This is a genomic window from Roseobacter sp. N2S (assembly GCF_031454055.1).
Taxonomy (GTDB): domain Bacteria; phylum Pseudomonadota; class Alphaproteobacteria; order Rhodobacterales; family Rhodobacteraceae; genus Amylibacter.
On sequence record NZ_JAVDQB010000001.1, the window covers coordinates 1079167 to 1136837 of the forward strand.

Here is a 57671-nt window from a genome sequence, read left to right on the forward strand (position 1 = left end):
TGACGCGGCCAGAATCGTCGCGCAGCAGTTGGCGCACGGCGGCGCGGGTCCAGATTGGCACGTCTTTTTCCGCGCAGGATTTGGCCAGTCGGGCCGCCAGCGCATTGCCGTTCATCAATCGCATGGGACGGCCATGAAACGCCATATCACGCAGGAATTTCAGGAACAGTTTGGCCACATAAAACGCCGAAATCGGAGAGCGGGTGACGTTGAAAAAGTGCAACAACTCTTTGCCGGTGCCGATCATCATGCCCAGAAAGGTGATTTCAGACAGGGGCGGGCGCAGGCGTTTGATGTCTTTGCCCAATTCGCGCCCGTCAAAGGGGCGCGCGACAATCGAGCGCCCGCCGTCGATTCCGCCAGGTGCATCAGGGTGATAATCGGCGAATGTGGGGCCAAGGTCGAATTGCAGGTGGGTGTTGTTTTCAAAGAAATCCACAGCCTTTGGGCCAGCTTCCAGAAAGGCCGCAACACGGGCAGAATCAAAATGCTCGCCGGTTTCGTGTTTCATATAAGTCGTCGCCATTTCGACGCTGTCTTTAACGCCGGCCCGTTTTGCAGGTGCATTATTGGGAATCCACATCCAGCCGCCAGAACGGGCGGTTGTGCCGCCAAAGACCGGCTCTTTTTCCACAACCAGTGTCTTCAAACCGCGATGTGCCGCTGACACAGCCGAAGCCAATCCGCCCGCGCCAGAGCCGACAACCAGCACGTCACAGGTGTATTTTTCGTAAGTCATATTTTCAAAACTCCAGGAATTAGGCTGTCAGATAGCCGCCATCAACGGGCAGTAGGGCACCGGTGATGTAGCTGGCGGCCGCAGAGGCCAAAAAGACGGTGGGACCGGCCAGTTCGTCCGGTTCACCCACGCGGCCCATGGGGGTATGGGCCATAAATCGGGCAATGGCGTCGGGGTTGTCGCGGGTGACTTCGGACATCGGGGTGGCGATGACACCGGGCAGCAGCGCGTTGACCCGCACGCCTTTGGGGGCCAGTTCGTGGGACAGGGCTTTGGTATATTGTGCAACCGCGCCTTTACTGGCGGCATATGCGGTCATGGCAGAGGCCGCTTGCAGCGACATGATAGAGCCAAGGTTGATCACACTGCCGCGGGTTTCACAGAGCTGGTCCACAAATGCCCGCACCATATGACGCATACCGTTCACGTTCACTGCGAATGTGGCGTCCCAGTCTGCATCATAGGTGTCTGCGTCCAGCGGGCTGCGGCGGATGATACCTGCGTTGTTTACCAATATGGAAACCGCGCCCCAGTCCTTCGCTATCTTTGATGCAAAGGCTTTTGCCCCGTCAGGATCGGTCACATCCAGCTGTGCTGACATGGCTTTGCCACCTTCGGCGTTGATCGCAGCAGCCTGCTGCGCGGCTGTGTCCCCGTTTAAATCGCAAAGCGCCACATGTGCGCCTGCTTGTGCCAGCCCGCGTGCAATCGCGGCACCGTTTCCTTGGCCTGCTCCGGTCACCACCGCGATGCGGCCTGATAAGTCGAACATATTTGCCTCCCAGTTATTTGTGTATTGCAAATTAGTTATCTTATAGCTAATAATTTACGAGTCGCCAAGAGCATTTGAGACGCAATTCTGTGATGGTATTGTGGTTCAAGGGTGGGATAGACCGTTCTGGCGCATCATACATCGGCCTTTGGGCCATTTAACTGGGAGGACCATTATGAAGAATTTACTAGCGGTTACGGCTATTGGTGCAGCGGCTATCGCAGGCTCGGCGCAGGCGGAAAGCTTTGATCTACAAAGCGTATTTGGCTTGAACGTGCCCTCTATCGGCCCAAGCCCTGTGCATTGGGCGGAAAAGGTCAAACTGATGACCGGCGGCGAAGTGGACATTAAGGTCCATGGCTCAGGCGATTTCGTTCCTCCGTTCGAAGTCTTTGGCGCAGTCAGCACCGGTGCCTTGCCGATGGGCTTTGACTGGATCGGATATTGGGCGGGTAAAATCCCTGTTGCGAACCTTGTCGGTTCCATGCCCTTTGGTCCCAGTCCCGAAATTGCACTGGGCTGGATGTTTGAAGGTGGCGGTCTGGAAATTATCCAGAAAGCCTATGATCCCCATAACGTGAAAATCGTACCCTGCCACTTGGTGGTTCCCGAAGCAGGCGGTTGGTACAACAAAGAGATCAACACGGTTGCGGATTTTCAGGGCCTGAACGTGCGGATTGCGGGTCTGGGCGGCAAGGCTCTGGCCAAACTTGGCGCGAACACGCAGTTGGTTCCTGCGGGCGAAATTTATGTTTCTTTGGAAACCGGACGTATTGATGCGGCTGAATTTTCCGCACCGCAACTGGATGTGGGCTTTGGTTTTCAGGATGTGGTAAAGAACTACTACTTCCCGGGCTGGCATCAGCCATCCAGCTGGGATTCGATCATTGTGAACATGGATGTGTGGAACGGTCTGTCCGATTCAACGCAAGCGATTATGATCGAGGCGTGTAAAGCCAACATCACCGACAACCTTGCCGATCAGATCAATTCCCAAGAGGCCGCGATCCAAAAGATCGAAGCTGCTGGCGTCACAGTAAAACGTTTCCCTGATGAGGTTCTGGTTGCTTTGCGGGATGCCTCAAACGAGGTGATGTCCGAAGAAGCCCAGAACGATCCGATCTTTAAAGAAGCTTACGAGTCGCTGACGGCATACATCAACAGCGTTGGCCGGTGGAGTTCTCTGCAAGCACTGCCCGCGCGCTGAACTTTTTAATCTGACGTGTGAAAGCTGCCCTTTTCTGGGCAGCTTTTTGTACCTAAAGCGGGTGGTGAAAAGGGGGATGAAATGCGTAGATTTCTGACTGGGGTGATCTGGTTATGTGCGGCACCGGGTCGGTTTGTCGGCTGGCTGGTTCTGGCGATTATCCTGATGGTTTGTCTGGCGGTTGCCGCCGCGCAGCTTGGCATAAACAACTACGGAAAATGGGATGCGAACCTGTTTCTGCTGGGGCGCGGCATCAGTGTGAACACGTTGTTGGACCTGCAATGGTGGTGTTTTGCACTGGTTGTTTTATTCGGCGGGGCTGTGGCCTTTCGCGAAGACAAACATGTTTCGGTCGATTTCCTTTCGTCAAATTTTTCACCGCGCGTGCAGTTGATCCTGCAAACCATCGGCGATCTGGTTCTGCTTGTGCCGTTTTGCGCGATCATCATCTGGTACGGCAGTAAATTTGCCCTAACCGCCTGGACCTCGGGCGAGGGGTCCAGCTATGGCGGCTTGTCCAATATCTGGGTGATCAAATCTTTTGTGCCCATCGGGTTTGCCCTGTTGGGGCTGGCAGGGCTGGCACGGGCAGGGCAGTCAATTCACACCCTGATATTCGGCGCACAAACCAAGGACACCCCTCATGAGTGATGTATATTTCTGGCCAATCGCCATGCTGCTGGGCCTGATTGCAGGGATTTTCGCAGGCTATCCAGTGGCTTTTGTGCTGGCGGGCGTGGGTATCATCTTTGCCTTTGTGGCTGGCGTGCCTGTGCTGTTTCTATCCATCGGCGTGCAGCGGATATTCTCGGGGGTTTTGACCAACTGGCTGCTGATCGCGATTCCCTTGTTTGTCTTTATGGGGCTTATGCTGGAACGATCCGGCATCGCTGAACGGTTGTTACGCTCGCTTGCTTCGCTGTTTCGTACCATCCCGGGGGGCTATGCCTTTGCGGTGGCGCTGATCGGGGTGATCATGGCGGCGTCGACGGGGATCATCGGGGCCTCTGTTGTGTTGATGGGGATGATGGCGCTGCCTGTGATGCGGGACAACGGCTATGATCCGCGGATTTCCAGCGGGTTGATCGCGGCCTCTGGCACTTTGGGAATTCTGATCCCGCCAAGCGTTATGCTGATCATTCTGGGTGACCAGCTGAGCATTTCTGTCGGGGCTTTGTTCATGGGAGCGATGATGCCGGGGCTGCTGCTGGCCTCGCTTTATGTGGCGTATCTTCTGTTTATCGTCTGGCGCTCGCCTGAACGGATGCCTGCGGCGAAATCTGTACCAGCGATGCCCTTGAAGGAGGCGGCAATGTCATTGGCGATGGATCTGTTGCTGCCCATCGTGCTGATCCTGTCGGTTCTGGGGACCATTGTGGCTGGTATCGCGACGCCCACGGAATCTGCGGCAATCGGCGCGGCGGGGGCCATGTTGTTGGCGCTGTTTTCCAGAAAGCTGAACATAAGCGTTCTGGGGCAGGCCCTGCGCGACACGACCAGCACCACAGCGATGATTGTGTTTGTGATGATCGGCGCGACAATTTTTAGCCTGATCTTTCGTAAACTGGGCGGGGATGCCATGATCATCGACCTGTTCAAACTGGAAGATCACAGCCCCTATGTTGTGCTGCTGATCGTCATGGCCTTTGTTTTTGTACTGGGGTTCTTTCTGGAATGGGTGGAAATCACGTTGGTTGTGGTGCCTTTGATTGCCCCAGTCATCGCGGGTTTGGATTTTGGTCTGACCAAAGACGAAACCCTGATTTGGTTTGCAGTGGCACTGGCCGTTAACTTGCAAACCTCCTTCCTGACACCGCCCTTTGGCTATGCGCTGTTCTACCTGCGCGGGATTGCACCGGATTTGCCGATCACCACCATTTACCGTGGTGTGATTCCTTTTGTCTTGCTGCAACTGACAGGCTTGGCCCTGATCCTTATCTTTCCGGCTATTTCCTTGTGGCTGCCGGAATATCTGGGCCGTTAACCCAATAAATCCTGCCTGAAAGCTGGGTTGGAAACGCGCGAAATCCTTGTTTCGCCATTTACCTGCCGCCCCTTGTTCAGTCAAAGAGGCGGCAGGAATTTTAAATTTTTTCCGATTTTAAAACAATAGATTAACTCAAGAAGTCGATCACTTTTTAGGGATGTCATAATCAATTACCCGATTGCGATAGACAAGTTTCCTGAATTTTGCTTCTATCCGCGCGGATGGAGAAATCCTGCTGCTGGTCCCCATATTGGACGGCAGAAAGTTTTTTGTAAAATAGGGAGGTCTACAATGGATCGTCGTTCGTTTATTTCAAAAGCCGGTGTGCTTGGCGTTGGGGCTGCGGCCACGACACTGGCTGCACCTGCAGTGTCTCAGGGCAACCTTACGTGGCGCATGGTTACCACTTGGCCAAAGAATTTCCCCGGTCTGGGTGTGGGCGCACAACGTCTGGCCGACCGGATTACAGCCGCATCTGGCGGCCGTCTGACGATCAAAGTTTACTCTGCTGGCGAATTGGTTCCCCCGTTGCAAAGCCTTGACGCTGTCATCGACGGCGCGGCTGAAATGAGCCACGGTGCTGCCTATTACTGGCAGAATAAATCGCCAGCTTTGTCGTTCTTCACGGGTGTGCCTTACGGCATGACCTCGCGCGAATTGACAGCTTGGGTGCGCTACATGGGCGGTCAGGAAATCTGGGACGAAATCTATGACCAATTCGGCGTTCAGGGCTTTTTGTCCGGCGACACTGGCACGCAAGCTGGTGGCTGGTTCAAAAACGAACTGACGGGTGTTGATTCCGTAAACGGTCTGCGGTTCCGCACACCGGGTCTGGGCGGCCGTGTTTGGGAAAAACTTGGCGCAACTGTCACCAACATGGCAGCTGGCGAGATTTTCCAGGCGCTGCAATCAGGTACATTGGATGCGGCTGAATTTGTTGGCCCTTACAACGATCTGGCGCTTGGCTTCTATCAGGTTGCCAAAAACTACTACTTCCCGTCCTTCGTTGAGCCAGGTCTGGCCACTGAACTGGTTGTGGACAAGAAGAAATACCAAGCCCTGCCCGAAGACCTGCAAGCCATCGTGCGCGATGTGTGTCAGGCTGAATACGATCAGGTTGCGTCCGACTTCTATGCCAACGACCCGCGCGCGCTTCAAACGCTGGTCAACGATCACGGTGTAAACGTGCGTCAGTTCCCCGAAGAGATCCTGAAAGCCGGTGCTGAAGCTGCGAAGGAAATCATGACAGGTCTGCGTGAATCCGATGATCCGCTGGTGAAAAAGACGGCTGAAAGCTTTATCGAATCGCTGAACATTGTGCGGACACGGTCCAAAACAACAGACGGCGCATTTGTGAACGCCCGCGAAGCCTATTTCCAGATTTAAGGATAGGGGCGGTTTGGTGTATAAATTTGCGCCAAGTTCCGTGCCCTGCCACTAAAATAGACACCTGCCAGTGCAAACTGGCGGGTGTTTTTTGTAAAACCGACCATAACCCATGTCAGGTCAGGCGTTTTTGACTTGGATGATCCAACGCCGAGGGGTAAATCGGCGCCAGTGCTGTCTCCTTCCCTGTAGGCAACAGCATAGGCCGTGTAAGCACCGGACCACCCGTTGGTTTTGCGCTGCACGGCGTTCGGGATACCAAATTACAGGGTAGCATCACACCGCGTCCCATTGGAAAACGGCGCGCAAAAGAGGGGGAGTAGACATGCAGGCCATCGCGTTTTGCGCCAGAGTCATTTGCTCTATCAATTACTGGTTGGGGAAATCCTTTTCCTGGCTGTCCTTAGGCATCGTCGCCGTGTGTTTCACCGTTGTGGTGCAGCGGTATGTTTTCGCAGTCAGCTATGTCTGGATGCAGGATCTTTACATCTGGTTAAACGGCGCAATGTTTACTGGCGTAGCGGGGTTTGCCCTGATGCGTGATGATCACGTTCGGGTGGATATTTTCTATCGCCCTGCCAGCATCAAACGCAAAGCGGCGATTGATCTGATCGGAGTGGTTCTGTTCCTGCTGCCCTTTAGCTGGGTGGTTTACACCTATTCCATGCCCTTTGTGCAACGCTCTTGGGGCTATTATGAATCCTCGGCCAATGTGGGCGGGATGCCCGGGTTGTTTATTCTAAAGACTTTTATCATCGGGTTTGCCGCCCTTCTGGCCCTGCAAGGGTTGGCGATGGCGATCCGGTCGGTGCTGGTTCTGGGTGGTCGCCCTGATCTTGTTCCGGCGCGGATTCAATACCCAGTACCCGAAATGACAGACGCGCAAAGAGAAATCTAATGGACCCAGTATTTATCGGTGAGCTCCTCTCGGGGCTAATGTTCTTTGGGATTATCGGGTTTCTTTTGCTTGGTTTTCCGGTGGCCTTCACACTGGCAGGGGTGTCTTTGCTGTTTGGTCTGGCGGGGATGATGTTCGGGGTGTTTGATCCCAGCAATTTCGGGTCGTTGCCCAACCGCTATATCGGGTTCATGACCAACGAGGTGTTGGTGGCGGTGCCGCTGTTCATCTTTATGGGGGTGATGCTGGAACGATCCAACATCGCAGAGCAATTGTTGCTGACCATGGGCAAGCTGTTTGGCAGCATGCGCGGCGGTTTGGGCTTTTCGGTGGTCATCGTGGGCGCGATGCTTGCGGCATCCACAGGGGTTGTGGGGGCCACGGTTGTGACCATGGGGCTGATTTCCCTGCCTGCCATGTTACGCGCTGGGTATGACCCGAAACTGGCTACGGGTGTTATCTGTGCCAGTGGTACATTGGGGCAGATCATTCCACCTTCTACCGTGTTGATTTTCATGGGTGATATGCTGTCTGGCATCAACAGTCAGGTGCAAATGGCCAAAGGCAATTTTGCGCCTGTGCCTGTGTCTGTGGGTGATCTGTTTGCGGGTGCTTTGCTGCCGGGTTTGTTGCTGGTTGGTCTGTATCTGGGCTTTGTCGCCTTTAAGGCGATCACCGATCCCCAATCCTGCCCGGCCATGCCTGTGCCCGCCGAAGAAAAGAGCGGCCTGATGCGCGAAGTGTTTGTCGCCCTTGTTCCGCCCTTTATCCTGATCCTTGCCGTGCTTGGCTCTATCCTTGGCGGTATCGCCACCCCGACCGAGGCGGCCTCTGTGGGCGCTGTGGGGGCCATGGTGCTGGCGGCATTGCGCTGGCGTCTGTCTTTTGCGGTTCTGCGCGACACAGTGGTGTCAGCGGCGACAATCACCAGTATGGTGTTTGTGATCCTGATGGGGGCTTCGGTGTTTTCCGTGGTGTTCCGCCTGATGGGGGGGGACAATCTGGTGCATGAGTTCCTGTCGAACCTGCCCGGTGGTACCTTGATGGCTGTGGCCGTGGTGATGGCGATCATGTTTGTGCTTGGCTTCATTCTGGATACGTTTGAAATCATCTTCATCGTGATCCCGATCACAGCCCCGATCCTGCTGGCACTGGACGTTGATCCGGTCTGGCTGGGCGTTCTGGTAGGTGTGAACCTGCAAACATCCTTCCTAACACCGCCCTTCGGCTTTGCGCTGTTTTACCTGCGCGGTGTGGCGCCGGCTAATCTGCCCACTTCGGCGATTTACAAAGGCATCCTGCCGTTTGTGCTGCTGCAAATCATCGCCATAGCCTGCCTGTTCCTGTTCCCGGGGATCGTCACATGGCTGCCAAGGCTGATCGCGGGCTAGGAAGCCTCGACACCCCCCTTGAAACCGGTCCCAAAGGCCGCCTGTCCCCCCTACAGGCGGTCTTTGGCTTGTAGGGGGGGCAGTTCCATTGATTTTTTTTGAGGAAATAGTGGGATACTCCCTGGGGGGGGTGAACGGCCTATTGCTGACATTTGTGTCTAACGGCAACTCTCAGCCCAAAGTTACATGCTGGTTTCCAAATAGCTGGTTAGAGATTAACTTAGTTTCAAACATGTTCTATGTATTCTCAAGTAACCAACACTCTGATCAAATAGGGATTACAAAATGCCCACATTGAACGTCACGCTTGTAATTTTGGCCCGATAAAGGAAAACAAAATAGGTGACATTTTCAACCAAATTCCTGTGGGTCTTAGGACTATTCGTAACTCTACTGCTAGGCTTTGTGTGGTTAGCCTTTACCTTTTCAGGCTCATCAGTCAGTTCAACAACCTATATTTATGCAAGCGAAACGATTTCAGCAGAAGAATTAGAGAAAAAGAAGAATGCCCATAGTTCGAGATTTACTAAGTTTTGTAAGGATACTATTACACCATCAGATTGCAAATTTTGGGACATTGTATCAATTTCAATGCGGGAAGGTGGGATGCGCTTTACAATAAGATCTCAACCCAGATTCAGTGTTTTTGGTGGGTATAGCTTGGCGAATAAACATGTCGCGGCAGAAGAAGCAGTTTTTTCCGTCTTAAATGGAAATATTAAGTCTGTACGTCGCAGACTTCTTTGGCTCCAATAGCGAAAGCTAAATTTTTGCCAATAATCTTGAATCGAATTATTTTTTGAACACATTTGTTTGAATTTTTGAAGTTAGTACAAAGCAGGTTACAGGAATGGCAGATTTTGTCTGCATAGCGAACCTTGGCGCAGATTGCAGCCTAGGTCTCCAATCCGCCCAACACGTCGGATTGTCATGTCCGCTTTGGGCCGTTCGCTCAGACTTTGCAAAGTCCCCTTCCTGCGCATTGCTGGCCTTCGAACAGGATGCGGCGAAAACCCGCAATCCGCCCTAATTTTTTCAGCATCACAGCCGTTAAAGCTTTTTTCAGAAATATTTGGTGTAATTCGTGCTTAGAAAATTAAATGCGGGGTGGCTTAGGAAAGGGGCGTATTGCCAAGTCGGAGCTTTGAGCGCCTTCCCTGTGGTGGCGTTGGTGGAAATGAACAACACTGTCCCAAAACGAAACATGGGCTACAGTTTTCACTGTAACCCATTGTTTTCTTAACTTACGATTTGGAGCGGGCGAAGAGATTCGAACTCTCGACCCTAACCTTGGCAAGGTTATGCTCTACCCCTGAGCTACGCCCGCTTCCTTATCGTGTGGCAGCGTATAGCGAGAAAGGCGAACATAGGGCAAGGGGAAAATGAAAGAAAAATAGAAAAAAATCGTATTGGGCCAATTGCCTAGTCTGGCAGGGTTTCAGGGCTGGTCGACTGGATGGTTGTTGCAAGGTCAAAGTCTTCGGAATGCACGATAATTCCGTCTTCGGTCAGCAGGATGATCCCATAGGCTGCGGGTTCCGGGGTGCCAAGTGTCATGTCGGTTGATCCAATGGCCAGTGGCATCTGGTGGCAGGTACTTTTCAGCATGGAAAAGCCGAATCCGTCCCAGTGACCCGAAATTGTACGGTGCACATGGCCACAGACCAGATGGATCGGAACGCCCGAGGCTTTTAACACCGCGTGCATGCGTGCGTCGTCGCGCATGCGGATTTGGTCCATACCGGTGAAGCCGATGCGAAACGGCGGATGGTGGGAAAACAACAGCACCCGCTGGCTGGCCTGCTTGGCTTCTGACAGCTGTTCCGTCAGCCAGTCAAAGCGGGCGTCACAATAAGCGCCAAAGTGGGCGTAGGACACCGCAGGCGGCCCGAAAAGCGTGTCGAGCGTCAACACGCGGGTATCCCCATAGCTGTGGCTGGTTTGCAAAAAGCCAGCCCCGTCTGTTACAACATGGGGCAGGGTGGCGATCAGCGTGTCGCGGTTGTCGTGATTGCCTGCCATCAAGGTGATAGGAATATCCACGCCGCGAATACTGTGGGCAAAACGGCTATATTCTTCGGCGGTTCCCGAATTGGCCAGATCGCCCATCAGGACAATGCGTTCTGCGTCGGGGTGGTGGGTGATGCCATGATCCAGCGCACGGCGGAATTTTTCAAACGGATCAAGTCCGATAATCTTCTGGCCTTCGGGTGTCATGTGAATGTCAGTGAAGGCCAGAAGTTTTTGCATAGGGTCAGGTCTCGAATTCAATCAACAGGTCTTTGGCGTCAACCTGTGATCCGGCTGGCGCATGAATGGCTTTGACGATGCCATCGATCTCGGCGTGGATGCCGGTTTCCATTTTCATCGCTTCAATGGTTAACAACATATCGCCGGATTTCACGGCCTGTCCAGCACCCACCACAACGGATGAAATGACCCCCGGCATCGGTGCCCCGATCTGGGCGGGGTTGCCCGCCTCGGCTTTGGCACGGCGCGCTGTGGTTGCGGCTGCCTTGCGGTTGGTGACGCGCACGGTGCGGGGCTGGCCGTTCAATTCAAAGAACACCCGCGCTTCGCCGCCTTCATCGGTTTCACCAATGGCTTGCAGGCGGATTTCCAGCGTCTTGCCGGGGTCGATTTCCGCGCTGATCTGTTCGCCCGGTTCCATCCCATAGAAAAACGTGCGGGTGGGCAGGCTGCGCACAGGGCCGTAGATCCGATGACGCCCCATATAATCGAGGAACACTTTGGGGTACATCAGATAGCCGTTCAGATCCTCACCATCCACATCAAACCCTTCCAGCTCGGCGCTGAGTTCAGCGCGGGTCTGGTCCAGATCAACGGGTTGCATATGGGCCCCTGGGCGGGTGGTGGCAGGCGTGTCCCCTTTCAGAATTTTCGACTGGATCGCCGCAGGGAACCCACCCGGAGGCTGGCCCAGATTTCCGCGCATCATGTCGATCACGCTGTCAGGGAAGGCCACGTCGGTTTTGGGGCTTTCCACTTGGGCGCGGGTCAGGTTCTGGCTGACCATCATCAAAGCCATGTCCCCCACCACTTTGGATGACGGCGTGACCTTGACGATATCGCCAAACATCTGGTTCACATCCGCATAGGTTTGCGCCACTTCATGCCAGCGGTCCTCTAGCCCCAAAGAGCGCGCCTGTGCTTTCAGGTTGGTGAACTGACCGCCCGGCATTTCGTGCAAATAGACCTCGGATGCAGGGGAGGGCAGGCCGCTTTCAAAGGCGGCATATTGGGCGCGCACGCCTTCCCAATAATCGCTGATCTCGCGCACGGCTTTGATGTCCAGACCTGTGTCGCGGTCGGTGTGGCGCAGGGCCTCGACCACGGACCCAAGGCAGGGCTGCGATGTGCCGCCTGAAAACGCATCCATTGCCACATCAACGGCGTCTACGCCCGCTTCTGCGGCGGCCAGAACGGTCGCGCCTGCGATGCCTGATGTGTCATGAGTGTGGAAATGGATTGGCAGGCCAACTTCTTCTTTCAGGGCTTTGACCAGCACGCGGGCCGCGGCGGGTTTCAACAGGCCCGCCATATCTTTCAGGCCGATCAGATGGGCACCGGCCTCTTTCAGCTGTTTCCCCATGTTTGTGTAGTAATTCAGGTCATACTTGGCCCGATCTGGGTCCAGAATATCGCCTGTGTAACAGATTGTACCTTCGCAAATCTTGCCACTTTCCACCACAGCATCCATGGCCACGCGCATGTTTTCCACCCAGTTCAGGCTGTCAAACACGCGGAACACATCCACGCCGGTTTCAGCCGCTTGGCGCACAAATTCCTGCACAACATTGTCGGGATAGTTTGTGTACCCAACGCCGTTGCTGGCGCGCAGCAGCATCTGGGTCATCAGGTTGGGCATCTTGGCCCGCAAATCCCGCAACCGCTGCCACGGACATTCCTGCAAGAACCGGTAGGCCACATCAAAGGTCGCCCCGCCCCAACATTCCACCGAAAACAGTTGCGGCAGGTTGTGGGCATAGGCATCCGCCACATTGATCATATCGTGTGACCGCATCCGCGTGGCCAGCAAAGACTGATGCCCGTCGCGCATGGTGGTATCGGTCAGCAGCAGTTGCTTCTGCGCGGCCATCCAGTCCACCACAGCCTGCGCGCCTTTGTCTTCCAGCAAATTACGCGTGCCATAGGCCGGTTTTTCGCTGCGTTTTGCGGGGGATTTGGGGGCTTTTACAGTGGCGGCTGGCTTGGGGCGGCCCTCTACGTCAGGGTGCCCGTTGACCGTAATGTCCGCCACATAGGTCAGGATTTTGGTCGCCCGATCCCGACGCTTTTTGAACCGGAACAGTTCAGGCGTGGAGTCGATGAATTTAGTGGTATAGCTGTTGTCCAAGAAGGTCGGATGTTTCAGCAGGTTTTCTACAAAGGCGATATTGGTCGACACACCGCGAATACGGAATTCCCGCAAGGCGCGGTCCATACGGGCGATTGCCTCGGTTGGGGTAGGGGCCCATGCGGTGACTTTTTCCAGCAGGGAATCGTAATAGCGGGTGATGACCGCACCAGAATAGGCCGTCCCCCCGTCAAGCCGAATCCCCATGCCAGTGGCCCCGCGATAGGCGGTGATACGGCCATAATCGGGGATAAAGTTGTTTTGTGGATCTTCGGTTGTGACGCGGCACTGAATGGCGTGACCGCGCAGCAGGATGTCTTCTTGGCGGGCAACGCCTGTCGCCTCGGCCAGCTTTGCGCCTTCGGCAATCTTGATCTGGGAGCGCACGATATCAATGCCGGTGACTTCCTCGGTGACGGTGTGTTCCACCTGAACGCGGGGGTTTACCTCGATAAAGAAAAACTCCTGCGTGTCCATATCCATCAGGAATTCAACGGTCCCGGCACATTCATAGCCCACATGGGCGCAGATTTTGCGGCCCAAAGCGCATAGGCGTTCGCGTTGTTCTTGTGTCAGATAGGGGGCAGGGGCCCGTTCCACCACTTTCTGGTTGCGCCGCTGAACCGAGCAGTCCCGCTCCCACAGGTGGTAAATTTCGCCGTGTTGGTCGCCAAGGATTTGCACTTCGACGTGGCGGGCGCGTTGAACCAGCCGTTCCAGATAACCCTCCCCATTGCCAAAGGCCGCTTCGGCTTCTCGGCGGCCTTCCAGAACTTTTTCCTCCAGTTCATCGGGGGACATGATCGGGCGCATCCCCCGACCGCCCCCGCCCCAGGATGCCTTTAGCATGAAAGGATAGCCGACCTTTGCGGCCATGCGGTGCACTTCGTCCATATCGTCGGGCAGCACGTCCGTGGCGGGAACCACTGGCACGCCCGCCTCAATTGCGACGCGGCGGGCGGATGCTTTATCCCCCAACTGGCGCATGGTCTTGGCTTTGGGGCCGATGAAAGTGATACCCGCTTGGGTGCAGGCATCGACGAAATCAGGGTTCTCTGACAGCAATCCATAGCCCGGATGGATCGCATCCGCGCCGCACATTTTTGCCACGCGAATAATATCTTCGATCGACAGATAAGCGGCCACAGGCCCCAGCCCTTCGCCGATCTTATAGGCTTCATCCGCCTTAAAGCGGTGCAGGCCCAGTTTGTCTTCCTCCGCATAGACGGCAACCGTTCGCTTTCCCATTTCATTGGCAGCCCGCATAATACGGATGGCGATCTCACCACGGTTTGCAATCAGGATTTTAGAGAAATTTTTCATCTGGGCACGGTCCTTTGGATTTTGCCTTGTCACGCTAAACGTTACGTAACAAATGGGTACAATGGAAAATGCTGCAGTGCAACAAACGTGAACGCTTTAACGATAACCAAGATTTATCGCAGTGTTAAATGGCTGGTGTAAAAGGTGGGAACATTTTGTGAACATGCACTTTATCTTAAGGTCCGTACAGGCTAGGATTGCACGATGAGCAGTTGGGAAGAATCAGACGCTTTTGAAGCGGCCGTTAATGCGCCTTTGTCGCAGCGTGCTATGGGCGCGCGTCTTGCGCCCTATTTGGATGGGCTGAATCCGGCGCAGCGCGATGCTGTGGAAACGCTGGATGGTCCGGTTCTGATGCTTGCGGGGGCTGGTACCGGCAAAACCAAGGCGCTGACCGCGCGGATTGCCTATCTGATGCACACACGCCGTGCGCAACCCAATGAAATTCTGGCGGTCACTTTCACCAACAAGGCCGCGCGTGAAATGAAGAATCGCGTTGGCGGTCTGCTGGGCGAAATGGTCGAAGGCATGCCCTGGCTGGGAACATTCCACAGCCTGTGTGTGAAATTGCTGCGCCGCCATGCAGAGCTGGTGGGCTATTCGCAGGGTGGTGGCATCGGGCGCGATGACGTGATTGACGACGGCAGTTCCCCCAATTGGGTACATCTGAAGTCGAATTTCACCATTCTGGATACGGACGATCAGATTCGCCTGCTCAAACAATTGATTCAGGCCGAAGGAATCGACGACAAACGCTGGCCCGCGCGTATGCTGGCGGGGTTGATTGACGGCTGGAAAAACCGCGCATTGACCCCTGATAAAGTGCCCGCTGCGGAAGCCAGCGCCTTTAACAACAAAGGAACGGATCTGTACGAGGCCTATCAAAAGCGCCTTGTGACCCTGAACGCCTGTGATTTTGGCGATCTGCTGCTGCATGTTGTGGCGATCTTTCAGAAATACCCAGAGGTGTTGAAAAAATACCAGAAATGGTTCCGCTACATTCTTGTGGACGAATACCAAGATACCAACGTGGCCCAGTATTTGTGGCTGCGTTTGTTGGCGGCAGAACATAAGAATATTTGCTGCGTGGGCGATGATGACCAGTCGATCTATGGTTGGCGCGGGGCAGAGGTTGGCAACATTCTGCGCTTTGAAAAGGACTTTCCGGGCGCAAAAACTGTACGTTTGGAACAAAATTACCGGTCCACCCCGCATATTCTGGGCGCTGCGTCCGGCGTGATTGCGGGCAATGAAAAGCGGTTGGGCAAAACCCTGTGGACTGAACGCCCCGAAGGTGAAAAGGTCCGTCTGATCGGCCACTGGGACGGTGAAGAAGAAGCTCGCTGGATTGGTGAAGAAGTTGAGAATTTCCAGCGCGGCACCCGTGGCCATGACCCGATCAGCCCCGAAAGCATGGCGATTTTGGTGCGGGCCTCGCACCAGATGCGCGCCTTTGAAGACCGTTTCCTGACCATCGGCATGCCTTACCGCGTGATCGGTGGCCCACGTTTTTACGAACGGATGGAAATCCGCGATGCCATGGCCTATTTCCGCGTCGCGGTCAGCCCCGACGATGCGTTGGCCTTTGAACGGATCATCAACACGCCCAAACGGGGAATCGGTGATAAAGCCCAGCAAACCATTCAGTTGGCAGCCCGTGAAAACGGCGTCAGCCTATTAGAAGGCGCGCGGATTGTGGTGGCCGAGGGGGGCTTGTCTGCCAAGGCCCGCAATGCATTGAAAGAGCTGGTGATGGGCTTTGATCGCTGGTCCGCGATGATACAGGCCGACACGGTCAGCCACATCGAAATTGCGCAGCAAATGCTCGACGAATCTGGGTATACGGATCACTGGCGCAATGACAAAACCCCCGAGGCTCCGGGGCGGTTGGAGAACCTCAAAGAGTTGGTCAAAGCGCTGGAAGAGTTTGAAAACCTTCAGGGTTTTCTGGAACATGTCAGCCTGATCATGGAGAACGAGCAAGAGGATGATGTTGAAAAAATCAGCATCATGACCCTGCACGCGGCCAAAGGGCTGGAATTTCCAGTGGTGTTTCTGCCGGGCTGGGAGGATGGATTGTTCCCCTCGCAGCGTTCGATGGATGAAACGGGGATGAAGGGCGTCGAGGAGGAGCGCAGGTTGGCCTATGTGGGCATCACACGGGCAGAAGTGTTCTGCACCATCAGCTTTGCTGCGAACCGACGGGTGTTTGGCCAGTGGCAATCGTCCTTGCCGAGTCGTTTCATTGATGAATTGCCTGAAGAACATGTGGATGTGCTAACTCCGCCAGGCCTTTATGGCGGCGGTTTCGGGGCTGCGGCCAGCAGCCAAACCTTTGAGGACGTGTCCAAAGGGTCGGATCTGATGGAAAAGGCGGGGCGTGCAGATGCCTATAATTCCCCTGGCTGGAAACGAATGCAGGCCCGTTCCGCGCAGCGCGGCACAGGGCAACCGCGTAAACCCGCCAATCTGGTGATCGACAGTAAGGCCGTATCGGTTCACGGGCTTGGCGATCGGGTGTTCCATCAAAAATTCGGCTACGGCGCCGTGACCGCGATTGAAGGCGACAAGCTAGAGGTTGCTTTTGAAAAGGCGGGCGTCAAAAAGGTTGTCGCTAGCTATGTTAGCACCCCGGATGATGTGCCGTTCTAGGCGGCTTTCCCCTGAAACATCCGCAAATGCAGCGGGATAGACGGCATGAACAGCAAAAGATACCCAAGCGTCAAATAGGCGTAAATCATCGCGGGAATCCATAAAACAGCGAACAACAGCCCGATTCCGCCTGCAATTCGAATGCAAAGCCCGCGATCATACCAACGGCGCAGGGTCAGATACAGCAGCTTGCCGCCATCCAGCGGCTGCACAGGGATCATATTCAGGCAGAACAGGAAAAAATTGATGTCTGCGAACCAGTAGAAATAGTCGCCAACCGTGATCCAGCCCAGATTATCGGCATAAGGCACCGCAAGACTGGATAGCGCCCATAGCCCAAGATTGACCAGTGGTCCCATGATCACGACGAATTCTTCGTCGCTCCGTGACAGAACTTTGGTGCCTTCGCAAAAACCGCCGCCGCCATAGATCACCACCCGTTTGACCGCGTGTCCCTGTATGATGGTCCCCCAAGCATGACCCATTTCATGCAGGAAAATCGCCAGCAGAATCAGCGCGAAAAAGATCAGATTGTCGATCAGATCGGCGCCCGTGGTGAAGGGAAACAGAAAGATAAATGCCAAAAACAGGATGGATGCGCCAATTTCGACGGGGACTCCAAAGGGGCCACGAAACTGGAAAATCGGGGTATCTGATGAAAACACGGGGCAAACCTGTCTTTAAGTGACTGTTGTGCCTCTGCTTTAAGCGCAAATTTAAAGCGCAGCTAGGGCAGGATTCGGGAAACTGTCAGCTGTGATGAATGCGTCGCAGGGATTAGATACAGAAATGGCGCTGCGGGGAGGACGCAGCGCCATTTTCATTACTCTGGCAAGACAGCCCGTTTCAGGGCCGATGCCAGAGGCGGTGTCGAAGTCTATCAGAGGCCGTAAACAGCGTGACGGGCTACCGATTTAATTTCGGAGCGAGAGATGCCCAAGTCGTCCAGCTCGCGCAGGGACAGCGAAGACAGTTGTGAAACAGTTGTGCGGTACTGGCGCATTTGAACAGCAGAGCGGAATGCTTCGGCAAAAGAGGCGCGCAGGTTAGCAAAGAGGGAATCACGTGTGTTAGTATTCGTAGAGATCGAAGCCATTGGAAGATCCTTTCCGGCAAAGTGTATATTTCGTTTCATGTTCTTGAGCGGAACCTAAGCATTTAAAGGCTTGGGAGAAGGCCGCTTTTGGTCAAATCCGATATGCGTTGGACGCATGGATCGCCCGGAATAAAAAAACGGCGGTGCGAGGGAGGGCGCACCGCCGTTATTCTTCGGATCACCCCAACAGGGAGGAAAAAGGCAACCCGTTAATTCAGCCAAAAAAGGCTGACGGCCGGGTAGACTTTGTTTAACGGCCCACTTGCGTGGATTGGGAGGAACTGCACGTTAACACTGTCTACCGAAGCGTTGAGGCTTATCTAGGGAAGCAAGTGGGTTTGGAAAAGGTCTGTTTAATCAACCCCGCTATGCAGTTCCCGCATGGCTGGTCGTTCGGGTGAAACCGCGGGGTTATAACAGCTGGCTTTTCAGATAGGCTTTGGCCGCATCACTGTCGGGGGCCGCGAAAAAGCTGGCGGTTTGGGAATGTTCCAACAACTGGCCTTTGGAAAAGAAAAGAACCTGCGAGGCGATGCGGCGGGTTTGCACAAGGTCGTGGTTCGACATCAAAATGGGTGTGGTTTGCGCCGCGTGAAGGATCATCACCTCCATCGCTTGACTGGCGGCGGGATCAAGCCCTGCGAATGGCTCGTCCAACAGCAGGGCCTTGGGTTGTGTGACTAGGGCACGGGCAAAGCTCATGCGGCGCAATTCTCCACCAGACAATGTGGCCGCAGGGGTATTGGCGCGATCGCCTAAACGGGCAAGCGACAATGCACTGGCCACCGTGTCACGCCGAAGCCCCCGCGCCATGCCGCGCGATTGCAGGGCAAAGTCGATATTGGCGGCAACGGTCCTGCGCAACACAACAGGGGTTTGCAACATAAATCCACGGCTGTCACGGGTCGCCCGCGCTGGCTGACCGTCCCAGCAGACACTGCCGGTTTGGGGGGAAAGGATGCCGTGGCACAGGGCCAGAAAAAGCGACTTCCCCGCGCCATTTGGCCCTAGAACCGCCGTGATCCCCGAAATCTGATGGGCCAGAGACAGCGGCCCCAGCCGGTTCTTCCCCTCAAACGACAGGGTGGCGGTCTTTAGCTGCAAGCTGATCATGACCGCACCGACTGGTATTTCTCACCGGTGCGGGCGACAGCATGGGTTAAAAAATTGATGCCAAAAGCAATTGAAATCAGCACCAGCCCCAAAGCCAGCGCCAGCGTCAGGTTCCCTTTTGATGTTTCCAGCGCAATGGTCGTGGTCATCACGCGGGTCAACCCGTTGATATTGCCCCCCACGATGATCACGGCCCCGACCTCGGCCAAGGCGCGACCAAACCCTGCCAGAACCGCGACGGAGACAGCGAAGCGGGCGTCCCAGATGATCGTGCGCACTTGCAACTGACGTGGAGTGTCGAGCGCATTAAACAGGCTGCCATATTCTCGGTAGAGCGGATGAACGGCTTGGTGGGTCAAAGACAGGACAATCGGAAAGATCAGAATAGTCTGGGCAATGATCATCGCCGTGGGGGTGAACAACAACCCCAGTGGCCCCAGCGGGCCGGATCGCGACAACAGCAAATAGACCGCCAGCCCAACCACCACAGGGGGCAGGGCCATAAAGGCTGTGCCAATCACTAAAACCAGCCTCCGCCCGGGAAATCGCAGTATTGCCAGGGCCGCGCCAGCTGGGATCGCCAAAGCCGCGGCCAACGCCGTTGCGCACAGGCTGACGCGCAGCGACAGGCCGATGATCGAGAAAAGATCCCCGTCCCCTGACAGAATCAAAGCGATGGCTGTTGTCAGAATTTCCATGAAGTTTCGAACACCGCTTTTGCGGGATGCCCCTTGCCCTTTTGCGCATGATGGACAAGTTAAGGTCGAACAGCGCCCAAGCGCAACCGCAGATCAGAGGAAATGGTAAGATGGCAGTGACGCAAGCAGAAATTCTAGACGCCCTGAAAGTCCTGAAATTGCAGGACGGTCGGGATGTGGTCAGCGCCGATTATGTGCGCGCCTTGATGATTGAGGGAACAACCGTGCGGTTTGTGCTGGAAGTGCCACCGGAACTGGGCGCTTCAATGGAGCCTGTGCGTCAGGCCGCTGAAAAAATCGTGGCGGGACTGGACGGCGTGGATAAAGCCTCGGTTTTGTTGACCGCCCATGGTCCCGCACAGGCCAAAGAGCCGCCCCAGCTGAAAATCGGAGGCCACCCCAAGCCAAGCGCCGATCAAGCGCCTGTGGCAGGCGTGGACCGCATTCTTGCTATTGCGTCGGGGAAAGGCGGGGTTGGAAAATCCACTGTGGCCAGCAATCTGGCCGTGGCACTGGCGCGGCAGGGGCGACGTGTGGGGCTGCTGGACGCGGATATCTACGGACCATCGCAGCCACGGATGATGGGGGTGAACAAACGGCCCAGCTCTCCGGACGGGAAAACCATCATCCCACTAAAGAATCACGGTGTTACGATCATGTCGATTGGCCTGATGCTAGAGGAAGATCAGGCTGTGGTCTGGCGTGGTCCCATGCTGATGGGCGCTTTGCAACAGATGCTGGGGCAGGTGGAATGGGGGGAATTGGACGTGCTGATCGTCGATCTGCCACCCGGCACCGGGGATGTGCAGCTGACACTGGCCCAAAAAGCCAAAGTGACGGGCGCGATTGTCGTTTCGACCCCGCAGGATGTGGCGTTACTGGATGCGCGCAAAGCGTTGAACATGTTTGAAAAAACCAAAACCCCTGTGTTGGGGATGATTGAAAACATGTCCACCTACATCTGCCCCAATTGCGGCCATGAAGCCCATTTGTTCGGACACGGCGGCGCTGCTGCCGAGGCAGAGCGTCTGGGATTGCCCTTCTTGGGGGAAATCCCGCTGGATATTGATATTCGTATGGCAGGGGATGGTGGCACACCAATCGCCGCCACCGACAGCCCATTGGCCGAAGCCTACGGAAAAATCGCTGCGCGTCTGGTGGCCGGGGGCATGGCCTGAGAATCGGTGCAGGGCTTGGTTATGGATATTTGAAAACAAAAGAGGCGCTTAACCCTTTTTTCACCCAAATAGGGAATTATGGCAGTGCGGTACAGGCTGGGAAGCCGATGACCGTAAACAAAAAGGCGCTTCGACCCTACTCAGGTCGGGGCGTTTTTTATCATTTTTGTTTTGAAAATATCCATTTAGCGAGCACAAGTGGCTGTGCAGTGCGTAAATGGATGGGAATGACGTAAAAACCGTTGGATCGTGCGGTGTTGTTGCATCTGAATGGGTTGACAGCCCCTATGGGTGGTGTAGAAGGCCAATTCGAGATTTCGCAGTTCTGTCTGCCGAGGAGATATCAGATGGCTAAGCCAACCACGATTAAAATCCGCCTGAATTCTACGGCGGACACAGGTCACTTCTATGTGACAAAGAAAAATTCGCGCACAATGACGGAAAAAATGGTCGTTAAAAAATACGATCCCGTTATTCGGAAGCACGTTGAATACAAAGAAGGCAAAATCAAGTAATTGATTGCCCCTTCTTCTACGAAAAAGCCGCGACATGTTCGCGGCTTTTCTCGTTTTTATGGCTGTTTGACTGGATCGTGCAGGTCGGTTCTTTGGGCGTGAAACGAAAATAGGAGCAACTCCGGGAGAGTCGCTCCTATTCTCGAAAAGGTATAGGTACTCAAATACAACGACACCGCGTCGTTAACTAAGGGTAACCTACAACTTGTTAAGTTTCCCGTGAATAGTTCGTCAAAAAAACGGAATTTTGAAACGGATTTGTGAAGAATCCTGTGTTTTCAATGCAAAAGGGCCCGCAGATGCGAGCCCTCTATGTGTATGCTATGCAGTCGCGCCTTGTGACGGGTGCGATGCTGACAGGGGAATTAGGCCCGTTCAGTGTATTCCATGGTTTCGGTGTTGACGATAATTGCCTCGTCCTGACCCACAAACGGGGGCACCATAACGCGCACGCCATTGTCCAGAACCGCAGGCTTAAAGCTGTTGGCAGCCGTTTGGCCTTTCACTGCGGGTTCGGTTTCTACGACCGTGCAGGTGACTTTCTGGGGCAGGGATGCGGAAATGGCCTCGGACTCGTAATATTCGATCTGGATCGTCATGCCGTCCTGAAGGAAGGGGCGACGGTCGCCAAGGATATCGGCTGGCAGTTCGATTTGCTCATAGGTTTCCATGTCCATGAAGACCAACATTCCATCGGTTTCATACAGAAATTGCTGGTCTTTTTGATCCAGCCGGACCTTTTCAACTTTGTCTGCCGAGCGGAACCGTTCGTTCAGCTTGGAGCCATTGCGCAGGTTCTTCATTTCCACCTGTGCGAAGGCACCGCCTTTGCCTGGTTTGACGTGATCAACCTTGACCGCAATCCACAATCCAGCGTTGTGTTCCAGGATGTTTCCCGGTCTGATCTCGTTGCCATTGATTTTTGGCATAAAATGTACCCTTTTGCGCGGTTGATTTTTGAACAACCTAGCCTATATACAGTGACAATGCGCAATTCAACCCGCAGTGCGTTGTGACCATTGCGATCCAAGGTATGTTCCTGCTGCATGGCTCTCTTGCGTTTGAGGGCCTATCGAATCGTCACAAAAACGCCATATTGCGAAGACTGCCGAGAAAAATAAAAAAGTAAAGAGGACGTGATGTTCGATTACGTTGATGAGACTGCTATCAACAACGACCAAGGAAAACGCTCGCAAAAGCTGTTTGCCGCTGTCGTTCTAGCCGCGCTGGATGATGCCATTGCGGATGATAAGAAATATGGAAACGGTGTGGATTCCATTGCACGCTGGGCACGTTCCCGCGATGGGCGCGAAGTGCTGATGTGTGCAGGGATCGAACCTACAGAACGTTGTGTCAAAGGCATGATGGAATTTGTAGGCCGTGGTGTGCGCACCTCGGTCGCGCTAAGCCGTGAAGAAAGCGAACGTCAGCAAGCTGCGAAAGCTGCCTAAGCTGACCTGACGTAAGCTTTTGAAAGATTTAAGAAACGCCCTGTTCTGCACGGGGCGTTTTTTTACGTCCAGAGGTTTGGTTAATCGAGCTTGATCCGGTTTGGGACGGGGTTTTCTGGGCTAGGGCAGGTTGGGATATTTGAACCAAAAAGAGTGCGCTGTCTGTCTTATCGTTTGCGGCGGCGCACGATAGGGATGCGTGACAGCGAATTCGGCGTGGCGGTTGCAGGATGCGGAGGGTGACCATCTGTGGCCTTCCAGAAAGCTGGCCCGCCTTTGGATAGCCAATAGGGGAGTGTGGCGAGAATACCGGTGGCGAAGCCCCCTACATGTGCCCAATATGCAACGCCTCCTTCCGAAGTGGGATTAGAGAAGCCGCCGAACAGTTGCATAGCCAGCCAGACGCCCAAGACAATCCATGCACGTAGTGCAAAGGTTTTAAAGAAAACGATGAAAATGATGATGATATCTACCCTAGCGCGAGGGTAGAGCAGCAAGTATCCGCCCAGCACGCCTGCGATTGCGCCGGATGCGCCGACCACGGGAACGGGAGAATACGGGTTGGCGACAACCTGAAGGATATCAGCAGCCACTCCGCACAGCAGGTAGAACCCCAGAAAAGGGAGGTGACCGAAGGCGTCTTCCATGTTGTCGCCAAAGATCCATAAAAACAGCATATTACCTGCCAGGTGCATCCAGCCCCCGTGCAGAAACATAGAGGTCAGCAGGCTGTGCAGGTCGGTACCAGCACTGATGTTGCGCGGGATTGTGGCCCAATCAGACCAGACGGCGGCAAGGGCGTAGTCGTTGCCGCTGTTGGCTGGGTAATAGGATAGAAAGATCAGGATATTCGCTACAAGCAGCACCCATGTGACATATGGCGTGCGGTGTGACGGGTTATGGTCGCGAATAGGGAACATCGTATTATCCGTTGGCGGCGATATAAGCGCCGATTGCAGCGGCGGCGATCAGGCCTAGGGTGACGGCAATGGCGATCTTTACCTTTGAATAGGGGCGTTCACCGCGCACAGTGCCTGTCTGTCCGTTTACAACAAAGCGATAGGTCGCGCCGCGGTATTTATAGGCGGCCATCCAGATCGGCAGCAGAACGTGTTTGAAGGTCACGTCTTTGACGTCTGTATCAATGCCGTCTACCCGCTGTTTATCGCCGCCGATGTCAAATTTTACATCTCGCAGAATCATCCGGTCCATATAGCTGCGGGCCTCGGTATAGCCGTCTTCTAAAGGGACAGTGTAGCCCTCCGCGCGGAACCCCGCGAGAAATTGCGGGTCGTAGGGTTCAAGGGCGGAAAGATCCCACGGGGCCAGTGCATCGGTATAGGATTTTGGCAGAGAGGTTGAGCCGAGCACCAGAACATCGTCAAAGAACCGCGCCACGCGGCCCCGTGCAGGGCTCCAGCGGGTCTTCTGGACTTGCCGGTTTTCGGTGACCATCTTGCCGTTGCGTTCCACGCGCACCTGTTGGGTGACGTAGTAAATATCGCCCCGTGCGCCGCTGTAGCTGGATTTTGTGTCAGCGTCATAGGTCCAGTAGGGAATGTAAATGCCCTGCATGGCGCGGCCTTTTCGGGCGTAATCTTGCAGCCCGTTCGGGGCGAACCAAAGGGAGCCCAGCCAATTGGTCATCTGTTTGCGGGCGTCTGGTTCGGACAGGGCAAAAGGGACCAGGGCACGGGGTTTGATCTGGCGTTCTGCGCCTGTGTCTGTGACCACAGGGGTTGCGCAAAACGGGCATTCAGCGGCGTGGGTTTTGCTGTCAAATTCCACATGCGCACCACAGCTTTCGCAAGTGATTGTGCGGATTTCTGTGGTATCGGCTTTGGGTAGTTCCGCACGCAGGGCTTGGCGAAAGTCCAGTTCCTGTATGGCTGCGGCTTTGTTTGTTGGGGAAATCGATTCCGTCGCGCCGCAGTGATCACAGATCATCTGATCGGTGCCGGGGGCAAACCGCATGTCAGACCCGCAGGTGGCGCAGGGGAAACGGTGTTCTTTTGGGGCAGGATCCATAAAGCCTCAGAGCCAGCGGTGAAAGGTTTTGGGCACCATGATACGCAGGGCGTTGTCGTGCAAGCGAAAGTGACGCCAGATGTGGAAACCCGCATGCAGCGCGACAATGGCGGCCAGAATATAGAATTGGATGATGTGGAACGTGCCGACAAAAGCGTTGGCTTGGCGCAATCCCAGCGGTGGGGCGATTGGCAGGAAGCCACCTGCTTTGAGTAAAACGCTGGAGGTTAACCCCAGTAAAAAACCAGTGAAAGCAACGGTAAACAGGCCCCAGATGATGACTTTATGCATGATCTGATGGGTACGTTTCGCCCAAAGCGGCAGTTTGGGGCCAGGGCGGCTGGCCAGACCGCGCCGCATCAGGTCTGCGGTCCAGAACAGGGAGATCGACACAAAGACCACCGCCAGATTGGAGTGGATCAGAAAGGCCCAGCGGCCGATGGGCACCACGTCTTTGGGCTGAACCAGAACAAACCAGATCAGCAGCGGCAGCATGGTCCAATGCAGCCATTTCAGGGTGGTGCGGCGCTGGGGCAGCGCTGCAAATATACGGGCTTTAATGCCGTCTGAGGATGCCGTTCGGGGCACAGGATCAATCGACGGGGGGCGGTGGCGGGGGCATTACGGTGAACAATTGTGCCAGTTCAATCACCTCGGCGGCGCGTTTCCAGCCGTCTTGGCCTGCGGTCCAGACATGGGTTTCACGACTGAGCGTGCCATCTGCGGCCATGCGGCCAAGGCTGGCGCGGGAAAACGGCCCGCTGGTTTGCCCGTTTGTGGCGGTGTGCCAGACTTTTTCAACGGGCGGCGGCGGTGGTGCTACGGGTGCGGCTTGTGGCGCGGGGCGCGCACCCCAAGGGCCGCTGTTGGCCTGTTGTTGCGCCAACTGCTGCGCCATGCTCATCCCCATGCCAGCGCCCAAACCCGCAGCCATAGACCCGCCCGCGGCAGAGTTCGGGTTGCTCATAGCTTCAGCGGCTGAATATTTCATGAACTGGTCCAGATCACCCGCTAGCCCCATAGAGGTCCGTTTGTCCAGTGCCTCTTCTACTTTTGGCGGCAAAGAGATGTTTTCGATGTAAAGGCTGGGCAAATCCAGACCGTATTCCGCCAAGGCAGGGGCGATTTTGCTGGCCAGAAGTTTGCCCAGATCAAGGGTGTTCGCCGCCATATCCAGCACAGGAATGCCCGATCCCGCGATGGCCGCAGAAAACTGTGACGTGATGATGTTGCGGATTTGAAAGCTGATTTCATCCATGGTGAATTCGCCGTCTGTGCCGACAATTTCAGACATGAATTTAGCCGGATCCGCCACTTTGATTTCATAGGTGCCATAGGCGCGGATGCGCACAGGGCCGAATTCGGGATCGCGGCAGATAATCGGGTTTTTGGTGCCCCATTTCAGATCGGTAAACCGCGTGGTGTTGACGTAGTAGATTTCAGATTTGAACGGACTTTCAAAGCCATGATCCCAATATTGCAGGGTGGTCATGATCGGCATGTTGTTGGTTTCCAACATATAAAGCCCGGGCTGGAACACATCTGCCAACTGCCCTTCATGCACCATCACGGCCGCCTGACCTTCGCGCACGGTCAGTTTCGCGCCGTATTTGATTTCATGGCCTTCCCGCTCAAAGCGCCAGACCATTGTGTCACGGGTGTCGTCGGTCCAATGGATGACGTCGATAAATTCGCCCGTCAGAAAGTCTAAAATACCCATGGGTTCATCTCCTGTTAGATATGGCTTTGTTTCAGCGCGTCTTCGGCTACGGAATGTAGCAAGGGGCGGGCCCGTTCAGGGGTCATGCCTACGCGCAGACGCGGATCATATAGCATTTTAAGTAGAATTTCGTCGTGGCGTGTCAGTAGCGCAAATTCTTCGTCGTCGTTGAAAATAGACGGGCGGACAGTCGGGTCGTCATTGGCAAGCCCCAAGGCTTGGGTCATTTCTTCCTCGATACAGGATCGGCGCATGACGTCGCTGTGTTCGCCTTTGACCAGAATAACCGCGCCGGAATAATCGGTTGGATTGTCTGCATTTGACAGCGCGTAAGCCACACAAAAGATATTGCGCGGACTGGTTTCGATTTCCCGCACGATAGATGGCAGCAATTGGGGCACATTGGCCGCCAGCAACCCCGGATCAATCTTTTGTTCGTCTCGGTTCAGGAACAGCATGACAAAATTGGCGTTTTTGATTGACGTCAGGCGGATGTTCAGCCCCGTCAGCCCCGCCAGGCGGTTGGCAAAAGCGCTGACAAACTTACGGTCCTTGACCCGTTGGTCGGGCGTGACCGAGGCCCCGAAATACAACCCCACCCGCACAGGTTTTTGCCAGCGCCGCAGATAAGATGCGGTCTGCTCCTCGACGAAAACGCCTTCTTGATTGGTGTATTCATCGTAAAGCGCGACTTTTTCAAAGTTCCGCACCAAAGTATCGGTGTTGAACGGCGCATCGGGCGGATTGAAATCCTGCCGCAACTTGCCCTGCGCCAGCAAACGGGTCTGAACCGATGCATAATAAGCCGCGATGCGGGTGCTTTCCTCAGAGACTTTGGGCTTGGAGGGCGCAGGTTTGGCAACGGGCGCAGGGGCGACAACGGGCGTGGGTGGCACCGCTTCGCAGCCTGCCCCGAACAGGGCGACCAGCACTAGAATATGCGAAAGTTTCATTTGCTGTTCGGTTCGCCGTTCGTGCCTAAGCGCCTGTACTCGTTCCAATATTGTCGCCGGTTCCGGTGGATTTGGCCTTAGCGGCAGAGAGGGTTTTCTTCAATTCCCCTTCCATATTGATCAGCTCTTTTTCCGCCTCGGCCCGTTTGGCCTTGCCCTCATCCGCAATGGACAGACTTTCTTCGATCGTGTCGATCAGATACTGATTGGCCTTCTTGATGCTTTCGATATCAAACACGCCCCGCTCCATCTGTTTACGCACTTCGCGGTTGGCTTGTTGCAAGTTGGCGGCATTGCTTTCCAGCAGTTCGTTGGTCAGATCATTGGCCTGACGCACCACTTCAGCGGCTTCGCGTGAGCGGTGAATGGTTACAGCCTGCGCCAATTGAGTTTCCCACAATGGCACCGTGTTCACCAGCGTCGAGTTGATCTTTGTCACCAGCGATTTGTCGTTTTCCTGCACCAACCGGATGGATGGCAAGGACTGCATGGTCACCTGACGGGTCAGTTTCAGGTCATGCACGCGGCGTTCCAGATCGTCCCGCGCTGAGCGTAGATCCCGCAACTCCTGTGCGCGCAAGACACCCTTATCTTGCGGCGCTTTTTCGACCTCTTTTTCCTTAGCTGGAATGATCTTGCCATCCAGTTCTTTCAGCTTTTCCTCACCCGCAGCGATGTAGAGCGCCAGTTCGTCGTAGAAGGCCAGCGTTTTGCCATAAAGCTTGTCCAGCGATTTGATGTCTTTCAGCAAAACATGTTCATGTTCCAGCAATTCATCCGTGATCTTGTCGATCTGGCCCTGAACGTCTTCGTATTTGGCCATGAATTTCGCCACAGGGGCAGCGCGGCCCAGAATTTTCTCCCACCAGGATAGTTTGCGGTTGGGGTTCAGTTCATCAATGGAAAAACCACGGATTGACGTAACCATATTGCGCAGGGATTCCCCTGCAGGGCCAACGTCCTTGTTGCGCACACCAGACAGCATTTCCTGACTGATTTCCTGCAATTCCGCTTGGGCTTTGGACCCGAATTCAATGATCGACTGGGTATTGTCCATGTTGATTTCATCCATCCGCGATTTGATGGATTTCTGTAGGTCGGGGGCCAGGTCGGACACCACGATCAGATCGTTGCTGGGTTCGGGCAGAACCACGGCATTGATCTCTTCCACGGCTTTCAGCGAGCCTTCGGCTTTATCGCGGATGTTGGACATTGGGGATCTCCTGTTAACTGGCCTTCAGGCCTTCTTGTTTCAGTCGGTCGCGCAAAACCTCGATTTCCACATCAAGGTCCGTGCGGTTATCCAACATCATCGTTTCACGTTGGGTATTAAAGCTGGCTTCCAGATCGGTAAGCAAGGATTCGTATTTCGCCTTGGCTGCGGCATCCTGTGTTTTGGTGTTTAATTCAGCAAACTTGATGGTAGCATCCCGCGCACCGCGCAGATAAACGCCAAGAAATTTACGCGCACCAGACAGATCGCGGGGGTCGTCTTCGACAGTGCGGAACATGTCGCGCACGGCGGCTGCCAGTGTTTCGACCCGCTGTTCAATCCGCCGATCCCCGATCCCGCGGGATGCTGCCAAGGTTTCGGCCAGCAGGGCTTCGGCCTTGTCCACTACTTTGGCAACCCGCTCTGTTTCAAAGTCGGACATGCCCTCCATGCCCTTTTTGCGCAGGGGATCAATACCAAAGCTGAACAAATGGGCGGCACTGGCAATCACACCGTAGACCAGCGCGGCAGGCAGGCTGGCCTTCATGCCGAAAGCTGCGGCAACGCAGACCCCGATCCCCGTCAAGGCGGTGGCGAAAATCTTGCGCGGAATCACAGGCGGGCGGGCGATCTTGCGACTGTTATAGGCATCCTCGGCCTGCAAACCGTCGCGCAACAGCCAAGCGGCTAGCAATAGGATCACCAAGGCGCCGAATTCCGCTACCATGCCCGTCGCGTTTTGCGCCCGCATCTCTCCGATGCCGGAAAACAACAGGGGTAGGGGCAGCAAAAACAGCAGTTTGGTACGGATGTCGGATTTGTGAACCTTACGGCCGCGAAATTTGTTAACGGGTTTCAGCGCAGGCGTATCCTCGCGCCCCGTTTGCGGGCCTGTGGGGCTATGCGCGCCACCGAATTTCTGCGCCATCAGGACAGGCTTCCGAAACTGCCAAGGGAGACAGTCAAAATAGTCGCGCAGAGCACGATATAAGATAGCCACTGCAAAGTTGGCGCAGACATAGTTCCCCCGTGGCGACGGCGTTAATCCCGTTCCCTAACAATATGGGGGCAATATATGGGGGAGGGCGCTTGGTTACTAGGCTTTTGGCGGGTATTTTCTGGGAATATCCCTGAAAACCCCGCCGCTCTCGGCAAAAATTCGCCTTAGATTTTAGCCATATGCGCGTATCTACGCCAAGGTTGACCCGTTTTAGGTGCTGGCAAGGTCCGGGCGTTAATGGCTGTTTTTCCCGCGTTCTGCTGCCAGTTTGCGCTGGTATCCAGTTTGCACGATTTCAACGATAACCAGTACCACAACTGAAAAGTAGAAGGTGGTTTTGGACATTGGCAACAATTCATAGCCAAACACCCTGATTTGCAGATCATCGTTGTGCATGGCGTGGGCGGCAGCGGGGCCAGCCTCTCCCAGCAGAACGACGCCAACAATCAGCAGAATAAACAAGCCAAGCACTTCGTACATGCGGTTCTTTTGCAAAAACGTGGTCACACCATCGGCCAGCAACAGCATGGCAAGACCAGACGCAAGGATCGCAATGGCCAGAACGGGGAAGACATCGGTGATCGCGAGGGCGGAAAGAATGGAATCAAAGCTGAAAATCAGGTTCATCATCACGATCAGCAAAACCACCTGACGAGCGGACTTTGATGATTTTTTACCCCCCGCATGACCCAGTTCATGAATCGTCAGCATATGGGTGATCTCTTTAAAGGCGGTGTACATGATGAAGATACCGCCAATCACAAACACCATGGTAGAGAAGTTAACGCCGCCGGTCAAAACACCGGGGATGTTAAAGATGTAAAACGGGTCTTTCAGGGCGTCAATCAGCCGGATCATGGTAAACAGCAGCACAATCCGCAGCCCCACCGCGATGATAATGCCCCAGAAGCGCACGGATTTCTGATACTCTTTCGGGGCGCGTTGGCTTTCGATCGAAATATACAGAAGATTGTCAAACCCAAGCACGGCCTGAAGGAAAATCAATACGCCCAGATTGGCGAAGTTCTCAAAAGTTAGCAGTTCAGCCATCGCGTGATGTCCTCGAAAATGATGTAAATTCCGTTGTATTTAACGCATCCAACGGGGCAAGAGCAAGCGATCGCAAAACAATCTGGACCGGCGGAATCAGGGTGAATCCGCCGACCTGCTGTTTTCGCACTCTGACGCTGCACTCTGCAACTTTAGCGAAAGCTGCGTGGATAACCCGTTAAAATCGTGAAATCTTTTCCATTTTGTAGGAATCGCCGCTTCCGTTAAACTAAGTGACGTCGCGTCATGGGTGCAGCGCGTCTGGGCCGAAAATCAGGCGCAGACGCGTCCACGCAGGGCGAAACGGAAAAGCCGCAGCAAAATGGTGTGGCTGAATACGAAGGGAATACGACGATGGCCAAAGGTATGGTCAAGTGGTTCAACGCTGACAAGGGCTATGGATTTATCGAGCCTCAAGGCGGCGGTCAGGACATTTTTGTGCATATTTCGCAAGTTCAGGCGTCTGGTTTGCAAACTCTGGAAAACAACCAGCCTGTTGAATTTGAAATGGTGGATGGGGTTGATGGCCGTCAAATGGCCGGAAACATCTCGCTCAGCGAATAGCCGCAAAGACTTGCGCATGAAGAAGTCGCACATGCCTGCATGTGAACAGATGGACTCGCGCAAAATACATCAATCCCCCAAAGCAGCAGGGCAGCCCCACAGCTTCTTTAGAGCCTAAATACCTACTGCACTTCACATGCCGAAAAGTTAACGTTTGGGCTTGCGCGGCGGTTGTGCACGCCGCGATTTCACATCGCGCGACACGCGGCGAGTGTCTTTCTTTTTGGCGTGTGCCGGTGGTGCCTCCAGCCCCAGTTGATCGCGCAGCACCTTTGGTTTGATCTCTTCCACTTCGCCAGATTTCAGCAGTTTCAACTGAAACGGGCCATAAGAAGTGCGGATAAGACGGTTCACGGTCAGGCCAACCATTTCAACAGCGCGCCGAATCTCGCGGTTTTTACCTTCGCGCAGACTGATGGTCAGCCAGGCATTCGCGCCCTGTTGTTTGTCGATGCTGATTTCCATCGGCTGAAACCGCTCGCCATCCACCGTGACGCCTTTGCGCAGCGGTTCGATGGTGGATTCAGTGGGGGAGCCTTTGACCCGAACACGGTATTTACGCACCCATCCGGTGGAAGGCAGTTCCAATTTGCGTTTGATCTCGCCGTCATTGGTCAGCAACAGCAGACCCTCAGAGTTCAAATCCAGCCGACCCACAGACAAAACACGGGGCAGGGACTCTGGCAGGGCGTCAAACACGGTCTGGCGGCCCTTTTCATCCCGTTCTGATGTCACAAGTCCGGGGGGTTTATTATACAGCCACAACCGGGCAGGTTGTTTTTCCGCCACCGGATTGCCGTCAACGGTAATCACATCTTTTTCGGTCACTTTGATTGCGGGGGTGGTCAAAAGTTGGCCATTCAGGTTGATGCGGCCTGCTTCGATCATACGTTCGATCTCACGACGCGAGGCAACGCCCGCGCGGGACAGGAATTTGGCGATACGCTCGCCTTCGGCTGTGATGTCATTGCTCATGGCCCCGCTATAGGGGGGATTGCTGTGGTTGTCCAAGGGAACTGCGCGGGCTATGGCTGGGGAATGGAATTTACTTCTTATATGGATGCCGCATTGGACGCAGCACGGGCCGCTGGTGATCGGGGCGAGGTGCCTGTGGGTGCTGTGGTTGTCATGGCTGGTTCGGTTCTGGCCACAGCAGGCAATCGCACGCGGGAATTAAACGACCCAACCGCCCATGCGGAAATCCTGGCCATTCGCGCCGCCTGTGCGTTGAAAGGGGTGGAACGTTTGGTCGGCGCAGACTTGTATGTAACGCTGGAACCCTGTCCCATGTGTGCGGCGGCCATATCCAACGCACGGATTGCGCGGTTGTATTACGGCGCGGGCGATCCGAAATCAGGCGGTGTGGCACAGGGGCCACGGGTGTTTGACCATCCCCAGTGCCATCACGCGCCCGAAGTCTATGACGGGATCGGTGAGGATGCTGCGGCTGCGTTGTTGCGGGATTTTTTTGCGGCGCGGCGGGTGTAGGGGGCCGGAGAAATGGGGCGCTGCCCCAAACCCCGGGATATTTTCAGAAAGAAGAAGCCGGAATCTGTGGAGGACAGATTGACGGGTTGTCTTGGCTGTTGTGCAGGGATAAAGGTTCGCCCTGAAATATCTGTGACAAAGAGAGTGGATTACCCCATGTCCATTGACAAAGACACTGCCCGCAAAGTGGCACATCTGGCCCGTATCGAAGTGGCCGAAGACCAGCTCGACGCGCTGGCTGGCGAATTAAACGGCATCCTCGGCTTTATGGAGCAATTGAACGAAGTAGATGTCGAAGGCGTTGAGCCGATGACATCTGTTACACCGATGAAGTTGAAACGGCGGGTTGATGCAGTCACGGACGGGGATCAGCAAGCGAAAATTCTGGCCAATGCGCCAGATGCCCGCGAAGGTTTTTTCGCAGTGCCTAAGGTTGTGGAGTAAGACATGAGCGGATTAAACAGCCTGACCATTGCAGACGCACGCGACAAGCTGCGCAGCAAAGAAATTTCAGCGGTTGAACTGACTGAGGCCTGTAATACGGCTGTGGCAGGATCAGATGCGCTGAACGCCTATTCGGTAAAGACACCGGAATTGGCGTTGGATCAAGCCAAGGCAGCCGATGCGCGTTTGGCCACTGGGGATGCGCCGGATCTGTGCGGGATTCCTTTGGGGATCAAAGACCTGTTTTGCACCAAAGGGGTGGCCAGTCAGGCGGCGTCGAATATTCTTGAAGGTTTTAAGCCAGAATATGAAAGCACTGTGACCACAAAATTGTGGGGCGCGGGGGCGGTGATGCTGGGCAAGTTGAACATGGATGAATTCGCCATGGGCTCGTCCAATGAAACCAGCGCGTATGGCGCGGCGATCAATCCTTGGCGGCGGCAGGGGTCTGATGTTGCGTTGACGCCGGGTGGGTCATCCGGTGGGTCTGCTGCGGCGGTTTCTGGCGATTTGTGTCTGGCTGCGACCGGCACGGACACGGGCGGGTCAATCCGCCAGCCAGCGGCCTTTACCGGCATTGTCGGGGTTAAGCCGACCTACGGGCGTGTGTCGCGTTGGGGCATTATTGCTTTTGCGTCATCTTTGGATCAGGCGGGGCCGATGACCAAAACCGTACGTGACAGCGCGATTTTCCTGAATGCAATTGCGGGGCATGATGCCAAAGACAGCACCAGCGCAGATTTTGCGGTACCCGATTTTGAGGCAGCCCTGACGGGCGACATTCGTGGTAAAAAGATCGGTATCCCGAAAGAATACCGTCTGGACGGCATGCCTGCTGAAATCGAAAAGCTGTGGGATGATGGCGCGGCCATGTTGCGGGATGCGGGGGCTGAAATTGTTGATGTGTCTTTGCCGCACACCAAATACGCGCTGCCGGCCTATTATGTTCTGGCCCCTGCCGAGGCCTCGTCCAATCTGGCGCGTTATGATGGTGTACGCTACGGCCACCGCGCCAAACTGCAAAAAGGTGAAGGCATTCACGAGATGTACGCCCGCACCCGCGCCGAAGGTTTTGGCAAAGAGGTACAGCGCCGCATTATGATCGGGGCTTATGTGTTGTCGGCGGGGTTTTACGATGCCTATTACCGTCGCGCCCAGCGGGTGCGCACGCTGATCAAGAAAGACTTTGAAGACGTTTACGCCAGTGGTGTTGATGCGATCCTGACCCCGGCCACGCCGTCTGCGGCCTTTGGGCTTGGGGAAATGGCAGATGCAGATCCGGTGAAAATGTACCTGAATGATGTGTTTACCGTGACCGTGAACCTTGCCGGATTGCCGGGGGTCTCGGTTCCGACAGGGCTTGATTCACAAGGTCTGCCGCTGGGGCTGCAATTGATTGGCAAGCCTTGGGAAGAAGCCGACATGCTGAACACCGCTTATGCATTGGAACAAGCCGCCGGGTTTGTTTCCAAGGCTGATAAATGGTGGTAAGTTTACAAAGTTCAAAGCAAGGAAAGTAAGATGCGCGGGTTATTGGCAACAGTTTTGGTGGCTGGGTTTCTGGCGGGATGTACGACAGAAGTCCCCAATGATCAGGACCAGTATTTCGACAATATCACGCCCGATCCGGCGGCCTTGCAGATAGAGCGGCAACGTTTGTCCGATGCTGAAGTCGGGGGTGATACGGTGCAATTGCCTGCGGATGCCAGTGGCAATCCGCAACCTTTGCCCGTTGTTGGCACTGAAAATGCAGCGATCTCCAATACGCAGGACTTTGCTGCGGTGAAGGAACAGGAAACCATCGCCTCGGATGCGGCTAAATTGGCCGCCCTGCGTCAAAGCTATCAGATCATTGAACCCGAGCCGTTGCCCCAGCGCAAAGATGACACCAATTTGCCAGCCTATGCCCTGTCACAAAAGCAGGCCATTGGCACAAAAACCTACAGCCGCTCTAACAGCAGCCAGTCAGGATGCGGGCGTTACCGCAATGACCCCGATGGCGCACAGCGCGCGTTCCTAGAAGCAGGTGGCCCTCAAAAGGACCGTCGCAATCTGGACAGTGATGGTGACGGATTCGCCTGTAGCTGGAACCCCAACACCTATCGCAGCTTGCTGCAAAACTAGCGTTGGCTGAGGTGCAGGCCTCTGTAAATTGCGGCCCGCGGCGTCACGGGCTGACCCCTGATATGGTGGTTCTGCATTACACGGGAATGGAAACAGCGCAGGCGGCAATCGAACGTCTGTGTGATCCATCGGCCGAAGTTTCTGCCCATTATGTGATTGATGAAACGGGCCGTGTGACCCAGTTGGTCGACGAAGCGGATCGCGCGTGGCATGCGGGCGCTGGGCAGTGGGGCTGGGTTGAGGATGTGAATTCCCATTCCATCGGGTTTGAGCTGGCCAATCGCGGGCCAGAGTCCCAAACACCACAGTTTCCAGCCGCCCAGATAGCAGCGTTAAAACAGGTTCTAGGTGATGTATTACAGCGCCACAGGATTCCACCGGAACGGGTGATCGGCCATTCTGATCTGGCGCCCGGGCGCAAAATCGACCCCGGCCCTTATTTCAACTGGCAGGATCTGGCACAAAGTGGTCTGTCCATCTGGGCCGACCCTGCCCAATGCGCCGCAGACTGGACGGTTTTCCGCGCGGCGGCGTTTTATTTCGGTTACCGCGCCAAAGATGACAGCGCAGAAAGCTGGCAAATCATACTGGACGCCTTTCGCCTGCGGTTCCGCCCCTTTGTCACGGGGCCACTGGATGCACTTGATGTGGGACTAATGGTGGGATTGGCCCAAGATTGGCCCTGTCAGGCCGTTGACCTTGGGCACTATGGGGCGCTAGAGAAAGACTTCGCGGATGGCTGGACGGCTGCACGTAAGTGAGGAAAGTCCGGACTCCAAAAAGCAACGGCGGCGGGTAACGCCCGCCCGGGGTAACCCGAGGGAAAGCGCCACAGAAAACAGACTTCCTGCGCTTGCGCAGGTAAAGGTGAAACGGTGGGGTAAGAGCCCACCGCGGTGGTGGTAACATCACTGGCATGGCAAGCCCCGCTGGGAGCAAAACCAAATAGGGATCGCGTGGATGGCAACATCCGGGGCTGCTTTTGCCCCAGCAGGTCCGGGTTGGTTGCAAGAGCCTGTTGGCAACAGCAGGCCCAGATGAATGGTCGTCTAAGGGGGCAACCCCGGGACAAAATCCGGCTTACAGGCCATCCGCGAAAATATTCCCCGTCTGGTTCGGTTGCACCGGTTGCAGTGTGTTGGGCGCAGGCCTAGGCTGACCCCGTTCAAAGCAACCGATTTTACAGGGTGTTATCCATGGGTTCAGCGGTGTTTCTGCGTAGAGTGGTATTTGTGTTTTGCGCGGTGTTTTGCGTGATGCTATTTGCCCCCATTGCCTTTGCCCAAGCAGTTGATCCGGCCACAAAATCCCTGCTGGCGGAATTTGACATCACCGTAACAGGCGGTGCGGCGGCGGGCTATGTGCCCGATGCCACCTGCGCCATGTGCCATTCTGACAAAGCCGAAAGTTTCAAGAAGGTGGGCATGGGGAAAAGCTTTCACAAGCCCAGCCGCGCGACGGTAATCGAGGATTTTACCAACAATCACTACTATCACGCCCCGTCCGACCGTCATTACGAAATGGAATTGCGCGGCGATGACTATTGGTTCACCCGCTATCAGATCGCGGCGGACGGGGTGCAGATTAATCGCTTTGAACAAAAGGTGGATTGGGTGCTGGGGTCTGGCCATCACTCGCGGGTGTATCTGTATCGTACAAATGACGGGATGCTGTATCAATTGCCGCTGGCGTGGTACACGCAAGACAGCAAATGGGCGATGGCGCCGGGGTTTGAGTTTTTTGATCAAACGGGTGTTCTGCGCGAAGTCAAGCGGCGCTGTATGGCCTGTCACAACGCCTTTCCCGATGTGCCCGCTGGTAGCGATGACGAAGGCCAGCCGGATACGTTTCCTGTTGATCTACCCCAAGGGATTGGCTGTCAGCGGTGCCACGGCCCCGGAGCAAATCACGTGGCCAAAGCTATTTCGGGCGAGGCAGAGTTGGATGAAATCCACGCTGCTATTGTTCAGCCTGCAAAACTGCCCCGCGAACAACTTTACAGCATTTGCTATGGTTGCCACATGCAGCCGAGCGTTGCGATTCCGTCGCCCTTGCGCATGGGGCGCGGTATTTATTCCTTTCGACCTGGTGAGTTGATTTCCGACTACAAAGTCTTTCTGGATATCGAGGATACAACCCGCGCCACGCAGGACCGTTTTGACATCAACCACCACCCCTATCGGTTGGAGCAAAGCGAATGTTTCATCCAAAGTGAGGGCGCGCTTGGCTGTTTGAACTGTCACGACCCCCACGTGAAATTACCTGTGGAACAACGGGCTGAACATTACCGCAATGCTTGCCTGTCCTGCCATGAAACCACCGCGACGGGATTGCCTGTGTTGCGTGCAGCGGATCGCCAGCATCCCGCTTTGGGCGAAAATCCCGATTGCACCAGTTGCCACATGCCCGAGCGCCGAACCCAAGATGTGATCGAAGTGACCATGACCGATCACCGCATTCAGATGCCTCAAACCCAAGGTGACCCGACCGCGCGGATTGCTAAGGAACCCGCCGTTGTCGGGGGGGTGTCGATCTTTGACAAAACCCTGAACCTGTCTCCGTCCGATGCGCTGATCTACAAGACCATGGGAATTCTGGATTACACAGGGGGCGGTGATGCCGGTGCCTCGGATGCATTGCGCCGCACATTGAACAGGCAAGCCGTGCCGCAGGCGACCCCATGGGCGAAACTGTCCAAAAGCCTGCTGCAGCGCAATATGCCTGCGCAGTCCCTTAAGGCAGCAGAACAGGCCCTGCGCTACAGTCCCAACCATCCCGATGTGCGCGGGTTGATGGGGGCGGCCCAAATAAAGTTGGGCAATATCGACGCTGCAAAAACCCTGTTTCAAGAGGTGGCTGACGGGGGGCAGGGGCAAGCGGATAAACGGTACAATCTGGCGCTGATCCTTGCCTACCTAAAGGATTATGACGGGGCTTTGGCGCAGGCGCAGCAAGCGCTGGAAGAACGGCACACGCTTTGGCCTGCGTGGCGGTTGGTTGGGGATTTGCAAAAAGAAAAAGGCGCGCTGGATCTGTCGGCGCAGGCTTATCAACAGGCGCTGGCGATCGAACCCCGCGCCCCGCAGCTGCGTGAAAAGCTGGCAGAGGTTTTACAGGCGCTTGGGCGCGAGGTTGAGGCCAAACGCTACCTTCCCTAACCGAAAATACCCCGCCCAGAGTCCAGAGCGTGACATGGAAGCCCCGCTTTTGGGCTGAAATGGTCTTTATGGTACTTTATGGGACGCAGCAGGCTTCTCGCAATATATAGAGGGGCATATTCCAGATTCGGACCAAGAATCGCATTTCCGAATCGAAAAAAATTCAAAATTTTGCTATGTTCCCAGTATGTTCCAAAGTGGACTGTGGTGTCATGGGATCATATGGGAAAATTTTGGAACTTTTTTAGCATACTACATATAGTGGTAAAATTTCCGTGACTTACTACTACGGCTAAAATTTCAATCAATTTTGTCGATAATGGGGCGGTTTAGACGTACCTCCCTTAGTGCTGACCAGATTTTCCCATAAAAAAGGCTTGGTTTCCATAAATTCCCATGCAATACCTGTTTGCAAGATGACGTTGGGAACAAAAAGGGGCACCAAGACCCCGTAAAGCCAAATCAGGTTTCATACAGGCGCCCAGCTACATCGAATATGAGATCCGACGTGGAATGCGAGCAGACACCCCCCAAAGGTGGCACCACAGTCGGGCGGCCCATAATCGGGACGAGGGCGGCGGATCAAGCAGTGGCAGCAGCTTGGTTCGCCGTTACCATTTTTAAGCCCCGAAAATAATGGGGCGACGAACAAAAGGAGCGCCCTTCGTGGCACGACGGTTCAGAGGCGAGAGTGTCCATAAAGTGGACGCCAAGGGCAGGGTGTCTATCCCTGCGGCCTTTCGACGTGTTCTGGAGGAAGGCGATCCGGAATGGACCGACGGTCTGAACCCAAATCTGGTACTGGTATACGGCGGCAAGGCCCGCGACTTCATCGAGGGCTATACAATGACCTCGATGGAAGAAGTGGACGACAAGATCGCCGCTTTGCCACGCGGGTCCAAAAACCGCCGTGCGCTGGAACATATGTTTTCCGGTCAATCCGTACAGTTAAGCGTGGATGAAACGGGCCGTCTGGTGCTGTCCCCTAAACTGCGTGAAAAGATCGGCATCAAAAACGAAGCCACCTTTGTGGCAACAGGCGACACCTTTCAAATCTGGGAGCCGAGCGCCTATGACGCCCACGCCGCATCACTTGAAGACTGGATGGATGACGAGGACGAAGATTTCGATCCATTGATTCTGTTGGATACGGCAGCGGCAGCGGCAGAAGGGTAATCGCGGACATGGAACAGGTTGAACCGACTGCTTCCCCGCATATTCCCGTATTGTTGGCCCCTATTTTATCAGCGGTCGCACCAATGCAGGGGCGTTGGGTGGATGGCACCTTTGGCGCTGGCGGCTATACACGCGCTTTTCTGGACGCAGGCGCTGACACTGTTTTCGCCATTGATCGCGATCCCGAGGTTTTCGTGCGCGCCGCAGATTGGGCTGGCACCTACGGGGATCGCCTGCAGCTGATTGAAGGCACCTTTGGCAATATGGAAGCGCTGCTTCCCGGTCCTGTGGATGGTGTTGTGCTGGATATTGGCGTGTCTTCCATGCAGATTGATCAGGCTGAACGGGGCTTTTCCTTTCAAAAAGACGGCCCCCTTGATATGCGCATGAGCCAGTCCGGGCAAACCGCAGCAGATGTGGTGAACACCGCATCCGAAGCAGAACTGGCTGATATTTTCTTTCAATACGGCGAAGAGCGCGCCTCGCGCCGGATTGCAACGGCTGTGGTGGCCGCACGCAAACAAGCGCCGATCCTAACCACTGCGCGACTGGTTGAAGTCATCGAATCCACTATGCCCAAGGGTAAGCCCGGCATGGCCCATCCCGCCACGCGCACCTTTCAGGCGCTGCGCATTGCGGTGAACGACGAATTGGGCCAGCTGGTGCGCGGGCTTTACGCCGCTGAATCGGTTCTGGCGGCGGGCGGCGTTCTGGCCGTTGTAACCTTTCATTCGCTCGAAGATCGCATCGTAAAACGGTTTTTGGCAGCCCGCGCGGGCATGACACCCAAGGGCAACCGCTGGGCCCCCGAAGAAAACCGCATTGAGCCGCAGTTTGAATTGCTGGGGCGCAAGGCCATCACCGCTGACAAAGACGAATTGGCCGTTAACCCCCGATCCCGATCCGCAAAACTACGTCTTGCACGGCGCACAGACGCCCCTGTGGGCGACGTGGATTTTGCGGGATTGGGCCTGCCAAGACTAAGCCTGAAGAGTGTAAGTCAATGAAAACATTTCTTTATATGATCTGTTGTGGCGTGGTGATCAGCGTGGCCTATTGGGCCTATAAGGAAAATTACCGAACGCAGGCCAGTCTGCGCCGCGTTGCCGAGCTTCAACAGCAAATCGCCCATGAACGGGAAACGATTTCGGTTTTGAACGCAGAATGGGCCTATTTGAACCGCCCCAACCGACTGCGTGATTTGGTGGATTTGAATTTTGGTGAATTGGGCCTGGTGCCCCTGTTGCCCGAACATTTTGCAGAAGTCGAATTGGTGGCCTATCCGCAGGTGGAAATTGACGTCAATGAATTGGTCAATCCGGTTTCCACCAGCAGCGCGCCCACCGCAGGACCGGATAAGGAATTCCCGTAATGAGAACGCCGCTACGCCCGCTAGCCCGTGTCCTTGATGCCCGCGAAAGGGGCGAAAACCCCGATCTGATCGAGGCCGAAGAACGCGCTATTCGCAATGTAAAAACCCAGATGAAAATGCGCCGTCGGGCGGAAAGTCGTTTGTTGGTGCTGGGTGTGTTCTTTTTTGCGGCGTTTTTGACGGTTGGCACGCGGATGGCCAGCCTGTCTGCCTCTGAACCGACGGAACCCGTTTCAACGGCATCCATCCCGCAAATCGCCAATCAACGGGCCGACATTGTGGATCGTAACGGCGAGGTTCTGGCCACAAATCTGGCCACCACAGCGCTTTATGCCCAGCCGCCTTTGATGGTTGATCCCCAAACTGCCGCCGCAGGTTTGGTGAAAATTTTTCCCGATCTTGATCTGAAACGCCTGACCGAGGATTTTTCCGGTAAGCGCAAGTTCTTGTGGATCAAAAAGAAAATCAGCCCCGAACAGCAACAGCAAGTGCATGATCTGGGCGAGCCGGGTCTGTTGTTTGGCCCACGGGAAATGCGCCTCTACCCCAATGGCCGTCTGGCCGCCCATATCTTGGGGGGGGCCAGCTTTGGCAAAGAGGGCGTGAACGCTGCCGAAGTGATCGGCGTTGCAGGTGTGGAGCGGTATTTCGACGAGACCCTGCGCGATCCGGCCCGCGAAGGTGCTCCGCTGGCATTGTCGATCGACCTGACCGCCCAATCTGCCATGCGGCAGGTTCTGTCTGGCGGCATGAAACTGATGCACGCCAAAGGCGCTGCCGCGATCCTGATGGATATTCACACCGGTGAAATTCTGTCCATGGCCTCATTACCTGATTTTGACCCTAACGACCGCCCGCGGGTTTTGACCAAAGGCGATCAGTCCGACAGCCCGCTGTTTAACCGTGCCAGTCAGGGCGTGTACGAATTGGGCTCGACCTTCAAGATTTTTGCCGCAGGGCTAAGCCTCGAAAAAGGGCAGGTGAACGAAGACACCATGATCGACACCCGTGGCCCGCTGCGCTGGGGTAAATTCAAAATCCGCGATTTCCATGATTACGGCAAGGAATTGTCGGTCACGGATATTATCGTCCAATCTTCAAATATCGGCTCGGCCCGTTTGGCTATGGCCACAGGTACAAAGGCACAGCAGGAATTGCTTGGGAAGCTGGGCTTCCTTGACGTGGTTCCGGTGGAACTGCCCGAAACCCGCAGTGTGCATCCGTTGTTGCCGCCAAATTGGTCGGAACTGTCCACAATGACAATTTCTTATGGCCACGGCATTGCCGCAACGCCGCTGCATCTGGCGGCAGCTTATGCGGCGGTGGGCAATGGCGGGTTTAAGGTAAAGCCGACCCTGCTGCGCCAAGAAACCATCCCCCCCCAACGCGAACAGGTTCTGTCTCGCGATACCTCCACCAAATTGGTCAAGATGCTGCGCGCTGTGGTCACTCGGGGCACCGCCAGCTTTGGCGAGGTGAAAGGCTATGAGGTTGCAGGCAAGACCGGCAGTGCTGATAAGCCAAAACCGGGTGGCGGGTATTACGACAAAAAGGTGATCGCGACTTTTGCCAGTATTTTCCCAGCCAGTGATCCAAAATATGTGCTGATCGTGACGCTGGATGAACCTTCTATCAAAGCCCACGGCGAAATGCGCCGCACCGCTGGCTGGACTGCCGTACCTGTTGCGGCTGAACTGGTCGCACGTTTGATGCCGATCCTAGGATTGCGGCCCAATGTTGCGTCTGCTGGAAATGTTCAATACATGGCGTCTGGAAACTGATCACGGGTAAGGAGTGCTGTCATGACCGCTAGAACCCTGCAATCGCTGGGGCTGACAGCCACACACGGCCCGCAGACAGATATTGAAATCAACGGTATTTGTGTGGACAGCCGCGCCTGTAAGGCGGGTGATCTGTTCGCGGCGATGCCGGGATCGCTGGTTCACGGCGGCACTTTTATCCAATACGCCCTGCGCATGGGGGCCAGTGCGATCCTGACCGATGCCGAAGGCCACGGCATTGCCCTGAATGATGTGGGTGATATTCCCGTTCCTGTGATTGTGAACGATGACCCCCGCCGCGCCTTGGCCATGGCTGCTGCGCGGTTTTACGGGGCGCAACCTGCCACGATGGTGGCAGTGACGGGGACGAACGGCAAAACTTCCGTCGCAAATTTCACCCGCCAGATTTGGGAGCTACTGGGTTATGACGCGGTGAACTTTGGCACCACTGGGGTAGAGGGCGCCTATTCCGCCCCGATGAGCCATACCACACCTGAACCTGTCACCCTGCATAAGCTGCTGAAAACGCTCGAATCCGAGGGCATCACCCACGCCGCAATGGAAGCGTCGAGCCACGGTTTGGATCAACGCCGCTTAGATGGTGTCTGGCTGACCGCGGCGGCCTATACGAATTTCACCCAAGACCACCTTGATTATCACGATACGTTCGAAGCGTATTTTAACGCCAAAGCGGGCCTGTTTTCACGGGTTCTTCCGCCCGAAGGCTCTGCCGTGATCAACATCGACGATGCCAAAGGCGCGGAACTGGTGAAAATTGCCACCGCGCGGGGGCAGGACGTTGTGACCATCGGCACGGGCAAGGGTGATCTGCAAATCCTGTCAGGGCGGTTCGACGCAACAGGCCAGGAAGTGCGGTTTTCGTGGCGCGGCGAAGTCCACGCCGCGCGGCTTAATCTGATCGGCGGATTTCAGGCGCAAAACGTGCTGACCGCCGCCGCCCTGACCATCGCCTGTGGCGCACAAAGCGGCGATGTGTTCCGCTGTCTGCCTGAATTACAAACGGTTCCGGGGCGGATGCAACTGGCGGCAACCCGCGCTAATGGGGCGTCGGTTTTTGTGGACTTCGCCCATACACCTGATGCGTTGAAAACTGCGCTGCGGGCCTTGCGCCCCCATGTTCTGGGCCGTTTGATCGTGGTGTTCGGGGCAGGTGGCGATCGTGACACCACCAAGCGCCCTTTGATGGGTATTGCTGCGCGGGACAATGCGGATGTGGTTTTTGTGACAGACGACAACCCCCGCAGCGAAGACCCTGCCGCGATCCGCCGCATGGTTCTGACTGACTGCCCCGAAGCCACCGAAGTGGGCGACCGCGCCTATGCGATTCTGGCTGGTGTGGATGCATTGCAACCGGGCGATGCGCTGCTGATCGCAGGCAAAGGGCATGAAAAGGGCCAGATCGTCGGCGATGATGTTTTGCCCTTTGATGACGTGGAACAGGCGAGCGTTGCAGTACACGCGCTTGACGGGTTGGGCGCATGAGCGTGCTTTGGACAAGCGCCGCCGCCGCAGCCGCCACAGGTGGACAGAACAGTTGCGACTGGGTGGCCAGTGGCGTGTCCATCGACACCCGCGAATTGCGTGCAGGCGATTTGTTTGTCGCGCTGAAAGATATACGCGACGGCCATGATTTTGTGGCGCAAGCCTTGGCATCAGGGGCGGCAGCAGCGCTTGTCACCCATCGCCCCGAAGGCGTTGCCGCAGATGCGCCGCTGTTGATTGTACCCGATGTTCTGGCGGCACTTGAAGCTTTGGGGCAGGCGGCACGGGCGCGGACACAGGCCAAAGTGATCGGGATTACAGGCTCTGTCGGGAAAACCGGCACCAAAGAAATGTTGCGCACCGCCCTTGCGGGGCAGGGTGCAGTTCATGCGGCGGTGCGCAGTTTTAACAACCACTGGGGCGTACCCCTGACACTGGCACGGATGCCGCAAGACACGGATTTTGCGGTGATCGAAATCGGCATGAACCATCCGGGTGAAATCGGCCCCCTATCGCAAATGGCCCGTCTGGATGTGGCGGTCATCACCACAGTTGCAGCCGTCCATATGGCCGCTTTTGACGATGTGGACCAAATCGCCAAAGCAAAAGCCGAGATTTTTGAAGGGCTTGGCCCGAAGGGTGTTGCGGTACTGAATGCGGATATTCCAACCCTGCCGTTGCTAAGGCGCGCGCGCAAAGAGGGGCGGACCCTTCTATTTGGGCGCGCAGAACAGGCCGATATACAACTGGTTGCCTCTCGTACCGCCACCACTGTCACCACTGTTGAGGCCCGTCTGAACGGGCAAGACATTCTGTTCAAACTGGGCGCAGCGGGCGACCATCTGGCGATGAATGCGCTGGCGGTTCTAGGCGCAGTGCAAGCGGTTGGCGCCGATGTCGCGCAAGCCATGCTGGCATTGGCCAGTTGGCATGCACCCAGCGGACGGGGGCAACGCTTTGAAGTGGTTCTTGGCGAAACCGGTGAGGTGATCGAGCTGATCGACGAGAGTTATAACGCCAATCCCACGTCGATGGCCGCAGCCCTTGCTGTTCTGGCCGCCGCTGAACCTGTAGACACAATCGGGCGGGTATCCCAAGGGCGGCGGGTGGCGTTTCTGGGCGATATGTTAGAGCTTGGCCCACAAGAATTAGCGCTGCACGCAGACCTTTCTGAACTGCCCTGTGTGGCGGATATCGACCTGATCCACACCAGTGGCCCGTTGATGGCCGCCCTTCACGCAGCCCTGCCGGACCGTAAGCGGGGGCAGCATTTTGACGATGCGCAAGCTATGGCCGCGCGGGTAAATAGGCTGCTGGATTCAGGGGACGTTGCTATGGTAAAGGGCTCGCTAGGGTCTAAAGTCGGGCAGGTTGTCACAGCGATCAAATCACTGGGCCAAACAACAGAAAAATAGAGGCGGTAGCGTTTAATGTTGTATTTTCTAAGCCAGTACAGTGATGGTGGCGACTTTTTTAACCTGTTCCGGTACATAACGTTCCGCGCAGGTTGCGCGTTCTTCACCGCGCTGATTCTGAGCTTTATGTTTGGCCAGCCGCTGATCAACTATCTGAAATTACGTCAGAAAAAGGGCCAGCCGATCCGTTCGGACGGCCCTGAAAGCCATATTCTGGAAAAAGCTGGTACGCCGACCATGGGCGGCGTGCTGATCCTTGGCACAATGACGCTAAGCACGCTGCTTTGGGCGCGCTCTGACAACGGCTATGTCTGGGCGGTTCTGCTGGTGACCATCGGCTTTGCGTTGATCGGGTTTATGGATGACTATCTGAAGGTCACCAAACAGACGGTTGCCGGATTTTCCAGCAAAGCCCGGCTTGCGCTAGGGTTCGCAATTGCCCTGATCGCTGCGGTTTATGTTGTAACCCTGCACCCAGAACCGCTGTCGCGCCAGATTGCGGTTCCTGTTCTGAAGGATGCGCTGATCAATGCGGGGCTGTTCTATTTTCCATTCGCCATGATCACCATCGTCGGCGCGGCCAATGCGGTGAACCTGACAGACGGGCTGGATGGGCTGGCAATTATGCCAGTGATGATTTGCGCCGCCACTTTGGGCATCATTGCCTATGTGGTCGGACGTACGGATTTTACTGAATATCTGGACGTGCATTATGTGCCGGGCACGGGTGAGTTGTTGGTGTTTACATCGGCTTTGATTGGCGGCGGCTTGGGGTTCTTGTGGTACAATGCCCCCCCTGCGGCGGTGTTCATGGGGGACACGGGGTCGCTGGCACTGGGCGGCGCACTGGGCGCCATCGCGGTGGCGATCAAACATGAAATCGTCATGGGGATTGTTGGCGGTCTGTTTGTGGTCGAGGCACTGTCGGTAATCATTCAGGTGCTTTACTTTAAGAAAACCGGCAAGCGGGTGTTTTTGATGGCGCCGATCCATCACCATTTTGAAAAACGGGGCTGGGCCGAGCCGCAGATTGTGATCCGGTTCTGGATTATTTCGTTGATTCTGGCGCTGATCGGGCTGGCGACGCTGAAGATCCGATAGGATCAGTGGGTCCGATACGATTGTAACGGGGGCTTTGCGCCCCCGTACCCCCGCAGGATATTTTGAAAACAAAAAGGCCGAGGCCTTTTGGGCAAGCTGAGAAAGACTGTGTGATGATTCCTGTTCGTGGATATGAAGGCCATTCGGTGGGTGTTCTGGGGTTGGGTCGATCGGGCTTGGCAACCGCGCGTGCGCTGGTGGCAGGCGGGGCCATGCCTGTGTGTTGGGACGATAATGAGGCCACACAAGAGCGGGCGCGGGCAGAGGGCTTTTTGGTTGCGGATCTGACGAAAGATCGCAATTGGGACGGGATCGGCTGTCTTGTGACCTCGCCCGGAATTCCGCATCTTTACCCCGCCCCCCACCCGGTGATTTTGAAAGCTTGGGAAATGGGCGCGGTGGTGGACAATGATGTGGGCTTGTTTTTCCGCAGCTATGGCACGCCCGAATGGGATGAGTTTGAGATTTTACCCCGTGTGATCTGTGTAACGGGATCAAACGGGAAATCCACTACAACGGCGTTGATCCAGCATATTCTGGAACAATCCGGACGGAATGTTCAGATGGGCGGCAATATCGGGCGGGGGGTTCTGGATTTGGAACCTGCCTCGGACGGGCAGATCACGGTGTTGGAATTGTCTAGTTATCAGACGGAATTAGCGCGATCTTTGGCGCCAGATATCGCAATTTTCATGAATCTCAGCCCCGATCATTTGGACCGTCACGGCGGAATAGGCGGGTATTTCGCTGCTAAATCGCGGTTGTTCTCCGCAGGTGGGCCAGATCGCTCGATTATCGGTGTGGATGAGGTTGAGGGCCAGTATCTGGCAGCGCAACTGCGCGAAGCGCAAGGCACAGGGGAGCCTGTCATTCGCATTTCCACCGAGCGGAAGTTGCAAGGCGATGATTGGTCGGTCTTTGCGCGCAAGGGTTTCTTGGCGGAATGGCGCAAAGGGCGGCAGGTGGCTTCGATTGATCTGCGCGCGATCAGGGGATTGCCCGGCGCCCATAACCATCAGAATGCCTGTGCGGCTTATGCGGCCTGTCGATCCATCGGGTTGGCGCCAAAGTTGGTTGAAACCCACCTTGGAACCTATCCCGGCCTGCCGCATCGCTGTCAGATTATTGCTGAAAAGCATGGGGTTTTATTTGTGAATGACAGCAAAGCCACCAATGCAGATGCTGCGGAAAAGGCTTTGCTGGCGTTCAAGAATATCCGCTGGATTGCGGGGGGGCAGCCCAAAGAGGGCGGGATTAGCGCGCTGGAGCCATTGTTTGACAGGGTGCGGAAAACCTATCTGATAGGTGAAGCGGCGGAACATTTTGCGGCGCAATTGGACGGGCAAGACTATGAGGTTTGCGGGACAATGGAGCAGGCCGTGGATCGGGCGGTAGCGGATTCAGAGGCGGGGGATGTTGTGTTATTGGCACCTGCTTGTGCCAGTTTTGACCAATATGCCAGCTTTGAAGCCCGCGGAAACGCCTTTGTCGCGGCGGTCGAGGCGTTGGATTAAGGCCCACGCAGACTGCGCAGGCCTTACCTTTATTATTCAGCAGCCTTTTTCGGCGCAGCTTTCTTGGCTGCCGGCTTTTTGGCAGGCGCCTTTTTAGCTGCGGCTTTCTTCGGTGCTGCCTTCTTTGCGGCAGGTTTCTTGGCTGCGGCTTTCTTTTTTGGCGCAGCTTTCTTTTTGCCTGAAGTGGCGGCTTTTGCATCCACCAAGGCAACGGCCTCTTCCAGCGTGATCTTCGTCGGTTCCAGCTCTTTGGGCAGGGTCGCGTTGATCTTTTCCCACTTCACATAGGGGCCATACCGCCCGTCCATGACGTTGATCGCGCCGCCTTCTGTTGGATGCTCGCCCAGTTCCTTGAGCGGTTCAGCCGCCGCGCCGCGTCCGCCTTTGGCAGCCTTTTCTGCAATCAATTCAACGGCCCGGTTCATGCCGATGGTAAACACCTCGGTCGGGTCTTTCATGTTGGCATAGATTTTGCGCGCAGTTTTTTTGCCTTCTTCAAGCGGCATTTGCCACATGACATAGGGACCAAACCGCCCGATGGCCGCCGTGATGTCGCCACCATCTGGATGGGTGCCGACAAGACGGGGCAGGGACAGCAAATCAAGCGCCAGTTTCAGATCCACACTGCTTAGGTCAGTGCCTTTCGGGATCGACGCACGGGGCGGTTTCGGCTCTTCTTCGGTGGTGTCGCGCCGTTGCACGTATGGGCCGAACCGGCCGGAGCGCAGGGTGATCGGGTCGCCGTTGTCATCCATACCCAGAACTTTGCCATCGGGTCCGGCAATATCACCGCCCTCGACCTCGCCCGAGATCGGACGGGTGTAGCGGCATTCAGGGTAGTTGGAACAGCCGATAAACGCGCCGCCAGAGCGGGCCGTGCGCATGGACAACCGGCCATTACCACAGGCTTTACAGATGCGAGGATCTGAGCCGTCTTCATTTTCCGGAAACAAATGGGGCGCCAGAACTTCGTTGATTTTTTCCAGAACTTCGGTGATGCGCAGATCGGCGGTTTCCGCGATTGCAGCAGAAAAATCACGCCAGAAACGGGACAGAACAGCCTTGTAATCCTCACGTCCGCCCGAAATATCGTCCAGTTCTTCTTCCAGTTTTGCGGTAAAGTTATACCCCACATACTGACGGAAATAGTTTTCCAGAAAGGCGATCACAAGGCGGCCTTTATCCTCGGGGATCAGGCGGCCTTTGTCCTTGCGCACATATTCGCGGGTCTGGATCGTGGTGACGATGCTGGCGTATGTGGACGGACGCCCGATGCCCAATTCTTCCATCCGTTTGACCAAAGTGGCCTCGGTATAACGGGGGGCTGGTTGGGTGTGGTGTTGCTCGGGGGTGACTGTATTTTTCTTGGTCGGATCGCCCTGTGCGATTTGGGGCAGGCGCTTGTCATCGTCATCAATGACCTGACCGTCCGTCACATCATCACGGCCTTCTTCATAGACCTTCAGGAACCCGTCGAACAAAACAACCTGGCCGTTGGCGCGCAGACCCACTTGGCCATCTTGCGAGGCCACTTCTACAACCGTGCGTTCCATCCGCGCGGCTTCCATCTGGCTGGCGATGGTCCGTTTCCAGATCAGATCATAGAGTTTGCGTTGTTCCGGTTCCAGACGGGACAGGCTTTCAGGCGTCGCATCCATGTCCGTCGGGCGGATACATTCGTGCGCTTCCTGTGCGTTCTTGGCCTTGTTCTTGTAAACACGGGGTTTTTCGGGAACGTATTCCGCGCCAAACATGGTGCTGATGGTTGCCCGCGCGGCGGTAATCGCCTCGGGCGCCATGTCGATACCGTCGGTCCGCATATAAGTGATGTAGCCCGCTTCATACAGGCGCTGCGCCGTTGACATGGCCGCGCGCGCGCCCATGCCGAACTTGCGGCTGGCCTCTTGTTGCAGGGTTGATGTCATGAACGGCGGCGAAGGATTTCGGCTTGCAGGTTTTGCTTCAACACTGGCAACCGACAAATCCCGCGAGTTGATTGCAGCCACGGCAATTTCAGCCGCTTCGGATGTTGCAATGTCAAATTTATCGAGCTTGTTGCCGCCCAAAACCGTCAAACGGGCTTCGAAATCCTGTCCGCGCGGGGTGGTCAGGATCGCTTTAACCGTCCAGTATTCGCGTGGTTTGAAGGCTTCGATTTCCATTTCGCGTTCAACGATCAGTCGTAGACAAACGGATTGCACACGGCCTGCGGATTTTGCGCCGGGCAGTTTGCGCCACAGCACAGGCGACAGGTTAAACCCCACCAGATAATCCAGCGCGCGACGGGCAAGATAAGCCTCCACCAGTTCCATATCCACTTGGCGTGGGTTTTTCATGGCGGTGGTTACGGCGTCTTTGGTAATGGCGTTGAAAACCACCCGTTCAACCTTGGTCGATTTCTTGATCGCCTTGCGCTTTTTCAGCGCCTCTTCCAGATGCCAACTGATCGCTTCTCCCTCGCGATCGGGGTCGGTTGCGAGGATCAGTTCATCGTCGGATTTCAGCGCTTCGGCAATGGCGCGAATGTGTTTTTGGCTGTCGCTGGCGACCTCCCATTTCATGTCAAAGTCGTTGTCTGTGTCCACTGAACCGTCTTTCGGCGGCAGGTCACGCACGTGTCCATAGGACGCCAGAACCGTAAAGTTATCGCCCAAATATTTGTTTATTGTCTTGGCCTTAGCCGGAGATTCGACGACGACAACTGGCATATTATTTCCTGTGAATCAGTATACTGCACTGCCCGTTTGGGGCGTGCGGAAAATGTGTTGCTGTGGGTAGGCTTGTCAATGGGGGATGCGCATTTGGTTTTTTTGCTGTGCTTTAAGGGTGCGGCGCGGTACCCGATTTTTTCACCTTTCAGCTAACTGCCAAGCGCCAGAAACCCACCCGGATGACGCTGGATTTTACCCTCAAGTTCTAATGTCGTGAGGTAGGGGGTTATCTGGGAAGCCGGCAGTCCGACGTCGCGGATCAGACAGTCTTCGGCAACAGCAGAGGGGCCAAGCAGGGTCAGAATTTGATGGGTGATCTGTTCTGCGGCGGGCAAGGGCAGCGCTGGCTGTACAGGTTCAAGCGTTAACGAAGTCTCGGGCTGCTGTAGTGCTTCAATCACATCTTGTGCCGAACGGATCAAACAGGCGCCGTCGCGGATTAGCGCATTGCACCCCGCCGCGCGCGCATCCATCGGATTGCCTGGCACGGCCATAACCTCGCGGCCCATTTCAGCCGCTTCACGGGCTGTGATCATAGTGCCAGAGCGTAACGCACCCTCGACCACCAATGTTGCTTGCGCCAGACCTGCGATTATTCTGTTGCGCTGGGGGAAATGGCGGGATTGCGGGGTCAGACCCAACGGGTTTTCCGAAAGACGCAGGCCCTGTTGGGCGATTTCATCATGCAAAGCACTGTTCTCGCGGGGGTAAACCACATCAAGCCCGCCCGCTTGCACGGCAATTGTTCCTGTTGCCAGCGATGCGCTATGGGCGGCGGCATCAATACCCCGCGCCAAGCCCGATACAATCACAAAACCCGCAGCGCCCAGATCGGTGGCCAGAAAACGCGTCATCCGTATGCCTAGACTTGACGCATTGCGCGCCCCGACCATTGCAATGGCAGGGCGGTTTAACAGGGCTGTATTCCCCAAAGCCCATAAAACAGGCGGAGGATCGGGCATGTCGCGCAGGGCTTTTGGATATTCATCATCCCCGTAGCACAATAGATTTAACCCCATGGAAAGCCCTGATGACATTTCTGCATAAGCGGCTTTATGGGAAAACACTTCATAATCCTGAACACCCGCTTCAGCCGCGATCTGTGGCAAAGCTTCAAGCGCGCCTGCGGCTGATCCATGCTCCCCCAGCAGACGGAAAAACGTCACCGGACCCACACGTCGCGACCGGATCAGTCGCAACCAATCCAGTCGCGCGCTGGGGGGCAGGGGAATCAAGGAGGGACTGCTCATAGCACGAGCCTGCCACCACTTGGTTAACAGATGGTGAAGCCCGCCTGAGAATCCCGCATCGCCTTAGATCAGCCCAGATTTTTGGTCATTAAAATACAAGGCAGGGCGAAAGGGCCGTCAAGCGTATCCACCTCGGACTCATGCAGGCCCTGACTAACCCAGCCCATTTTCTCGTAGAACCTACGGGCGCGGCTGTTTTGTGCGATCACATCCAACTTGGCGCGGCGAAAACCCTGCTGCGCGATATTCTCACATCCTGCAGAAATTAAAGCCGCCGCAACACCAGTCCCTTTCGCGTCTTTATGCACGTACATCTGGTAAATTTCGTCGCCTTTCACAGCGCAAAATCCAATTGGCGCGCCAATTGGACCAGACACGAAAGTCTGCGCAAGCATCTGGTGTAAACGAATGTAAAAACTCTCTTTTGTGCGCAGGTCGGTCAAGCGCTGCGGAACATGCACCGCATGGGCATCGTGCCACCCTTGATTCCAAATTTGCGCCAAAACATGGTGATCTTCATCCCGCGCTTTGCGAATTTCTGGCATATTTACAACTTCTCCCATCAAACGCCCCACCTAGATTTTTTTGTTTCCAAAATATCCGCAAGGGGGTGAGGCGCAGCCGCGGGGGCCAGCATGGCCCCCTAACCGCATTATTTTAAATCGCACTCCCACCAACAGTCAGCCCGCCGATCAGCAAGGTCGGTTGACCAACCCCAACAGGCACCCATTGCCCCGCTTTGCCGCAATTCCCCATTCCGGGGTCCAGCGCCATATCATCGCCAATTGCGCGGATATGTTTTAATGCAGTGGCCCCGTCGCCAATCAGCGTGGCCCCTTTGACGGGTGCGCCGACAACACCGTTTTTGACCCGATAGGCCTCGGTACAGGAAAACACGAACTTGCCATTGGTGATATCCACCTGACCGCCACCAAATCCGACGGCGTGAATGCCGTCCTTCAAATCCGCCACAATATCGCCGGGTTTAATTGTGCCGCCCAGCATATAGGTATTGGTCATGCGGGGCATTGGCGCATGGGCATAGCTTTGACGTCGCCCGTTGCCTGTAGGTTCAACCCCCATCAAACGCGCGTTCTGGCGGTCTTGCATATAGCCTACCAGAATACCGTCTTCGATCAGGACGTTCTTGCCCGATTGCGTGCCCTCATCGTCAAAACTGATCGACCCGCGCCGATCTGGGATGGTGCCATCATCCAGCACCGTCACCCCTTTGGCCGCGATCCGCTGCCCCATCAACCCCGCAAAAGCCGAGGTTTTCTTGCGGTTGAAATCCCCTTCCAGCCCGTGGCCAATGGCTTCGTGCAACAGGATTCCGGGCCAGCCGGGGCCTAGCACCACATCGAAAATACCCGCAGGGGCGGGTTCGGCCTCTAGGTTGACCAGCGCGATGCGCAGAGCTTCGGCTGTGGTTTTTTTCCAGCTTGCAGGGTCCATCAATCCCGTCAAGCCATAGCGCCCGCCGCCCCCCGCAGAGCCGCCTTCACGCAGGCCGTTGTGATCGACGATTACCGATACATTCAAACGTGTCATCGGGCGGACATCGCGCACACGGGTACCTTCGGGGCGCAGGATTTCGATTTCTTGCAAACTGGCGGAAATCGACGCCGAGACCTGCACAACCCGTGGGTCGAGATCGCGGGCAAAGGCATCAATTTCGCGCAAAGTGTCTACTTTTACAGAAAACTCCGCGTCCATCATCGGGTCGGCGTCTGTGTACAGCCGTTGATTGGTCGCTTGCGGGGCAGCGGCCAGTGTGGCCCCGCCAGCCCCAACAGCCAGCCGCACGGTTTCGGCGGCGCGCTTCAAGGCGGCCTCGGTCAATTGGGTGGAATGGGCATAGCCTGTTGTCTCGCCCTTCACTGCGCGCAGGCCGAAGCCTTCAGAGGCGTCATAGCTGGCGGTCTTCAGGCGATTGTCGTCAAACACCAGATTTTCCGACCTGCGGCGTTCCAGAAAAATCTCGCCGTCATCTGCGCCATCTGTTGCAGATCGCAGGACGTGCAGTGCGGCATTTTCGTCGATTTGCGTCTCGAACGGGCGAAACGGAGCGTGATCCTTGGCCAAAGCGGCAATTCCTTATATGGTTTGAACATGCGCTAAAGCGGCGGTATGCCGCAAAGAGAGCGCTTGTCCTTTAGACTTTAATATTGTTTTTAGGGCGCAGGAGACAACAGGGGATTCTGGTGCGCCTTTGGCGTGGGAATCCCGACCGGCGTTTAGGCCGATCAGAATAGGACTGGATCATATGCAAGCTGTGGCCACATTGAAGAAAATTGGTGTAACTGTTGCAGGCCTGATGGCCTCGGGTGCCGCAATGGCGCAAGGAACACTGCCTGACCTGCCGACTTTGGGTAAGCCCCATGATCACGGCATCGGTTTTCAGAACCCCGCTACAGAGCTGATGACTGATGTGATCTGGATGGACACGTTCCTGCTTTGGATCATCACGATTATTTCGGTTTTCGTAACGGCCTTGCTGCTGATCTGTATTTTCCGCTTTAACGAAAAACGCAATCCAAAGCCTGCGACCTTTACCCATAACTCTGCTTTGGAAGTGGCATGGACCGTAATCCCGATCCTGATCCTGATCGCGATTATCCCGCCATCCCTGACATTGTTGTTCAAGCAACAGGAAATTCCTGAAGCGGACATCACAATCAAAGCTACGGGCAACCAGTGGTACTGGACACATGAGTATGTGGACTCAGACTTTGGTTTTGATAGCTTCATGCTGCCAAAAGACAAATTGGCTGAAAACGGTTATGCGGCGGATGAATATCTGCTGGCCACAGACGCGCCGGTTGTGATCCCGACAGGCAAGACGATTGTTGTTCAAGTTACCGGTTCTGACGTGATCCACGCTTGGGCGATGCCTGCCTTTGGTGTGAAACAAGATGCTGTACCGGGCCGTCTTGCACAGCTTTGGTTCAAAGTGGATGAAGGCAAAGAGGGCGTATACTTCGGTCAGTGTTCCGAATTGTGCGGCAAAGACCACTCTTACATGCCAATCACTGTCAAAGCAGTATCACAGGCAGATTACGATATCTGGCTTGAAGGCGCTAAGGAAGAATACGCCAGCGTGCCAAGCACCGTTAAAGTGGCCGACCTGAACCTGCAAATGGTTCAAAATGCCGAAGCTGTTGATTGATCCGACACACTAACTTGTAACCCATAGCCAGTGGACACCCCCATGAGCGATGTAACCGTTAATGATTATGGCCATGATGCGCAGTTCGATGATTATTTCGCACTGTTAAAGCCTCGGGTTATGTCGCTGGTTGTCTTCACAGCGGCTGTGGGCCTGTTGGTTGCCCCTGTCGGGGTTAATCCGGTTATCGGTTTTGCGTCGATCCTGTTCATTGCGCTGGGGGCTGGGGCCTCTGGTGCGCTGAATATGTGGTGGGATGCGGATATTGATGCGGTGATGAAACGCACCGTGAAACGTCCTGTGCCTGACGGACGTGTGACCCCTAAAAACGCGATGATCCTTGGGCTTTGGCTGTCGGTTCTTGCCGTAGGGATGCTGGCGCTGACTGCAAACTTCTTTGCGGCGGGGCTACTGGCCTTTACGATCTTCTTTTATGCCGTTGTCTACACCATGTTCCTGAAACGCTCGACCCCGCAGAATATTGTGATCGGCGGCGCGGCAGGGGCTTTTCCTCCGATGGTGGGCTGGGCTGTGGCGACGGGCGGTGTGTCTGTTGAAAGCGTGATGATGTTTGCGCTGATCTTTGTTTGGACACCGCCGCATTTCTGGGCCTTGTCCCTGTTTATGAACGACGATTATTCCAAAGCGGGTGTGCCGATGTTGACCGTGACACATGGCACACGGGTGACGCGTAACAACATTCTGGGCTATACGGTTCTGCTGGCGCTGGTCGCCATCGGCACTGCGTTTACCTCTATTGGTGGGCCGGTCTATCTGGCGGTGGCCTTGGTTCTGAACGGCATGTTCCTGCGCGGTGCCTTTGCTTTGTGGCGGCGTCAGGATGCGGCAGCCGAGGCGGATAAATACGCCGCCGAGCGCAAGTTCTTTCGCCTGTCGCTGGTCTACCTTTTTGCCCATTTTGCAGCCCTTCTGGTGGATGCAGCCCTGCGTGGCTTTGCATTCATGCCCCAACTTCCGGTGATATTCTGATGGCTATTGGCAGCGAACATCCTCTGCACGGACGGCGCAAGCGGTCAAACCTGATGCTTGGCGCAGTGCTGGGCGGCTTTGTGGCGCTGGTTTTTGCGATCACCATCGTAAAGATGGCCAATGGTGTCAGCATGGAAGCCTTTGACCACACGGTGCGCTACAGCATCGAGCCGAAAACGGAGGCCGGACAATGAGCGAGACACCACAAAGCAAAAGCCCGAAAAACAAAAGTACCGTATTTAAGCTGGTCACGATTGTAGCGTTGATGCTGGGGCTGTCGTTTGCATCAGTGCCGATGTACAACTGGTTCTGCCGCGTAACCGGCTGGGGCGGGGTTACGAACGTGGCCACCAAAGGCAGCGATGTGGTACTGGCTGAAACCATCAAAATCCGTTTTGACGGGTCGCTGGAACGGGGCATGCCCTGGACCTTCAAACCGGTTGTGCACGAAATGGAACTGAAGATCGGCGAAACTGGTCTGGCGTTCTATGAGGCCCATAATCCCACAGATCATCCGATTGCAGGGCGGGCCAGCTATAACGTCTATCCCTACTCCACAGGCAATTTCTTTAACAAGATTGACTGCTTCTGTTTCACCATGCAGGTGCTGCAACCCGGTGAAACAGTGCTGATGCCCGTGACATTCTTTGTTGATCCGGAAATGCTGGAAGACGAAGAAGCAAAATACGCTAAAACCATCACGCTGAGCTATACGTTCCACGTGGCGGATTTGCCGGAAGAAGAGCAGGCTGCTCTTGCGACTGGCACGCAGAAAACAGTAAACTAAGAGTATCCACGCGTGTTGAACCAAGCAAAAAAACAAGATACTCAACACCACCAAAGCCTGAAATCGGCGTTTTTGGTTGGCTTGCATCGCAGCCTGTCCGGAAATGCTCAAGATGCGAATATAGGGACGAACCACCATGGCGCATGAAAAAAACCACGACTATCACATTCTGAACCCCAGTATCTGGCCATTGGCTGGTGCCGTTAGCGCATTTGTCATGCTGACAGGCGGGGTGTTCTTCATGCAAGATCACTCTTTCCCATGGGTCCTGATGATCGGGTTCGTGATGGTGCTGTATGTGATGTTCGCATGGTGGTCCGAAGTTGTAGACGAGTCCCACATTGGCGATCACACCCCTGTTGTGGTGATTGGTCTG

Annotated in this window: 52 protein-coding genes, 1 tRNA gene, 1 other RNA gene and 1 pseudogene (2 of these 55 only partly in view); 32 read left to right on the forward strand and 23 right to left on the reverse strand. The window is 55.4% G+C overall.

The features are described from left to right. Window positions 1–739 carry the beginning of an FAD-dependent oxidoreductase gene (locus GGE09_RS05330; RefSeq protein ID WP_309744576.1) on the reverse strand. Its footprint begins 968 nt before the window's first position, so only the first 739 of its 1707 coding nucleotides appear in the window; its start codon is at window positions 737–739; its stop codon lies beyond the left edge, outside the window. A gap of 19 nt (window positions 740–758) precedes the next feature. Continuing rightward, entirely contained in the window at window positions 759–1511 is a 753-nt protein-coding gene (locus GGE09_RS05335; RefSeq protein WP_309744578.1) for a glucose 1-dehydrogenase, read from the reverse strand. A 175-nt stretch (window positions 1512–1686) separates the two neighbouring features. Between GGE09_RS05335 and GGE09_RS05340 the strand changes: the two genes are divergently transcribed. The 7 genes from GGE09_RS05340 to GGE09_RS05370 all read left to right on the forward strand — a co-directional run bounded on the left by GGE09_RS05340 (window position 1687) and on the right by GGE09_RS05370 (window position 9136). Beyond that, window positions 1687–2718, forward strand: a complete 1032-nt coding sequence (locus GGE09_RS05340) for a TRAP transporter substrate-binding protein (RefSeq protein WP_309744580.1) — start codon at window positions 1687–1689, stop codon at window positions 2716–2718. Between the two features lie 81 nt (window positions 2719–2799). Beyond that, complete coding sequence (locus GGE09_RS05345) at window positions 2800–3369, forward strand: TRAP transporter small permease subunit (protein ID WP_309744582.1); 570 nt, start codon at window positions 2800–2802, stop codon at window positions 3367–3369. Further along, window positions 3362–4702, forward strand: coding sequence for a TRAP transporter large permease subunit (locus GGE09_RS05350; RefSeq protein ID WP_309744584.1), 1341 nt, complete (start codon window positions 3362–3364; stop codon window positions 4700–4702). The genes GGE09_RS05345 and GGE09_RS05350 overlap by 8 nt, the downstream gene beginning before the upstream one ends. 294 nt (window positions 4703–4996) lie before the next feature. Beyond that, window positions 4997–6091 (forward strand): TRAP transporter substrate-binding protein, encoded by a 1095-nt coding sequence (locus tag GGE09_RS05355; protein WP_309744586.1) that lies wholly within the window; start codon window positions 4997–4999, stop codon window positions 6089–6091. A 325-nt stretch (window positions 6092–6416) separates the two neighbouring features. After that, window positions 6417–6989: a TRAP transporter small permease subunit gene (locus GGE09_RS05360; protein ID WP_309744587.1), complete on the forward strand. Its 573-nt coding sequence runs from the start codon at window positions 6417–6419 to the stop codon at window positions 6987–6989. Beyond that, window positions 6989–8380 carry a TRAP transporter large permease subunit gene (locus GGE09_RS05365; RefSeq protein ID WP_309744589.1) on the forward strand — a complete coding sequence of 464 codons (1392 nt, stop codon included), beginning with the start codon at window positions 6989–6991 and terminating at the stop codon, window positions 8378–8380. The genes GGE09_RS05360 and GGE09_RS05365 overlap by 1 nt, the downstream gene beginning before the upstream one ends. Window positions 8381–8722: 342 nt before the next feature. After that, window positions 8723–9136 carry a hypothetical protein gene (locus tag GGE09_RS05370; RefSeq protein WP_309744591.1) on the forward strand — a complete coding sequence of 138 codons (414 nt, stop codon included), beginning with the start codon at window positions 8723–8725 and terminating at the stop codon, window positions 9134–9136. Between the two features lie 496 nt (window positions 9137–9632). On the opposite strand, the gene GGE09_RS05375 is transcribed toward GGE09_RS05370, so the two are convergent. The 3 genes from GGE09_RS05375 to GGE09_RS05385 form a co-directional block, all read right to left on the reverse strand. Then, a tRNA-Gly gene (locus GGE09_RS05375) sits at window positions 9633–9707 on the reverse strand. Window positions 9708–9802: 95 nt separating this feature from the next. Beyond that, window positions 9803–10630, reverse strand: a complete 828-nt coding sequence (locus tag GGE09_RS05380; RefSeq protein WP_309744593.1) for a metallophosphoesterase — start codon at window positions 10628–10630, stop codon at window positions 9803–9805. 4 nt (window positions 10631–10634) lie between these two features. Further along, entirely contained in the window at window positions 10635–14081 is a 3447-nt protein-coding gene (locus tag GGE09_RS05385; protein ID WP_309744595.1) for a pyruvate carboxylase, read from the reverse strand. Between the two features lie 204 nt (window positions 14082–14285). On the opposite strand from GGE09_RS05385, the gene GGE09_RS05390 reads away from it, so the two are divergent. Continuing rightward, complete coding sequence (locus tag GGE09_RS05390; protein ID WP_309744597.1) at window positions 14286–16733, forward strand: UvrD-helicase domain-containing protein; 2448 nt, start codon at window positions 14286–14288, stop codon at window positions 16731–16733. Here GGE09_RS05390 and GGE09_RS05395 read toward each other — a convergent pair. The 4 genes from GGE09_RS05395 to GGE09_RS05410 all read right to left on the reverse strand — a co-directional run bounded on the left by GGE09_RS05395 (window position 16730) and on the right by GGE09_RS05410 (window position 19640). Next, window positions 16730–17398: a site-2 protease family protein gene (locus tag GGE09_RS05395; RefSeq protein ID WP_309744599.1), complete on the reverse strand. Its 669-nt coding sequence runs from the start codon at window positions 17396–17398 to the stop codon at window positions 16730–16732. The two genes, GGE09_RS05390 and GGE09_RS05395, sit on opposite strands and share 4 nt — an antisense overlap. A gap of 215 nt (window positions 17399–17613) precedes the next feature. Further along, window positions 17614–17829, reverse strand: coding sequence for a DUF1127 domain-containing protein (locus GGE09_RS05400; protein ID WP_309744601.1), 216 nt, complete (start codon window positions 17827–17829; stop codon window positions 17614–17616). Window positions 17830–18240: 411 nt separating this feature from the next. Further along, the gene (locus GGE09_RS05405; RefSeq protein ID WP_309744603.1) at window positions 18241–18942 is read right to left on the reverse strand and encodes an ATP-binding cassette domain-containing protein; all 702 of its coding nucleotides are present in this window, start codon (window positions 18940–18942) and stop codon (window positions 18241–18243) included. Beyond that, window positions 18939–19640, reverse strand: coding sequence for an ABC transporter permease (locus tag GGE09_RS05410; RefSeq protein ID WP_309744605.1), 702 nt, complete (start codon window positions 19638–19640; stop codon window positions 18939–18941). Before GGE09_RS05410 ends, GGE09_RS05405 begins: the two co-directional genes overlap by 4 nt. A gap of 110 nt (window positions 19641–19750) precedes the next feature. On the opposite strand from GGE09_RS05410, the gene GGE09_RS05415 reads away from it, so the two are divergent. Both GGE09_RS05415 and rpmG read left to right on the forward strand, forming a co-directional pair. Then, window positions 19751–20818: an Mrp/NBP35 family ATP-binding protein gene (locus tag GGE09_RS05415; protein ID WP_309744607.1), complete on the forward strand. Its 1068-nt coding sequence runs from the start codon at window positions 19751–19753 to the stop codon at window positions 20816–20818. A 347-nt stretch (window positions 20819–21165) separates the two neighbouring features. Then, window positions 21166–21333, forward strand: a complete 168-nt coding sequence (rpmG, locus tag GGE09_RS05420) for a 50S ribosomal protein L33 (RefSeq protein ID WP_309744609.1) — start codon at window positions 21166–21168, stop codon at window positions 21331–21333. A gap of 365 nt (window positions 21334–21698) precedes the next feature. Here rpmG and efp read toward each other — a convergent pair whose 3' ends face one another. Beyond that, complete coding sequence (gene efp / locus GGE09_RS05425; RefSeq protein ID WP_309744612.1) at window positions 21699–22262, reverse strand: elongation factor P; 564 nt, start codon at window positions 22260–22262, stop codon at window positions 21699–21701. A 210-nt stretch (window positions 22263–22472) separates the two neighbouring features. On the opposite strand from efp, the gene GGE09_RS05430 reads away from it, so the two are divergent. Further along, the gene (locus tag GGE09_RS05430; RefSeq protein WP_280100407.1) at window positions 22473–22784 is read left to right on the forward strand and encodes a DUF6280 family protein; all 312 of its coding nucleotides are present in this window, start codon (window positions 22473–22475) and stop codon (window positions 22782–22784) included. A 167-nt stretch (window positions 22785–22951) separates the two neighbouring features. Here the strand turns inward: GGE09_RS05430 and GGE09_RS05435 are convergent, their stop codons facing one another. The 8 genes from GGE09_RS05435 to GGE09_RS05470 all read right to left on the reverse strand — a co-directional run bounded on the left by GGE09_RS05435 (window position 22952) and on the right by GGE09_RS05470 (window position 30748). Beyond that, window positions 22952–23704: a rhomboid family intramembrane serine protease gene (locus GGE09_RS05435; protein WP_309744615.1), complete on the reverse strand. Its 753-nt coding sequence runs from the start codon at window positions 23702–23704 to the stop codon at window positions 22952–22954. A 4-nt stretch (window positions 23705–23708) separates the two neighbouring features. Continuing rightward, a complete protein-coding gene (locus tag GGE09_RS05440) occupies window positions 23709–24812 on the reverse strand; it encodes a TFIIB-type zinc finger domain-containing protein (RefSeq protein WP_309744617.1) in 1104 nt (367 codons plus the stop codon). A gap of 6 nt (window positions 24813–24818) precedes the next feature. After that, a complete protein-coding gene (locus GGE09_RS05445; RefSeq protein WP_309744619.1) occupies window positions 24819–25400 on the reverse strand; it encodes a cytochrome b/b6 domain-containing protein in 582 nt (193 codons plus the stop codon). Window positions 25401–25404: 4 nt separating this feature from the next. Further along, window positions 25405–26532: an SPFH domain-containing protein gene (locus tag GGE09_RS05450; protein WP_309744622.1), complete on the reverse strand. Its 1128-nt coding sequence runs from the start codon at window positions 26530–26532 to the stop codon at window positions 25405–25407. Window positions 26533–26546: 14 nt separating this feature from the next. After that, window positions 26547–27485 carry a DUF2927 domain-containing protein gene (locus tag GGE09_RS05455; RefSeq protein WP_309744624.1) on the reverse strand — a complete coding sequence of 313 codons (939 nt, stop codon included), beginning with the start codon at window positions 27483–27485 and terminating at the stop codon, window positions 26547–26549. Window positions 27486–27510: 25 nt separating this feature from the next. Beyond that, the gene (locus tag GGE09_RS05460; protein WP_309744626.1) at window positions 27511–28698 is read right to left on the reverse strand and encodes a toxic anion resistance protein; all 1188 of its coding nucleotides are present in this window, start codon (window positions 28696–28698) and stop codon (window positions 27511–27513) included. Window positions 28699–28711: 13 nt separating this feature from the next. After that, window positions 28712–29626, reverse strand: a complete 915-nt coding sequence (locus GGE09_RS05465; protein WP_309744628.1) for a 5-bromo-4-chloroindolyl phosphate hydrolysis family protein — start codon at window positions 29624–29626, stop codon at window positions 28712–28714. Between the two features lie 306 nt (window positions 29627–29932). Continuing rightward, a complete protein-coding gene (locus GGE09_RS05470) occupies window positions 29933–30748 on the reverse strand; it encodes a TerC family protein (protein WP_309744630.1) in 816 nt (271 codons plus the stop codon). A 246-nt stretch (window positions 30749–30994) separates the two neighbouring features. Between GGE09_RS05470 and GGE09_RS05475 the strand changes: the two genes are divergently transcribed. Continuing rightward, window positions 30995–31312, forward strand: a complete 318-nt coding sequence (locus tag GGE09_RS05475) for a cold-shock protein (RefSeq protein ID WP_309744632.1) — start codon at window positions 30995–30997, stop codon at window positions 31310–31312. Between the two features lie 147 nt (window positions 31313–31459). Here the strand turns inward: GGE09_RS05475 and GGE09_RS05480 are convergent, their stop codons facing one another. After that, the gene (locus GGE09_RS05480) at window positions 31460–32287 is read right to left on the reverse strand and encodes a pseudouridine synthase (protein ID WP_309744634.1); all 828 of its coding nucleotides are present in this window, start codon (window positions 32285–32287) and stop codon (window positions 31460–31462) included. A 63-nt stretch (window positions 32288–32350) separates the two neighbouring features. Between GGE09_RS05480 and GGE09_RS05485 the strand changes: the two genes are divergently transcribed. The 15 genes and pseudogenes from GGE09_RS05485 (at window position 32351) to murD (ending at window position 48388) form a co-directional block, all read left to right on the forward strand. Continuing rightward, a complete protein-coding gene (locus tag GGE09_RS05485; RefSeq protein ID WP_309744636.1) occupies window positions 32351–32800 on the forward strand; it encodes a nucleoside deaminase in 450 nt (149 codons plus the stop codon). Window positions 32801–32956: 156 nt separating this feature from the next. Next, window positions 32957–33244, forward strand: a complete 288-nt coding sequence (gene gatC / locus GGE09_RS05490) for an Asp-tRNA(Asn)/Glu-tRNA(Gln) amidotransferase subunit GatC (protein ID WP_309744638.1) — start codon at window positions 32957–32959, stop codon at window positions 33242–33244. Between the two features lie 3 nt (window positions 33245–33247). After that, entirely contained in the window at window positions 33248–34735 is a 1488-nt protein-coding gene (gene gatA / locus GGE09_RS05495) for an Asp-tRNA(Asn)/Glu-tRNA(Gln) amidotransferase subunit GatA (RefSeq protein ID WP_309744640.1), read from the forward strand. A gap of 30 nt (window positions 34736–34765) precedes the next feature. After that, on the forward strand, window positions 34766–35368 hold the full coding sequence (locus tag GGE09_RS05500) for a hypothetical protein (protein ID WP_309744642.1): 603 nt from the start codon (window positions 34766–34768) through the stop codon (window positions 35366–35368). A 62-nt stretch (window positions 35369–35430) separates the two neighbouring features. Continuing rightward, window positions 35431–35793 (forward strand): annotated as a pseudogene (locus GGE09_RS05505) (N-acetylmuramoyl-L-alanine amidase); the annotation flags it as partial. A 306-nt stretch (window positions 35794–36099) separates the two neighbouring features. After that, an RNA gene (gene rnpB, locus GGE09_RS05510) (RNase P RNA component class A) lies at window positions 36100–36467 on the forward strand. Between the two features lie 157 nt (window positions 36468–36624). Then, a complete protein-coding gene (locus GGE09_RS05515) occupies window positions 36625–38526 on the forward strand; it encodes a tetratricopeptide repeat protein (RefSeq protein WP_309744643.1) in 1902 nt (633 codons plus the stop codon). A 666-nt stretch (window positions 38527–39192) separates the two neighbouring features. Further along, on the forward strand, window positions 39193–39702 hold the full coding sequence (mraZ, locus tag GGE09_RS05520) for a division/cell wall cluster transcriptional repressor MraZ (RefSeq protein ID WP_309744645.1): 510 nt from the start codon (window positions 39193–39195) through the stop codon (window positions 39700–39702). Window positions 39703–39710: 8 nt separating this feature from the next. Further along, the gene (rsmH, locus tag GGE09_RS05525) at window positions 39711–40709 is read left to right on the forward strand and encodes a 16S rRNA (cytosine(1402)-N(4))-methyltransferase RsmH (RefSeq protein WP_309744647.1); all 999 of its coding nucleotides are present in this window, start codon (window positions 39711–39713) and stop codon (window positions 40707–40709) included. Beyond that, window positions 40706–41074 carry a cell division protein FtsL gene (locus GGE09_RS05530; protein ID WP_309744649.1) on the forward strand — a complete coding sequence of 123 codons (369 nt, stop codon included), beginning with the start codon at window positions 40706–40708 and terminating at the stop codon, window positions 41072–41074. The genes rsmH and GGE09_RS05530 overlap by 4 nt, the downstream gene beginning before the upstream one ends. Continuing rightward, window positions 41074–42855: a penicillin-binding protein 2 gene (locus tag GGE09_RS05535; protein ID WP_309744651.1), complete on the forward strand. Its 1782-nt coding sequence runs from the start codon at window positions 41074–41076 to the stop codon at window positions 42853–42855. The genes GGE09_RS05530 and GGE09_RS05535 overlap by 1 nt, the downstream gene beginning before the upstream one ends. Before the next feature lie 21 nt (window positions 42856–42876). Further along, window positions 42877–44358, forward strand: coding sequence for a UDP-N-acetylmuramoyl-L-alanyl-D-glutamate--2,6-diaminopimelate ligase (locus GGE09_RS05540; protein ID WP_309744653.1), 1482 nt, complete (start codon window positions 42877–42879; stop codon window positions 44356–44358). Next, entirely contained in the window at window positions 44355–45773 is a 1419-nt protein-coding gene (gene murF / locus GGE09_RS05545; RefSeq protein ID WP_309744655.1) for a UDP-N-acetylmuramoyl-tripeptide--D-alanyl-D-alanine ligase, read from the forward strand. Before GGE09_RS05540 ends, murF begins: the two co-directional genes overlap by 4 nt. Before the next feature lie 15 nt (window positions 45774–45788). Next, complete coding sequence (gene mraY / locus GGE09_RS05550) at window positions 45789–46874, forward strand: phospho-N-acetylmuramoyl-pentapeptide-transferase (RefSeq protein ID WP_309744658.1); 1086 nt, start codon at window positions 45789–45791, stop codon at window positions 46872–46874. A 113-nt stretch (window positions 46875–46987) separates the two neighbouring features. Next, a complete protein-coding gene (gene murD, locus GGE09_RS05555) occupies window positions 46988–48388 on the forward strand; it encodes a UDP-N-acetylmuramoyl-L-alanine--D-glutamate ligase (protein ID WP_309744660.1) in 1401 nt (466 codons plus the stop codon). A gap of 32 nt (window positions 48389–48420) precedes the next feature. On the opposite strand, the gene topA is transcribed toward murD, so the two are convergent. The 4 genes from topA to tldD form a co-directional block, all read right to left on the reverse strand. Next, on the reverse strand, window positions 48421–51096 hold the full coding sequence (topA, locus tag GGE09_RS05560; RefSeq protein ID WP_309744662.1) for a type I DNA topoisomerase: 2676 nt from the start codon (window positions 51094–51096) through the stop codon (window positions 48421–48423). 152 nt (window positions 51097–51248) lie between these two features. Next, a complete protein-coding gene (gene dprA, locus GGE09_RS05565; protein WP_309744664.1) occupies window positions 51249–52349 on the reverse strand; it encodes a DNA-processing protein DprA in 1101 nt (366 codons plus the stop codon). A 68-nt stretch (window positions 52350–52417) separates the two neighbouring features. Further along, window positions 52418–52912 (reverse strand): GNAT family N-acetyltransferase, encoded by a 495-nt coding sequence (locus tag GGE09_RS05570; protein WP_309744666.1) that lies wholly within the window; start codon window positions 52910–52912, stop codon window positions 52418–52420. 94 nt (window positions 52913–53006) lie between these two features. Beyond that, the gene (gene tldD / locus GGE09_RS05575) at window positions 53007–54434 is read right to left on the reverse strand and encodes a metalloprotease TldD (RefSeq protein ID WP_309744669.1); all 1428 of its coding nucleotides are present in this window, start codon (window positions 54432–54434) and stop codon (window positions 53007–53009) included. 181 nt (window positions 54435–54615) lie between these two features. Between tldD and coxB the strand changes: the two genes are divergently transcribed. The 5 genes from coxB to GGE09_RS05600 form a co-directional block, all read left to right on the forward strand. Continuing rightward, on the forward strand, window positions 54616–55518 hold the full coding sequence (coxB, locus tag GGE09_RS05580; RefSeq protein WP_405048526.1) for a cytochrome c oxidase subunit II: 903 nt from the start codon (window positions 54616–54618) through the stop codon (window positions 55516–55518). 42 nt (window positions 55519–55560) lie between these two features. Further along, window positions 55561–56508 (forward strand): heme o synthase, encoded by a 948-nt coding sequence (gene cyoE / locus GGE09_RS05585; RefSeq protein WP_309744671.1) that lies wholly within the window; start codon window positions 55561–55563, stop codon window positions 56506–56508. Continuing rightward, window positions 56508–56702: a hypothetical protein gene (locus GGE09_RS05590; protein ID WP_309744673.1), complete on the forward strand. Its 195-nt coding sequence runs from the start codon at window positions 56508–56510 to the stop codon at window positions 56700–56702. Before cyoE ends, GGE09_RS05590 begins: the two co-directional genes overlap by 1 nt. Next, entirely contained in the window at window positions 56699–57295 is a 597-nt protein-coding gene (locus GGE09_RS05595; RefSeq protein ID WP_309744675.1) for a cytochrome c oxidase assembly protein, read from the forward strand. The genes GGE09_RS05590 and GGE09_RS05595 overlap by 4 nt, the downstream gene beginning before the upstream one ends. Window positions 57296–57431: 136 nt before the next feature. Then, window positions 57432–57671 carry the start of a cytochrome c oxidase subunit 3 gene (locus GGE09_RS05600; RefSeq protein ID WP_309744676.1) on the forward strand. Its footprint extends 564 nt past the window's final position, so 240 of the gene's 804 nt are visible here — the first part of the coding sequence; its start codon is at window positions 57432–57434; its stop codon lies off the right edge, out of view.

Coding starts and splice junctions, on each gene's coding strand:
- GGE09_RS05335 (WP_309744578.1), bottom strand. CDS start 1,511: ATGTTCGACTTATCAGGCCGCATCGCGGTGGTGACCGGAGCAGGCCAA.
- GGE09_RS05340 (WP_309744580.1), top strand. CDS start 1,687: ATGAAGAATTTACTAGCGGTTACGGCTATTGGTGCAGCGGCTATCGCA.
- GGE09_RS05345 (WP_309744582.1), top strand. CDS start 2,800: ATGCGTAGATTTCTGACTGGGGTGATCTGGTTATGTGCGGCACCGGGT.
- GGE09_RS05350 (WP_309744584.1), top strand. CDS start 3,362: ATGAGTGATGTATATTTCTGGCCAATCGCCATGCTGCTGGGCCTGATT.
- GGE09_RS05355 (WP_309744586.1), top strand. CDS start 4,997: ATGGATCGTCGTTCGTTTATTTCAAAAGCCGGTGTGCTTGGCGTTGGG.
- GGE09_RS05360 (WP_309744587.1), top strand. CDS start 6,417: ATGCAGGCCATCGCGTTTTGCGCCAGAGTCATTTGCTCTATCAATTAC.
- GGE09_RS05365 (WP_309744589.1), top strand. CDS start 6,989: ATGGACCCAGTATTTATCGGTGAGCTCCTCTCGGGGCTAATGTTCTTT.
- GGE09_RS05380 (WP_309744593.1), bottom strand. CDS start 10,630: ATGCAAAAACTTCTGGCCTTCACTGACATTCACATGACACCCGAAGGC.
- GGE09_RS05385 (WP_309744595.1), bottom strand. CDS start 14,081: ATGAAAAATTTCTCTAAAATCCTGATTGCAAACCGTGGTGAGATCGCC.
- GGE09_RS05390 (WP_309744597.1), top strand. CDS start 14,286: ATGAGCAGTTGGGAAGAATCAGACGCTTTTGAAGCGGCCGTTAATGCG.
- GGE09_RS05400 (WP_309744601.1), bottom strand. CDS start 17,829: ATGGCTTCGATCTCTACGAATACTAACACACGTGATTCCCTCTTTGCT.
- GGE09_RS05405 (WP_309744603.1), bottom strand. CDS start 18,942: ATGATCAGCTTGCAGCTAAAGACCGCCACCCTGTCGTTTGAGGGGAAG.
- GGE09_RS05410 (WP_309744605.1), bottom strand. CDS start 19,640: ATGGAAATTCTGACAACAGCCATCGCTTTGATTCTGTCAGGGGACGGG.
- GGE09_RS05415 (WP_309744607.1), top strand. CDS start 19,751: ATGGCAGTGACGCAAGCAGAAATTCTAGACGCCCTGAAAGTCCTGAAA.
- rpmG (WP_309744609.1), top strand. CDS start 21,166: ATGGCTAAGCCAACCACGATTAAAATCCGCCTGAATTCTACGGCGGAC.
- efp (WP_309744612.1), bottom strand. CDS start 22,262: ATGCCAAAAATCAATGGCAACGAGATCAGACCGGGAAACATCCTGGAA.
- GGE09_RS05430 (WP_280100407.1), top strand. CDS start 22,473: ATGTTCGATTACGTTGATGAGACTGCTATCAACAACGACCAAGGAAAA.
- GGE09_RS05435 (WP_309744615.1), bottom strand. CDS start 23,704: ATGTTCCCTATTCGCGACCATAACCCGTCACACCGCACGCCATATGTC.
- GGE09_RS05440 (WP_309744617.1), bottom strand. CDS start 24,812: ATGGATCCTGCCCCAAAAGAACACCGTTTCCCCTGCGCCACCTGCGGG.
- GGE09_RS05450 (WP_309744622.1), bottom strand. CDS start 26,532: ATGGGTATTTTAGACTTTCTGACGGGCGAATTTATCGACGTCATCCAT.
- GGE09_RS05455 (WP_309744624.1), bottom strand. CDS start 27,485: ATGAAACTTTCGCATATTCTAGTGCTGGTCGCCCTGTTCGGGGCAGGC.
- GGE09_RS05460 (WP_309744626.1), bottom strand. CDS start 28,698: ATGTCCAACATCCGCGATAAAGCCGAAGGCTCGCTGAAAGCCGTGGAA.
- GGE09_RS05465 (WP_309744628.1), bottom strand. CDS start 29,626: ATGGCGCAGAAATTCGGTGGCGCGCATAGCCCCACAGGCCCGCAAACG.
- GGE09_RS05470 (WP_309744630.1), bottom strand. CDS start 30,748: ATGGCTGAACTGCTAACTTTTGAGAACTTCGCCAATCTGGGCGTATTG.
- GGE09_RS05475 (WP_309744632.1), top strand. CDS start 30,995: ATGGGTGCAGCGCGTCTGGGCCGAAAATCAGGCGCAGACGCGTCCACG.
- GGE09_RS05480 (WP_309744634.1), bottom strand. CDS start 32,287: ATGAGCAATGACATCACAGCCGAAGGCGAGCGTATCGCCAAATTCCTG.
- GGE09_RS05485 (WP_309744636.1), top strand. CDS start 32,351: ATGGAATTTACTTCTTATATGGATGCCGCATTGGACGCAGCACGGGCC.
- gatC (WP_309744638.1), top strand. CDS start 32,957: ATGTCCATTGACAAAGACACTGCCCGCAAAGTGGCACATCTGGCCCGT.
- gatA (WP_309744640.1), top strand. CDS start 33,248: ATGAGCGGATTAAACAGCCTGACCATTGCAGACGCACGCGACAAGCTG.
- GGE09_RS05500 (WP_309744642.1), top strand. CDS start 34,766: ATGCGCGGGTTATTGGCAACAGTTTTGGTGGCTGGGTTTCTGGCGGGA.
- GGE09_RS05515 (WP_309744643.1), top strand. CDS start 36,625: ATGCTATTTGCCCCCATTGCCTTTGCCCAAGCAGTTGATCCGGCCACA.
- rsmH (WP_309744647.1), top strand. CDS start 39,711: ATGGAACAGGTTGAACCGACTGCTTCCCCGCATATTCCCGTATTGTTG.
- GGE09_RS05530 (WP_309744649.1), top strand. CDS start 40,706: ATGAAAACATTTCTTTATATGATCTGTTGTGGCGTGGTGATCAGCGTG.
- GGE09_RS05535 (WP_309744651.1), top strand. CDS start 41,074: ATGAGAACGCCGCTACGCCCGCTAGCCCGTGTCCTTGATGCCCGCGAA.
- GGE09_RS05540 (WP_309744653.1), top strand. CDS start 42,877: ATGACCGCTAGAACCCTGCAATCGCTGGGGCTGACAGCCACACACGGC.
- murF (WP_309744655.1), top strand. CDS start 44,355: ATGAGCGTGCTTTGGACAAGCGCCGCCGCCGCAGCCGCCACAGGTGGA.
- mraY (WP_309744658.1), top strand. CDS start 45,789: ATGTTGTATTTTCTAAGCCAGTACAGTGATGGTGGCGACTTTTTTAAC.
- murD (WP_309744660.1), top strand. CDS start 46,988: ATGATTCCTGTTCGTGGATATGAAGGCCATTCGGTGGGTGTTCTGGGG.
- topA (WP_309744662.1), bottom strand. CDS start 51,096: ATGCCAGTTGTCGTCGTCGAATCTCCGGCTAAGGCCAAGACAATAAAC.
- dprA (WP_309744664.1), bottom strand. CDS start 52,349: ATGAGCAGTCCCTCCTTGATTCCCCTGCCCCCCAGCGCGCGACTGGAT.
- GGE09_RS05570 (WP_309744666.1), bottom strand. CDS start 52,912: ATGGGAGAAGTTGTAAATATGCCAGAAATTCGCAAAGCGCGGGATGAA.
- coxB (WP_405048526.1), top strand. CDS start 54,616: ATGCAAGCTGTGGCCACATTGAAGAAAATTGGTGTAACTGTTGCAGGC.
- cyoE (WP_309744671.1), top strand. CDS start 55,561: ATGAGCGATGTAACCGTTAATGATTATGGCCATGATGCGCAGTTCGAT.
- GGE09_RS05590 (WP_309744673.1), top strand. CDS start 56,508: ATGGCTATTGGCAGCGAACATCCTCTGCACGGACGGCGCAAGCGGTCA.
- GGE09_RS05595 (WP_309744675.1), top strand. CDS start 56,699: ATGAGCGAGACACCACAAAGCAAAAGCCCGAAAAACAAAAGTACCGTA.